The sequence below is a fragment of the Streptomyces triculaminicus genome (assembly GCF_017349075.1).
GTDB lineage: Bacteria > Actinomycetota > Actinomycetes > Streptomycetales > Streptomycetaceae > Streptomyces > Streptomyces triculaminicus.
Genome location: NZ_JAFMOF010000002.1, coordinates 1,541,949 through 1,599,619 on the forward strand (window position 1 = coordinate 1,541,949; position 57,671 = coordinate 1,599,619).

Here is a 57,671-nt window from a genome sequence, read left to right on the forward strand (position 1 = left end):
CAGCGACCACATCGCGCACACCCTGACGGGAACACCTGCATAAATGGCTGGGCCGGGACGAACTGGCCCGGTCCCGCTGCCGTCTACCAAGGAGATCAACACAACGCCGAAAAGGGGCTGACATGCAGGACTCACATGCGCCGTCGAACGAGGAAACGGGCACGTACGAGAGCATGCGCTGGACGGTGCACGGCGAGCGTGCCCTGCACGACACCCCGTGGGTGCGGCTGCGCTCGCTGGACGTGGAGCAACCGGACGGCGCCCGCACCGATTACCACGTCGTCCGGCTGCGGGACCTCGCCATCGCCGCGGCCGTCGACGACCGGCGGCGTGTCCTGATGATGTGGCGCCACCGCTTCGTCACGGACACCTGGGCGTGGGAGCTGCCGATGGGGCTGGTCGAGGACGGCGAGAGCCCGCTGGACGCCGCCGCCCGGGAACTGGAGGAGGAGACCGGGTGGCGCCCGGAGGCCATGCAGGAGCTGATCTACGCGCAGCCGGCGGCCGGGATCACCGACTCCCAGCACTTCGTGTTCCGCGCGGACGGGGTCCGGCGCGTCGGTGAGCCTACGGAACGCAACGAGTCGGACCGGCTGGAGTGGATCCCACTGGCCGACGTCCCCGGCATGATCGCCCGACGGGAGATCGTCAGCAGCGCGACCCTGGTCGCCATGATGGCTCTGCTGCTGGATCTGAAGGCTCGGTGAGCGGAGTTTTCGGGAGTCGACTGCCCGCCGCCGGTATCCGCTGCCGGGCCGCGCCGTCCAAAGCGTCCGTTGGTCATTCTCTTTGAGCGCCCGCTGTAAGGTGCATGCCAGGATTTGCGCAGCGTCCGCTCGGTGCTGAGCAAATGGTGGCGCAGGCGCGAGAATGGGGGATTCGGCTATGGGCCTTTTGGGTAGAATGCTCGGAACCATGTACCCGGACAGCGATGTCGTACCGCTTTCCGCCGCGGAGGTCCGTGAAGCGCTGCTCGCGGTCGACACCCCGGATGTGCCGTACAGAGTACGCAAGGCCAACCCTGCGGAGAAGGCCGATCTGGTGGGGGAGTGGATGGTCGACACCACTTACTTCGATGAGCGGATGAAGCTGAGACTCAGGATCCGGATGCACCTGGATCCCTCGGAGCGCGAGGTGCGGACTCTCCAGGAGCAGTGGACTACCACCAGAGGCAATATGTCCGCGTCGCGTGGCTACAGTCGCGGGATGGGGTTCACCGCTCAGCGGCAATGGGCGTACGAGCGAGGCCCCGACGGCCGCCGGCAGCGAGTCGAGACCTATCACTTGGATACGCGGGACATGAGGAATGCCCTGCGGCAAGCGGCCCTTGACGCGGGGTGGGCCTGGCGCGGATTGCTCAGGCTGTGACTGGCCTGCAAGCCCACCCTCATAAGTGGGTCGTCATCCGCTGAATTCTCGGACAGCCTTTCCTCCCGATACCGCTGGATGATTCCGCGGATCGTATGCCTCGTGGCCACCGACAATCTGCATGCCGACGCTCTTCTTTCGTGAACGGTCGGGTGAGAGAAGGGGAAAGCTGTGGCCGATGGGCGACAGCAGGAGGAAGAGACCGGCCCACATGGCGAAAGCGAAGCTCCATAGGCCCATCAGCACGGCGATGCCGAGGTGGAAGGTGATGCCGAGCGGCAGCAGCACCCACCGTGCCCGCTGTGACATCACCGGGGAGGCGGCCAGGGCGAGTTCGAGGGCGATGGGGAGCCAGGTCAGGGCGGCGACGCCGGCGGGGGAGTAGACGATGTGGTCGGTGAGGGGGCGCAGCCACTCGGGGAAGCCGAAGGAGGAGTTGTTGGCCCAGTAGTACATGGCGCTTCCGTCGGCCCATTCGGTGTGCGGCAGCTTGGCCGCGCCCGCCTGGAAGTAGAGGATCGCCATCTGAAGGCGGGCGACGGTCCACGCGCTCACACCGAGGAGGGCCCAGGCGCGGGTGGCGCGGGAGGCGGGCTCGTCGTCCGTACGCGGCCCGGGGGTCCGCCAGTGCCAGCGGCGGCCGTCGCCGAGCGCGACGAGGGCCAGCAGCAGGGAGAGGATCCAGGTGATCTGGTCGCCGCCGTCGCCGATGGCGATGCCGGAGAAGACGCTGAAGCCGATGTAGGCGTGCGGCAGGGCCGTGAGGCGGGGCCGCCAGCCGGACGCGACGACCAGGAGGACGGCGACGCACAGCCATCGCAGCAGGTCGAACTGTCCGCGTGGTACGAGGCAGAAGGCGCCGCCCGCCGCCATGTCGTGGCACAGTGGGTATTCGCCCATCGTGGCGACGGGCCGGAAGAGGGTCGCCGAGCTGCTGAAGGCGAGGGTGCCGGCGGTGCCGAGGGCGAGCAGGGTGCGGGCGAGGCCGTAGGCGTTGCCCCAGGGCAGGGGGATGCCACGGGTGCGGCGGGTCGGTGTGTTCAGCATGTGACGTCCATGGCGAGGTAGCGCTCGGGGGTGGTGCGCTCATGGACGAGGTCGCGCCAGGCCCACGGGACGGGCTTCTCCTGGACGAGTGCGACGCGGCCGCAGACGGTCGGCTCGGGCGAGGGGTTCTTGACCTTCCGGGCGGGCCGGGCGTCGGCCAGGCAGTCGGTGAGGTCCTCCTCACACTCCTTCCAGTCCTTCTTCTCTGCCAGGTTGAGCAGGAGGGAGATCTCGATGCCCTGCGATCGGGAGGCGCGGTCGAGGCCGAAGGCGTTGTGCGGGCTGGAGTGCGGTGTGAGGGCCAGGGAGGTCCAGGTCCCGTCCGCGGTCCGCCGGTAGGGCAGAACCTCCACGTCCCGGGGGGACTTGGTGAAGAATGCCCAGCCCTGCGGCGCGACGTTGGCGACCGTGGAGCGGGCCTGCTTCTGGCCGGGCAGGGAGAGCACGTTCTTGGGGACGTGGATCTCGGCCACGTAGAGGACCGCGACGCCCCACACGGCCGCGAGGGCCAGTACCGAGCGGCCGGACACCTGGACGCGGCCGGGCGCGGGTCCTTGCGCGACCCTGCGAAGGAAGCGTGGGAAGCGGCGGACCGTTGTGGTCCATCGGTGGCGTATCACGTCGTCGATCCCCGTGGTGTTCGGTGCGGGTGCGGGTGCGGGTGCGGGTGCGGGTGCGGGTGCGTGTGGGGGCGCGGGCCGGGCGGCCGGCGTGGCCCGGCCCGCGCGGAGTGGTGCGGTCCCGGCCGTGCACGGCCGGGAGCGTGGTCAGGCGGTCTTGAGGATCTTCGTCACGGTGGCGACGGCCTCGTCGTGGCCGAGAGCGGTGTCGTCGCCCTTGGGGGCGACGCTCCAGAACCAGTTCTTCGCCTTGACGAAGTTGGCGCCGACCGCGACGGTCACGGTCACCGCGGCGGCCGCCGCGGTCACGGCGGCGGCGATGTGGACGACCGCGCCGGCGACGGCGACGAACGTCCCGCACATCTGGCCGTTCTGGACCGGCTGCGCGGTGTCCTTGGCGTCCGCCTTCTTGGCGATCGACAGGAGCTTGGCCTGTGCGTCGTTGACGGCCGACTCGACCTTGCGCGGGTCGCCGCTGCGGACCTTCTTGTCGAACGAGGCGAAGAAGCCGGGGTGCTTGGCGTCGACGGCGTCGGTGACGACCTGCGCGACGCGCGCGGAGTCCTTGGCGTCGGACGTGGCGAGCTCCGCGCGCATCTCGCTGAACAGCGGGCTCTTGGCGAGCTCGGCGCCGACTTTGCCCTGCCCGAAGAACAGGCCCTTGAAGACGGCCTTGCCGTCCTCGGCGGCGTTCGGGGCCGGCTTGGCGGGCGCGGTCTTGACGGTCTTCGCGTGGTCGGGCGCGCTCGGCGAGGCAGCGGCCGTGGCGCCGGTGACGCATACAGCGGCGGCGGTCAGGCCGGCGATGATGCCCGCGGTGCGCCGGGTGATCTTCATTCGGGTTCCCCCTCGAGTGTGGGCATGGTTGTCCCGCGGCAGGGACGGAGGTCACCTGCCGCGGGACATGCGATCTTCGGGCCGGAACGTTTCCATTACCGGCGGGTCAGGTCACCGGTCGGCGAGGGTTCCTTATGCGATCTTGACGTCGGCAATTCCCATGACATGCGGCGGAATTTCGGGTTCCGTGGGTCGCCAGGGATGCCTCGACGACGGCCCCGCGGCCGCGGCGGAGTCCGAATGATCGCTGCGGGCCTCGGCGAGGCAACCGCCCGCTTCTTAACGCGGTGCGAACGCCGCCCGCGCCGTCATGGTCGTGTGCTGTCGGCGGAGTGAGAGCGGTGCTGATGGATGGGCAGGGGCTCCCCGCGGCGGATGGCGCCGGGGGCGCGCCGGGCGGGGTGGTCCGCGCGGCGGGAGGAGGTGAGCTGCCAGGGGACGCTGGTGACCATGACGCCGGGGGTGAACAACAGGCGGCTCTTGAGCCACAGCGCGGACTGGTTGTGCAGCAGGTGCTCCCACCAGTGCCCCACCACGTACTCGGGAATGAAGACGCCCACCACGTCCCTGGGGCTGTCACGGTGCAGGGAGCGTACGTACTCCACGACCGGCCGGGTGATTTCCCGGTAGGGGGAGTCGAGCACTCTCAGCGGCACATCGACGTCCAGTTCCGCCCAGCGGCGCTCGAGATCCTTCGACTCCTCCCGGTCCACGGACACGGTCAGCGCCTCGAGATGGTCGGGCCTGAAGGCACGGGCGTAGGCCAGGGCGCGCAGGGTGGGCTTGTGGATGGTGGAGACCAGGAGGACGGCGATCACGCGCGAGGGTCCGACGAGCTCGGCGCGCGGGTCGCTGACGGCCAGTTCGGCGGCGACGGTGTCGTAGTGGCGGCGGATGCCGCGCATCGTCAGCCACAGCACCACCGCGGCGACCACGGCCAGCCAGGCGCCCTGGGTGAACTTGGTGGCCAGCACGATCACCAGGACGAGACCGGTGACGACGGCGCCGACCGCGTTGATGACCCGTGCGAGCTGCGCCCGCCGGCGGGTCTCGGCGTCGATCTCCGTCTCCGTGCGCAGTTCGCGGTTCCAGTGCCGGACCATGCCGGTCTGGGAGAGGGTGAAGGAGGTGAAGACACCGAGGATGTAGAGGTGGATGAGGCTGGTGACGTCCGCCTCGTAGAACCACAGCAGCAGCCCGGCGGCCAGGGCCAGGGCGAGGATGCCGTTCGAGAAGGCCAGCCGGTCGCCGCGGTTGTGCAGTTGTCGCGGCAGGTAGCGGTGCTGGGCGAGGATGTCGGCGAGCAGCGGGAAGCCGTTGAAGGCGGTGTTGGCGGCCAGGATCAGCACCAGGGCGGTGGCCGCCTGGACGAAGTAGAAGCCGAAGCTCTGCTCGCCCCCGAAGACCGCCGCGGCGAGCTGGGCGATGACCGTGCGCTGGGTGTACGCGTCGCAGTCGCCCGTCAGGCCCGTGAGCCGGCAGGAATCGTCGGTGATGTGCACCTTCGTGATCAGCGCCAGGGCCGTCACACCGACGAACATGGCCACCGCGACGGTGCCCATGATGCTCATCGTGGAGGCGGCGTTCTTCGACTTGGGCTTACGGAAGGCCGGGACGCCGTTGGAGATCGCCTCCACGCCCGTCAGGGCCGTACAGCCGCTGGAGAACGCGCGCAGGCACAGCATGACCAGGGCGAAGCCCGCGAGGCCCGCGTCGCGGGGGTCGGGGGCGATGCCGAACCCCGCGCTCTCCGAGACCGGGGCATGGCCGAACGCGTAGCGGACCAGACCGGTGAGGACCATGATCAGTACACCGGTGATGAACAGGTACGTCGGAGCGGCGAAGGCCTGGCCGGACTCCCGTACGCCCCGTAGGTTCACCCCCGTCAGCAGAGCCACGAACACCACGGCCATGAGCACCCGGTATCCGGCCAGCTGGGGCACCGCCGAGATGATGTTGTCCACGCCCGAGGCGACCGAGACGGCCACTGTCATCACGTAGTCGACCAGCAGCGACGCGGCGACCACCAGGCCGGCCGAGGCGCCCAGGTTGTGCGAGACGACTTCGTACGATCCGCCGCCGCTCGGATAGGCGTGCACCACCTGGCGGTAGGAGAGCACCACCACGGCCATGAGCGCCACGACCGCCGCCGCGATCCACGGCGTGAAGTGCAGGTACGCCATGCCGCCGAGGGTGAGGACGAGCAGGATCTCCTGCGTGGCGTAGGCGACCGACGACAGTGGGTCGGAGGCGAAGATCGGCAGGGCCAGCCGTTTGGGCAGCAGCGTCTCGTGCAGCTCCTCGCTGCGCATCGCCCGGCCGATGGCCAGCCGCTTCAGAAGCCCCGTCGCATTGATCACGAGGCGAGCCTAGGCGGCATATGTGACCTATGTGATGGTGCGCAACGCCGATGAGGGCGGTGATGACGACGCTGATGAGGAACGCCGACGAGGCCAGGGGGGCACACGTCAGGGCGGCGTCAGGAATGTGGCGTGTCGCTTGTGCCCGGGCGCGGGGCTTCCTTCAACGGTGCTCGTGAACAGCCATCTGCGCCACGACGACCGGCCGCCTCATACGGCGCTGCCCGGTTCCGCGCACTGTTCGCACATGGTGCGCCGCTCGCGCACGATGCGCTGAGCGCGCCCACTCTTCACTGACACCCCGGCTGCACCCATCACACAGCAGCCGGTATCCCGTGGCACAGCGCGTTCCGGCTCCGGCCGTCCCTGTCGCTGATGCCGCCTCACGCTCGCACGGCAGCTCCGCCATACGGCCCTCGCTGCCGCTCTGCCCTTCCCGGAGTGGATTCCCATGTCTTCTGCTGCCTCGCCCGCCTCCAGGACCGTGCTGGTCACCGGTGCCACCTCCGACATCGGCTGGGAGACCGCCCGGCTGCTCGCCGGAAGGGGCGACACGGTCATCGTCCACGCCCCCGACCAGGTATCCGGCGACGACGCCGTCGCCCGCCTGGCCGCGGCCGGCGTGGACGTCCTGCGGCTACGCCTGGTCGTCGCCGACTTCTCCCGGCTCGACGAGGTCCGGGCCATGGCCGTCCGGATCGCCGAGGAACACCCCGTCCTGGACGTCCTGGTCAACAACGCCGCCGTCGCCGCCCCCGAACGGCGTACGGTGACCGCCGACGGCAACGAACTGTCCTTCCAGGTCAACTTTCTGGCGGCCTACCTGCTCACCCACGAGCTGGCCGGTCCGCTGAGCGCCCGCCCGGGTGCCCGCGTCGTCAACGTGTCGTCCTCCATGCACCGCACCGCGTCCATCTCGTGGAACGACCCGCAGCGCGCCAAGCGCTACTCCCGCCTCGCCGCCTACGCCCAGTCCCAGCTGGCACTGACCGTCTTCGCCCGCGAGAAGGCCCCGTGGACGTCGGTCAGCGTGCACCCCGGCGTGTGCGACACCGGTCTGCTGCCCCTGTACGCGCACGAGGGCGACCCCGCCGCGGAAGGCGCCGCGCGCGTCGTCCGCCTCTGCGACCCCGCCACCGAACTCGTCCCCGGCGCCTACTACGACCGTACGGCCCTCTCCCCGGCCGCCCCCGCCGCCATGGAGGACCGCACGGTGCGCCGCCTGTGCAAGCTCGCCGACCAGCTGGTCACCGCCGAGTCCGCCTGAAGGAGGACGTTTCCCACACCCAACCCCCGTACGGGTGTGGGAACGTCCGGCTGAGACCTCGGTGTGCCCGGCCGGGCGAACAGGCACGTGAAGTGCCGTACGTTCGTGGAGGCGGAGGGCGGGCGGGGGCGGTGCGGGGAAGTGTCCTCGCGCCCCGCCCGGGTAAGAGATCATCGGGCACGTCACTACTGTGCTGCGTCCACGCCCGTTCGGTCCAGTGAATGTATGCGTCCTATATTCGTCACGGAATCCGAACGGTCGACGAGCGGGGGACGGCATGACATTCGATCTGCACAAGCTGCGGTTGCTGCGCGAGCTCAAGCATCGCGGCACGCTCTCGGCCGTCGCCGCCGCGCTGTCGTACAGCCCGTCCTCCGTCTCCCAGCAACTCTCGCAGCTGGAGGCGCAGGTCGGCCTTCCGCTCCTGGAACCGGTGGGGCGGCGGGTGCGGCTGACGCCGCAGGCCGAGATCCTGGTCGGGCACACCGAGGCCGTTCTCGAACAGCTGGAGCGGGCCGAGGCGGACATCGCCGCCTCGCTGGCCGGACCGACCGGCAGGCTGCGGATCGCCTGCTACCAGACGGCCGCGTTCGCCCTGGCGCCGAACGCGCTGACCCTGCTGCGCGACGCCCACCCGGGATTACGGGTCCACCTCACCCAGGCCGAGCCCGAGCAGGCCCTTCCCGCCCTGCTCGCCCACGACTTCGACCTGGTCGTGACCGAGGAGTACCCGGGAAGCCCCAGCCCCCGCCCGACGGGCCTGGAACTCGAGGAGCTCCACGAGGACGCACTGCGCCTGGCCATCCCGCCCGGCGAGGGGAGGGCGGTCCGCCTTGCCGACCTGCGCGACCGGCCCTGGGTGCTGGAACCGGAGGGAAGCGCCGCGCGGCACTGGGCCCTGACGCTGTGCCGCACGGCCGGCTTCGAGCCCGACGTACGGTTCGAGTCCGCCGACCTCCTCTTCCACGCGCGCCTCGTCGAGCAAGGCCATGCCGTCGCCTTCCTCCCCGACCTGCTCTGGAGCGGCCGCACCCCGACCGTGACGCTCCACCCGCTCCCTCAGGGCCTCAACGCACGCAAGATCATCACGGCGGTGCGGGTCGGGAGCAGCCGCCACCCCGCTGTCGAGGCATGCCGCAAGGCACTGCGCCAAGCGGTCGAGGACCTCGACACCTTCGGCCGCCCGCCGGCTGCGGCTCGCCGGCGGGGGAGGCGCTGACAGAGGGGCGCTGACAGAGGCCGCGCGCCCGCTCGCGACTCACTGTTGTCGCGGTGCTCCGGTCTCCGTCAGCTCGCCGTCGGCCAGCCGCAGCCACCGGTTCACGCCGATCTCGTGGAGGAACCGTTCGTCGTGGCTGACGATGACGAAGGCTCCCTGGTAGGAGTTCAGGGCGCTCTCCAACTGCCCCGCGCTGACGAGGTCGAGGTTGTTCGTCGGCTCGTCGAGGAGCAGCAGGTGCGGAGCCGGCTCGGCGTACAGGACGCACGCCAGGGTGGCCCTCAGCCGCTCACCACCGGACAGTACGCCTACGGGCAGGTGGGCCCGGGCGCCGCGGAAGAGGAAGCGGGCGAGCAGGTTCATCCGCTCGGCGTCCGTCCGGTGGGGTGCGAAGGCGGTGAAGTTCTCGGCGACGGTACGGTCCAGGTCCAGCAGGTCGAGACGCTGAGAGAGATAGGCGAGCCGCCCGTCGGCGCGCTTGATCTCTCCGCTGCCCGGCGGGAGGTCGCCGGTGATCAGACGCAGCAGCGTGCTCTTGCCCGCCCCGTTGGGGCCGGTCAGGGCGATGCGTTCGGGGCCCCGGATGGTGAGGTCGACGCCCGGGCCCTCGAACACGGGCCGGTCACCGAGCCGGACCTGCAGCTGCTCGCCGAGGAAGACGGTGCGGCCGGCAGGCACGGTGGTGTCCGGCAGGTCGAGCGTGAGGCGCTGTTCGTCACGCAGAGCCCGGCCCGCGTCGTCGAGGCGTGCCTTGGCCTCGCCGACCCGGTTGGCGTGCGTCTGCCCGGCCCGGCCCGCCGACTCCTGTGCTCCGCGCTTCATGTTTCCGGCGAAGATCCGAGGCAGGCCGGCGCTCTTGAGATTGCGGGCCGCGTTGCTCTGGCGGCGCTCGGCGCGTTCGCGGGCCTGCTGCATCTCCCGCTTCTCGCGCTTCAGCTCCTGCTCGGCGTTGCGGACATTCTTCTCGGCGACTTCCTGCTCCGCTCGCACGGCCTCTTCGTACTCGGTGAAGTTGCCTCCGTAGAAGCGCAGTTCACGGCCTTCGAGTTCGACGATGCGTTCCATGCGGTCGAGCAGCGCCCGATCGTGGCTGACCAGCAGCAGGCAGCCGTTGAAGTCCTCCAGCACGTCGTAGAGCTTGTGCCGGGCGTCCAGGTCGAGGTTGTTGGTGGGCTCGTCGAGCAGCAGCACGGCGGGGCGCTTCAGCAGCTGGCCGGCGAGGCCGAGGGAGACGATCTGTCCGCCGCTGAGCGTGCCGAGGCCGCGGTCCAGGGCGAGGTCGCCGAGGCCCAGGCGGTCGAGCTGGGCGCGGGTGCGTTCCTCGATGTCCCAGTCGTCGCCGATGGTCGTGAAGTGCTCCTCGGCCACGTCGCCCGACTCGACGGCGTCGATGGCCCGGATCACCGAGGCGATCCCCAGGACCTCGGCCACCGTCAGGTCACTGGTCAGCGGCAGGCTCTGGGGAAGATAGCCGAGGGTGCCGGCCACCGACACGGAACCCGCACGGGGGCGCAGTTCGCCGGCGATCACCTTGAGCAGGGTGCTCTTGCCGGAGCCGTTGGGGGCCACCAGGCCCGTACGTCCCCCACCCAGGGAGAAGGACAGATCCTCGAAGACCGGGGTGTCATCCGGCCAGGAGAAGGACAGGTTCGAGCAAACGACGCAAGCGTTGGAAGCGTTGGACATGAAGACGACCTCGTGCGGGAGGAGGGCAGGAGGAAACCACTGCCCTGGCAGACATGAAGGAGGGAACGGCTGAGAGACCACGACGGCTGCGCTCGCGTGCGGCTGCCGGTGGTCGATCACATCCGGGTATCACCCGGAGATGTCGTCGTCCCCTGCCATGTCTGTCGCTCCTCAATACATGATCAACGTCCGGTCCAGGCTAGCAGGTCTTTCCCGGCGTCCACAGGACACAGCAGACACCGAGCGGCGCGAACAGGGCCCCCACCGCCAAACGTTCGGGTTTCGTGAACAGAAAAGGCCGGAAACATTCGCTGGACCGAATCGGTGGGGGCGTCGCAGGGTGGTGGGGTGCTCGAAGAACCTACTGCGCGGTGGTACGCGAGGCCGGCTCCCCGTACCCCCTTCGCCTCACCCCCACCCCCAGCCCCCGCCCCTGCCGCCGTGCGGGAATTCCACGCCTCCCTGCCGGGGTACAGCCCGACACGACTGACTGAACTACCCGGCATCGCAAGCGAGTTGAATATCGGCCGGCTTTTCGTGAAGGACGAGTCCACGCGCCTGGGACTGCCCGCCTTCAAAGCCCTGGGCGCCTCCTGGGCCATCCACCGCGCGCTCGCCGGACGCGACACCTCCACCCCGGTGACGCTCGTCACCGCCACCGACGGCAACCACGGCCGGGCCGTGGCCCGGATGGCCCGCCTCCTCGGGCAGCACGCGCACGTCTTCGTCTCGGCGGGTGTCCATCCCGCCGCCGCGGACGCGATCGCCGGCGAGGGGGCCCGGGTGACACGCGTCGACGGCTCGTACGACGAAGCCGTACGCCGGGCCGCCGCCGTCGCGGACGAGACCGCGGACGCGTTGCTCGTCCAGGACACCGCCTGGCCCGGCTACGAACGCGTCCCCGGCTGGATCGTCGAGGGCTACTCGACCCTCTTCCGCGAGATCGACGAGCAACTGGCCGCCGCCGGGGCCCCGCGACCGGACCTCGTCGTCGTACCGGTCGGCGTCGGCTCGCTGGCCCAGGCGGCGGTCGCGCACTACGGAGGCTCCCCTGGCCAAGCCCCCGCACTGCTCGCGGTGGAACCCGTGGCCGCCGCCTGCGTGCTGAGCTCCCTGTCGCGCGGCGAACGCGTCAGCGTGGCCACTGGCCGTACCGCCATGGCGGGGTTGAACTGCGGTACACCGTCCGCGCTCGCGTGGCCGTTGCTGCGGGACGGGCTCGCGGCGGCCGTGGCCGTCACGGACGAGCAGAGCGCCCGAGCCGGCCGCGACCTGGCCGCGCTCGGCGTCTCCTCCGGCCCGTGCGGTGCGGCCTCCCTCGCCGGGGTCCGTGCCGTCGTGCAGGCCGAAGACCGCCGGGCCGCCGTCGGGCTCCGCCCCGACGCGACGGTCGTGCTGCTCAGCACCGAAGGCACAGCGGCCAACCCGCACCATGCGGCGTACGACGAAGAGCCGTCGGGGCTGCCGGCTGGAGCGCCGCCGCCTAGCCTTTGAGCGGCGGGATGCGGGGTGGGCCGACCGGCGGGGTGTGGATGATGCGCGTGGTCGTCCTGGGCGAGTTCCGTGTGGACAGACTGATTCCGCCGCTCCGGCAGGACGGTGCCGATGTGACCGTGCTGGCATCTGTGGGGCTGGAATCGTTCCTGGAGCCCAGTGTGGAGTGCGGGGTGCTGCCCGCCGCACTGAGCGAGGGAGTCCTGACGCGGTTGCTCGGCGATTACGGTGCGGACGTCGCCGTGCCCAACCTCGGGTGTCTTGGTCAGGAGCAGTTCCTGCCCGTCTACGCGCGCGTCGCGGCCGGCGTGCGGGCGGCTGGGCTGCGCTTGCCGGTGCATGCGGAAGGCTTTGCGATGCTGGCCAGCGACAAGGTGGCCCTTCACCGGATCGCGCGACAACGGGGCTGGCCCGTGCCCCGCGCGGTGGTGTGCGCGGCGGCGGGGGCGATGCGCGAGGCGGTCGGCGAGCTCGGGCTTCCGGTGCTGGTCAAGGAGGCCCGTAGCGAGTTCCACGCCGGGCGCCACTATGTGCGGGACATCGATCATCTCGACCGCGTGTGCGGCGAGGTGACGTACCCGGTCCTGGTCCAGCAGGCGGTGGAGGGGGAGGAGTTCGCGGTCGAGCTCCTCTCCGGGGCCTCGTCCACCGTGGCGTGGCCGGTGGCGTCCTTGGGGCGGCTCGACGGCGACTGCGCCCCGGGGAAGCGGGTGCGAGTCGCGCCCGCCGAGCTGCCCGGCCGTGCGCGGGCGGAGCTGGCCGCCACGGTCGCGGACATGGTGGAGGCCTTCTCGCCCTGGGGTCCGTGGCAGATGGACCTCGCCGTCACCGATGACGGCCGGCTCCAGGTGATCGAGCTGAACGGCCGGCTGAGCGGTGTGTCGAACATGAGCTGGGTCAGTACGGGCCTGGACCCGCATGCGGCGCACATGGAGGCCGTGCTCGGCCGCGCACCCCGACGGCGACCACGAGCCGCGCGGGTCGCGCTCGAGCTGCCGGTCTACAACGACGCGGTGCTGCCGCCCGCGCCCGCCGGGACCGAGCTGATGCCCTTCCCGGGAAACCCGGCCAACCCGGGCCCTCTCATCGGCGGGTATCAGCGGTCGGTCCTCGGCGTCCCGTACGAGCGAGCGGCCGCCGCGCGCGCATGGCTGACCGGTCTGCCGACGGGCGTGTTGCTGAACAGCCCGGAAGAGGCGGCCGACCAGCTCGAGCGCGGCATACGCGCGCTGGGGCAGCGGGGACAGCCGGGACAGCTCGGTCAGGGCGGTGCGCCGTTCATCGTGTGACCGTGACGGTCATGCGATGAGGTTCGTGATGAGCTTGCGTACCCGGCCCCGTACGACCGGCAGGACGCCGTGGACGAGCTGGATGCCGTAGGCGACGGTGGTTCCGGGGGGTGGGCTACAGGTCCAGCGGGTGCGGGCGATGTCGTTGAGGCTCACCGGGCCGGTGCGGGCGGTGATCTCGTGGACGAAGGGCGTACCGGGGGAGTAGTCACTGCCGGTGGGGGCGGTGATGTCGCTCCACACGGCGTCGGAGGAGCAGGTGTCGAGGTAGAATTCGCCGCCGCTTTCGGCATCCTGGAGATCGAAGGCGACGCGGGCGATCCTCTGCGGACGAGCCTGGGGGTCGCTCACGCCGTGGACGTGCGGGCGTATCCGGTCGCCGGGCTTGAGATCGTGGTAGAGCCACGGATCGATGCCCGTGGCGGAGGGAAAGGCTCGACGGAGTGCAGGCAGCGCGCGCTGCATGGCACCGTCCAGGATCGACTGGGCCGGCTCGGGCGGAGTCATCCCTTCGCTGGGGCGCGCGGGAACCCAGCCGGTGGTGGCGAGGTGTTCGTCCAGGATCTTGGTGAGCCGGGTGGTCTCCTCGTCGGTGAGGAAGCCCTCGACGGTCTGCATGGCCAAGGTCTCGGTCATGTGGATCACGAACGGACTCCTCTCGAGGGCCCCGCGTCGTCCGCCCCATCCCAGTACGGGGCGTCCTCGCTGCCAAGCGCTCTTCCAAGCCAACCCGGAGGACCGGAGCCGGTTGGGCTTGACGGCCGTCCACCCGCGTCGAAGGGTGACGCTGTGACGTCATCGGGCACAGGCGCGGACACGGGCTCGGATATTGAGGTCCTCGTGGTCGGTGCGGGGCCGGCCGGACTGCTGCTCGCCGGCGAGCTGGCCCTGGCCGGCGTGCGGACGAGGGTGGTCGAAAGACGCCTGGAGTCCCATCGCGAGTCGCGGGCGCTGAACCTGCACCCCCGCAGCATGGAGTTGATGGACATGCGGGGCCTGGCCGACCGTTTCCTCGCCGTCGGCCGGACCGTGCCCGGGTGGCAGTTCGCCGCGAGCCTCAAGCAGCCGCTGGACTTCACCGCGCTCGACACCCGGCACCCCTATGCCCTGTTGATAGCCCAGTCCCGCACCGAGGCCCTGCTCGCGGAACGGGCCCGGGAACTGGGCGTGGAGATCCATCGCGGGTACGAAGCCGTCGCCCTGCGACAGGACCCCGACGGCGTCGAGGTGAGCCTGCGCGGCCCCGGCGGTGAGGTCACCGTCCGGGCCCGGTACGTGGTCGGGTGCGACGGCGGGCGCAGCTTCGTACGGCAGGCCGCCGGCATCGGGTTTCCGGGGACGGGGGAGTCGATGACCGCGGTCGTGGGCGACTTCGCCGTCGCCGATCACGCGGACAACGACCGGGCCCGGCAGCACGGCGTGCTCGTCGCGCGGCTGGAGGCGGGGCTGACCCGCTTCGTGGTGATGGATCCGGACAGGATCCGGGTGCCCTCCACGGAGCCGGTGACGCTGGAGGAGTTCCGTACCTCGCTGAAGCGGGTCTGCGGGACGGACTGCGGGATCGACGAGCCGCGGTGGCTGTCGAGGTTCGGCAACACCACCCGCCTCGCCGAAAGCTACCGTCGCGGCCGCGTCCTGCTGGCCGGCGACGCCGCGCACGTCCACTTCCCCGTCGGGGCCCAGGGGCTGAACACCGGCTTGCAGGACGCGATGAATCTGGGCTGGAAACTGGCCGCCCAGGTGCATGGATGGGCGCCGCCGGCTCTCCTGGACACCTACCACACCGAGCGTCACGCCGTGGGTCGAGCCGTCACCGACGGCACCCGGGCTCAGACGCTGCTGGTGGAACTGCCCCTCACCGAGCGCTACGGGCTCCCCGCGGGCATCCTGTGCGAGCTGCTCGACACGCTCCTGGGCATGAAGGACGTCAACCGACACCTGGCCGCCCGGATCTCCGCCCTCGACACCGCCTACCCGCCCCCGGACGCCTCGCCCGCCGATCCGCTCACCGGCCGGCGCATGCCGGACATCGGCCTGGCGACCACCGCGACGGAGACCGTCCGCGTGTACGAGCTCCTGCATGACGGCCACTTCGTCCTGCTGAACCTCGACGGCGACGACGAGTCCTGCGGGTGGGAACCGGAGGAGCCAGGTCGGCCGGGCCGTATCCGCACGCTCACCGCTCGCCCGGCCGAGGTTGACCCCGACCTCGGCGGAGTGAGCGAAGTCCTCGTCCGCCCCGACGGCCACATCGCATGGGCCACGCGCACCACCGACACCGGCACCCGTCGGGCCGAACGGACCCAGGCGCTGAATACCTGGCCCGGTGCCCCCGCATAGCGGACGTGCCTTACGCTCAGTCGCCTCCCAGCACCGCCCCGATGACGTGCCGGGCGTTGCGCGCCATCGCCGGGTTCGTCTTGCGGTAGTACGGCAGTGCGATCAGCGCCTGCGAGAGTGTCCGTCCCCGGCCGCGGGTCCAGGTCGCGTCGTCGACGTCGAGGGTCTCGCGGAAGACCTTCCTCGCGTCGGGCGGCAGCAGGTTCCACGCCGGGAACAGGTCGCAGGCCGGATCGCCCACACCCATGCATCCGAAGTCGATCACCGAGGTCAGCCTGCCGCCGGCCACCAGCAGATTGCCGGGCATCAGGTCGGCGTGCAGCCAGACCGGCGGCCCGTCCCAGTCCGGGGTCCGTAGCGCGTCGTCCCATACGGCGGTCACGGCGTCGCAGTCGACGCCCTCCTGCGGGATCGCGCGCAGCTCCTCGATCGCCGCACGGGTCTCCGCGTCGAGCGAGGCGAGCGGCCCACCGCGGTGGGCCGCTGGCGCGCCCGGCAGCGTGATGCTGCGCATCGCCGCCACGAACGCGGCCAGATCCTTGGCCAGCAGTACGGGCTCGCTCAGGGCCCCTTCTTGGGGGTTCTCGCCCGCCCGCCACCGGTACACCGACCACGGCCACGGATACCCCTCGGCGGGCTCCCCGGACCCGAGTACCTCGGGGATGGCCGTAGGCAGCAGGGGTGCGAGGCGGGGCAGCCACTCCCGTTCCATCGCCAGGTCCTCGGCCCCGCCCTTCACCAGCGGCAGCCGTACGGCCATGTCGTCGCCCAGCCGGTACATGGCGTTGACCGTGCCGCCGGACGCGAACCGCTCCACCGCCGGCCCCGCCCACCGCGGGAACCGTCCCGCGACCAGCCGTCGTACGAGGTCCTCGTCGACGGGGAACTGGCCTGCATGCATCTGCCCTGCGCTCATGAACCGCCATCCGACCGTCGAACTCGACCGAGGTCAAACATTTTTACGAGGAGTGCTCACTACCGCAGGGCGCGGCGTCGGCAGCGTTGCGGCGCAACGGCGCGGCAACGGTTTCGCCGCCAGACCGCTCTGACCAGCGAAAACCGGCGTGCATGAAGTTGCGGGAACGATGGCAACGGGAGACATCGTTGCGCTTCTTCCCCGATCCCGAAGCGCAACGGCTCCGCGCCCCACCATCCTGTGAGTCCCCCCACCCGCGACCTGTTGGACGGGGTGACTCGTCCCGTTGTGTTGCGCGACGGCTCGGATGGATTGGAGGCCTCGGTGGACCGGCCGTTGCTGTCACTGAGAACGACCCTGGTGTTCCTGCTCGCTCTGCTCGTCGGCACGGCAGGGGGCGTCCTGACCGCGTTGGCGGGCGAGGGGACGCCGCGCAGCGTGCTCGCGGGCCTTGCCGCCGCGGGACTGGCGGTGTCGTTCTTCGACCGTCTCATCGCCGCGGAGCCCGGGCCGGAGCCCGGCGGCGACCGGAGGCGCGGGGCCGTAGACGCCGGCGCCGGCGTGGGGGAGGGGCAAGGACATGGGTGAGCTTCGACCGCTGGGCGACGACCTCACCGACACGTCCCGGGCCCTCGCCGAGGCGCTGCGGGAGTTGTTCGAGGGGATGGAGGTGTCCGTGCGGCGGTACGCGGCCCGGCGCCAACGCGATCCCGGGACGTTCTCGCGCTACCTGAACGGAACCCGCCTGCCCCCATGGCAGGTGATCACGGACCTGTTCGCGGACCTCGCCGAGCATCGTGGAACCGCGGTCACCACCAAGGCCATCGAGTACGTACGAGGGTTGTACGGGTCGGCGGTCGACGCCGGCTCCTCTCCCAAACACGCGGTGGAGATCCTGGAGCAGCAGTTGGCCGACGCGGACCGTGTCTCCCGGCGATCGAGCGTCCGCGGCGACGTGCTGGGCGACGCGCTGCTCGACCGTACGCACCGTATCGCCGACCTGGAAGTGCGCCTGCACCAACTGGAGGCCGACCGCAGCGCCGAGCGGGAGCGGGCGGACCAGCTCGCGGCTGCCCACCCCGACGTGTCCGACCTCCTGCGGGAACGCGACGCCCTCGAGGCCGAAGTGTCGCGGCTGGGAACGGAGCTCCGCGAGACACGGGACCAGCGTGCCGCCGCGGAGGCCCGGTGCGCCCTGCTCGAACGGCAACTGGACGCCATCGAGCGGCCCGCCGCCGCCCTGACCGCCGTCGCCTCCGGACCCCAGGACATGCCCAAGGTCCTGATCGTCGACGACCAGGCGGACAACCTGCTCGCGATGAGGGCCGTACTGGAGACGCTCGACCAGGACCTGGTCACGGTCTCCTCCGGGCGGGAGGCGCTCAAGGCGTTGCTGGACCACGACGACTTCGCGGTCATCATCATGGACGTGCAGATGCCGGAGATGGACGGCTACGAGACGTGCGCGCACATCAAGCGCCGGCCCCGGACCCGCGACGTGCCCATCATCTTCCTGACGGCGATGGGCGTGGACCCGGAACACTCCGCCCGCGGCTACGCGGCCGGCGCGGTCGACTACATCAGCAAGCCCTTCGACCCCTGGGCGCTGCGCGCCAAGGTCGCCGTGTTCACTTCCATCTATCTGGAACGCCACGCCGGTCGGTGACCGGAGGAGGGTTGACCTTGCCCTTGGGGCAGAGGGGAGTGTGACGGGCGTGGAGGACGACGATCCCTTGCTGAGCATCGGTGTGTTCGCGCGCCGGGCGCGGCTCTCGCCGAAGGCCCTGCGGCTGTATGACCGGCAGGGCCTGCTGGCCCCGGACCGGGTCGACGCGGCGACCGGCTACCGGTACTACCGGGAGAGCCGGCTGGCCACCGCACGCCTGATCGTACGGCTGCGCGGCCTGGACATGCCGCTCGCCCGGATAGGGGAGGTGCTGGCGGTGCCGGGGCCCGAAGCGGCCGCTGTCGTCGCCGGGTACTGGGAGGGTGTCGAGCGGCGGATCGCCGCGCAGCGGGAGCTCGCCGTCCACCTCCGCATCCAGCTGTCGGGAGGAAGAGAAGGAATGGACACCTACAAGATCGAGCAGCGCGACGTGCCGGAGCAGGTGGTGCTCACCGAGCGGCGTCACGTCCGGCCGGAGGACCTGCCGGTGTGGATCCCCGACGCCTGCGCCCGCCTGGAGGAGGAGGCCAAGGCGTACGGGGGGCCCGTGGCGGCGCCGTTCGTGGTCTATTACGGCCATGTCAACGAGGACAGTGACGGGCCGGTGGAGGTCTGTGTGCCCATCGACCCGGCCCGGGAAGCGGAGGTCACCGCGCCCGTACGGACCGAGCCGGCCCATCGCGAGGCGTACACCACGCTCACCAAGGCACAGGTGAAGTACCCGCAGATCCTCTCCGCGTACGACGCGGTGTACCAGTGGATCGAGGAGAGCGGTGCCCGTGCGACGGGCCCCGGCCGGGAGGTCTACTTCGCCGACTGGGAGTCGGCCGGCCCGGCCGCGCAGGTCTGCGACATCGCCGTGCCCGTGGCTTAGAGGACGTAGAGCCCGCCTGTCGAGGGGGGCGGGCGCAGCTCAACCGCCTTCTTGCTGAGGGGTTTCGGCCCGTCATCTGCCGCCGTGAGGCGGCGGTCCCGCCCGGTGGTGGTGTTCACCCGTCAGGGGGAACGCCACCGGGGCTCGCCGGTGGGTCGGCCAGGAGGTGGCACGCTCTCGGAACATGACCGACATCACCAAGAACGCCCAGCTCGCGCCCGTCCAGGAGTTCCAGCGCATGGACGCGGACGGCGACGGATCCGTCGACCTGACCGACTTCCTACGGGCACCGCACCGGCTCCTGTCCGAGCTCGGCATCCCGGAGGAATCGGACAAGGGACGGGCCCTCCTCGAGGCCAACAAGACCCAGTGGACGTTCCTGTTGTCCCTCGGCGACGCCGACGGCGACGGGGTCCTCACGACCGACGAGTACGTGACCGCCCGCACGTCCCCCGCCTTCCGTTCGGCGGACCGCCCCGGGAAGGGCGACGTGTGCCGGACCCTGTTCGATCTGCTCGACCGTGACGACGACGGCTCTCTCGACCGGGACGAATTCCTTCGGGCCGGTGACTTCCTGGGCATGTCGGACGCCGACGCCGGGACGTACTTCGACGAACTCGACGCCGACGGCAGCGGACGCATCAGCCCCAAGGAGTTCCTGAAGGCGGTGAAGCGCTTCTACACCAGCTGAGCCCCCGGACAGCCGAGCCGACCCGTCCGCGGTGCCGATCACACACCGATCGCCGGACCGCTGGATTGCCGGATCACCGGGCGGGTCGGTCAGGCGCGCGTAGCTCACGTCGCGGTGCCGCCGCCGTCGGCGCACGGGACAGGATGCTCGTCCGCCCAGACGTGACCCCAGCCGCGCGCTCAAAAGCCTGCCGCGGTCGACTGGAAAGCGACCAGGGAGGGCGCGCCGGAAGGCTGTGCGGTGACTTCTGACGTCGATCGCCGTGGCCCGTAACGCCGATGGACGTCTGGAGATCTTCGGAACCAACAGCGCCGGGAACATCTACCACCGTTGGCAGACGGCCATCGGCGGCCCGTGGTCGGCATGGGAACAGTTCGACGGCGCGCTGAGCCAGGTCGCGGCCGAGACCAACGCCGACGGCCGTATCGAGCTCTTCGGCGTCAACGGCGGCGGTTACCCGTACCACCGCTGGCAGACCAGGATCGGCGGCCCCTGGTCGGGCTGGGAGCAGTTCGACGGCCTGCTGAGGCCCTAGGGCGTTGTACCGGACACTCACCGGCGCCCGCGAGCTCCTCTACTGCTCGCAGACTCTGCCGACTCACCGGTCGCCTCCCGGCCGCATTGCCATGGGGGCTGGACGGCCGGCGCCTGCTGCCTCCCCGTGCGACCTTTGACCTGACCGGTATGTCCGTCGGCATCCACGTCGGCGAGCGACGCTCCCACCCGGGCGACTGCATGGGTGCGCCCGGGTGGTCAGCGCTTGCCGGCCCCTGGGCCGGCGAAGGGTGGCCGTCCAGGTCGGCGCAGAGCCCTGTTGCCGTAGCGCAATCGGGTGAGACGCACGTCACGGGCAGTCGTGTCACAACTCGCCGGGCCGCCCCGTCATAGATGTGTACCGACGGGCAACAGCAATGGAGCGCATTATGGAAGCACGCCTCAACGCCTTCACCAACCCGGTCCTGGCCAAGGTCTTCAAGCACATCATCGCCGCGGGCAAGGTGCTCGAGGACTCGACCCTGCCGGCCTCCACGCAGGAGCTGGTGAAGCTCCGCGCCAGCCAGATCAACGGCTGCGGATTCTGCACCGACATGCACTTCAAGGACGCCGTACACGCCGGAGAGTCCGCGGAGCGCCTCAACCTGGTCGCGGCCTGGCGCGAGGCCACGGTGTTCACCGAGGCCGAGCGCGCCGCGCTGGAGCTGGCGGAGGAGGCCACCCGCATCGCCGACGCGGCCGGCGGCGTCCCGGACGAGGTGTGGGCGAACGCCGCCAAGCACTACGACGAGGAGCAGCTCGGCGCCCTGGTGGGCGTCATCACCCTCATCAACGCCTTCAACCGCGGGAACGTCATGCTCCAGATGCCCGCCGGCGACTACCAGCCCGGCCAGTTCGGCTGACCAGGAGTGCGGTGTGTCCGAGGTGAACGGGTCCGCCCTGGACCCGTTCGCCCGCGTGGCGGGAAGAGGTCGCGGGTGGTGCTGCCGCGCTGAGGTAGCGTCCCGGCACATGACGGCCGACGGCGATGAGACGTACGAGAAGCGCGGGAAGCACGAGGCGGACGAGAAGGCTGCTGCCGGTGTGCGACTCGTGGAGGACCTGGTTGCTCAGGTGCCCGGGTTCGAGGACGCGTACGAGTGCCACATCGTCAACGAGAACGGGGTGGTGCTCCCGCACCTGTTCTTCTGGGACGTCGTGCAGGACACCGTGCGCTCGTACCTGGGAGAGCACGACCCGGACGGTCCCGACTGGCGCCGGGTCCTCGCCTTCCCGGAGGAGGAGACGCGACGCCGCGTGCCCGGGGCGTTCGAGGTCATCGTGACGTCGTTCCTCTACGACCTCCCCTGCAAGAAGGAACCCGGGTACGGGATCGAGGCGCATCTCGGGCCGGTCATGAAGGAGAAGTACCTGCAGCTCCGGCCCTGGTATGGGACCGAGGACCCGGGCGCTCCGGGGAAGCCGGAGGCGTAGCGCTGGACGGTCGCGCATCGGCTGCCGGAAACCATAGGGCGCGAGGCGGCGTCCCACCGGACATCCGCAAGATCATGAACGCTGCAGAGGACCTTGCCCATGACCGGGACCGCCACCCGCTTCCTCTACCTCGCTCGGCACGGTGAGGCGTCACCGGACGAGAGCGAGCTGACGAACAACGGACGCCGACAGGCCGTACTGCTCGGCGAGCGGCTTCGCGACAGCCCGCTGTCCGTCGTCCATCACGGGCCGCTGCCCCGAGCACGGCAGACCGCTCGGTCGGTCTGCGAACAGCTCGACGGCGTCCCGGCACAGGAGACGGAACTGGCCGGGGACTATATCCCCTACCTGCCGCACCGGGAGGAGCTGCCGGCGGATTCGGCCGACGCCAAGCTCGCCCATCTGTCCCAGTTCCCGGCAGAAGAGCGGGAGCGGGGCCCCGAGCTGGCCGAGGCGGCTCTCGCACGGTTCGCCGGACCCGTTGACGGCGACGAGCCCCGCCACGAGCTCGTCGTCACCCACAACTTCCTCATCGGATGGCTGGTCCGAGCCGCCCTCGACGCACCGAAGTGGCGCTGGATGGGCCTCAACCACGGCAACGCCGCGCTGACCGTGATCCGCTACGCGCCCGGACGCCCTGCTTCCGTGCTCTTCTTCAACGACATGGGGCACCTTCCCCCGGAGCTCCGCTGGACCGGCTTCCCGCCCGACCTTCACCCCTGACCCCGCACGCTGAGATCAGCGGTCCGTCCCCGCACGGTCTCGACCACCACACGCCCTCGCCGCGCGTCAGGCCCGGGAGCCGCTGTTCGACGGCGCGGACCCGGCGGGCCGGCAGCAGGCCCTTGAGCAGCCACGACTCCGTGCCGGCCGCCGTTTCGCCGATGTCCGCTCCCAGTTCGGCGAGACATCCGGTGACCGGCGCGAGCGTGTCCGTGGGGATGTCCGCCTCGAAGCGGTGGTAGGGCTCGAACACCCGCGTGCCGGCGCGCTCCAGGGCTCTGCCCAGCACCACCGGTGTCAGCCCGCGGAAGTCGCCGGCCGTGCTGACCGGGCCCGCGAAGCCCGAACGGACGAGGGTGACGGTGCAGTCGGTGACCGCCCAGCCGTGCGGGCCCCGTCGTAGCGCGGCGTGCACGCTCTCCTCGACGGCGCAGTGAAAGGCGTGGGGGAGGGCGCCCAGCTCGGTCTCGTACCGGAAGCCGACACCGGTGCCTCGCTCCGCCGGCTCGACCCGCAGCCCGACGGTGGCCCAGAAGCCGCTGGGGGACGGGGCGCGACGCCCCATCTCCTCGTACGCCTCGCCGGTGCCGGCGGGCCGTTCGACGCACACGGTGCGGCTGGGTTCGAAGACGGCCTCGATGCCGAACTCCTCCGCGAGAGCGGCCGCGATGATCTCCTTCTGGATCTCGCCGTAGAGCAGCACCGAGGTGGCACCGTCGGGCTCGGCGCTCGCGTGGATCAGCGGATCCTGCTCGGCGAGGCTCCGCAGGGCCGCGCGCAGGCGCGCCGTCGCCCCGGGCGCCGCGTCGCGCGGCCGGACGACGGTCAGCAGCGTGGGGGCGGGGAAGCGTGGGCGGCGCGGACCGCCGCCCCGCCCGTCGGGCTCTCCGAGCAGGTCGCCCACCCGGACCTCGGTCAGGCCCGTGATCCTCCCGATGTTCCCCGCCGTCAGACGGCTCGTGCCGGCGCCGGCGCGTCCGACGACGTCGAGCGAGGTGATCCGGCCGGTGTACGCGTGGTGTGTGCCGTCCGGCTCGCGGCGGTGGAGCGTGACCCGCCGGCGCGCGGTGAGCGCTCCGGTGGACAGCCGCAGGTACGCGGTCTTGTGTCCGGACGGATCGCGGTCGACGGCGAAGACCGCCCCCGTCGGCGCCGCCGCCTCCGCCGGAGCCGTGTCGGCGGTGTCGGTGGCATCGGCGCGCGGGGGCCGGAGCAGGCCGGTGATCCCCTCGACGAGGGCGCCGACGCCCTGCCCGCTGAGGGCCGAGCCGAAGTACACGGGGTGCACCAGCCCCCGGGCCGTGTGGTCGTGGAGCGCGGCTCCCAGCTCCTCGGAGGAGGGAGCCGGGCCGTCCACGACCCGGGCGAGCAGCGCGTCGTCCGTCTCGGCGAGCACCTCGCCCGTGCGCGTACGGAAGTCCGGGTCGTCGAGCGACTCGGGCAGCGTGCGAGCGGCCCGCGTACCGAGGTCGCGTACCGCCGTCATGGGGAGGACGTACGGCGTCAGCCTCCGTCGGATGTCCGTCAGCAGACCGTCCCGCCGGGCGCCCGGACGGTCGATCTTGTTGACGAAGAGGAGCACCGGAAGCCCCATGTCGCGCAGGGTCCGCATCAGGACGCGGGTGTGCGCCTGGACGCCCTCGACGGCCGAGAGCACCAGGACCGCGCCGTCGAGCACCTCGAGGGCTCGCTCGACCTCGGCCACGAAATCGGCGTGCCCCGGGGTGTCGATGAGATTGACCTGCGTCGTGCCGACGGCGAAGGAGACGACCGCGGAGCGGACGGTGATGCCGCGCCGCCGCTCGACGGACCCGGTGTCCGTCTGCGTGCTCCCGCCGTCGACACTGCCGAGCCGGTCGATCGTGCCGGTGTCGAACAGCAGGCGCTCGGTCAGGCTGGTCTTACCCGCGTCTACGTGCGCGACGATGCCGATGTTCAGGGTGTGCTGGATCTGCATGGGTGACGAAGTCCTCGAAATTCACCGTCCGGTAGGGGCGCTGGGGTGTTTCGAGGAATCGGCGCATCGCATGCTCCCATCGGTGATCGAGTGCCCTTCAGCTTGCGCACCCACCACCCCCGTCGGCAACCGGTTTTCCGCGCGCCCGCCGGGTTCCCGCGCCCCGAGGCGCCTCGTACGCTGGGCGACGGGGCGGGAGGAACCCGCGATGGGGGCATGGGACAAGAGGAACAGACGGCGCCGCCGACTGCTGCTCGTCGGCCTGCGCTTCCTGTTGCTCGCGGCCGCCGCGTACGGGACGCGTCCGCTACGAGCGCGGCACGCCCTGGCTGAGCGTTTCGGCCTCCACCTATCGCGCCGTCCGCCGCGACGACCGCGCCGAGCTGCGCACCTGGCACGGATCCGTCGTCAGGATGGTCGTGCACGGCCACACGCAGTCGTACCTCGCGCCTGCCGAATCCGCCATGCTGTGGCGCATGGCCGGTGCCTGGGCCCTCCTCGGCCTGGTCGTCGGATCACTGGCCGTGCACCGTAAGACTTATGCGGGTTTCTTCGCCGCCGGCTGGCTCCTGCTGACCTTCTCGGCCGTGGCGATCACGGACGGCGTGCTCTTCGGGTCGCTGGACACGCCGGATCTGATCGTCTTCGCCGCGCTGAGCCTGCCGGGCCTCGGCGTGCTGGTGGCCGGATGGCGGTTCAGCCCCTGGCACTGACCGGGGAGGGCCGCTCGTCGGAGGGCCGTTCGTCGCGCGGGGCGGGCACCGCCCGGCCCAGGGAGGCGGGGGTGCGGCCGAGCAGGGTGCGGGACGTACGGGTCAGGTGGGCCTGATCGGCGAAGCCCGCGGCGGCCGCCGCGGCGGCCACGGACGAGCCGGGCAGGTCGGCGACCGCGCCCCGCAGCCGCCCCCGCTGCCGCAGCCGGGCGAGGGGGATCCCCACCGACTCGCGGACCAGGGCCCGCAGCCGGGGCGGCGACAGACCGACGTCGGCGGCGACGGCGTCCAGGGAGGCGCCGGGGCCCGGGCGCACGGTCGCCCGCGCGGCGTGGGCCACCCTCGCGTCGAACCTAAGAGGCCGTCGTTCGCGGCACCGGACCGCTCGCCCCGCCCGCCGGCCGCGGCCGCGCACGTCACCAGGCCGGGCACGCGGTCCAGTGGGGCCGGGTCGCCGGGGACCGCCGCCACGCGTTTGATGATCCACTGCCGGGCCGCCACCGCGCGGGACGAGGCCGCGCGGTCCACCGACGGCAGGGGCCAGGTCACGCCCGGCGCGGGGCGCTCCAGCACGACGATCCGCCCCACCACGATCCGGCCGCCGCGGTGCACGAGAACCCGGGCACCATCCTCGTACACCGGTGTCATGCTGCTGCCGCGCACGGTGACCCGGACCACCGTGCGCCGCAGCAGCACGACGACGCCCGCCAGGCCGAGCGCGGTGGCGGACACGGCCCCGTAGCCGCGGCGCGTCACCGAAGGCCCGCTTCCTCGACGCCGGGTCGGCTGTCCTCCGCCCGGTAGCCGGATGCCTGGAGGGCGAACAGCCGCGCGTACTCTCCGCCCGATGACATGAGGGCTTTATGGCTGCCGCGTTCGACGACCTGTCCCGCCGCCAGCACCACGATCACGTCGGCCTCCCGGACCGAGCCGAGCCGGTGGGAGATCAGCAGGCTGGTCCGTCCGCGCCGGTGAGTGCGCAGCGCCTCCTGGATCTCCGCCTCCGCCTGCGCGTCGAGCCCGGAGGCCGGCTCGTCGAGGATCATCAGGTCCCGTTCGTCCCGCAGGCACGCCCGCGCCAGCGCGAGTCGCTGCCACCGGCCGCCGGAGAGCACGACACCGGTGGCCGGCTCGCCGTCCTCCGACATCGTGGGGAAGCGGCGGGACAGCAGCGTGTCGTAGCGCCGGGGCAGGGTGGACAGCTCGCGGTCGGTGCCCGCCCGCCGGGCAGCTCCCCGGATCCGTTCCGCGTCGTCGAAGGCGTCCAGATCGCCCAGGCCGATGTTCTCCGCCGCCGTCATGCCGTACGCCATGTAGTCCTGGAACGCCGCCCCTATCCGGGTCCGCAACCGGGCCGGGTCGACGTCGCGCAGGTCGACGCCGTCCCAGAGGATCGCGCCGTGTGTCGGGTCGTAGAACCGGCACAGCAGTTTTACCAGGGTGGACTTGCCGGAACCGTTCAGCCCCACGAGCGCCAGCGCCTCCCCGTGCCGCAGCCGGAAGCTGACCCCGCGCAGCACCCACGGATGCTCGTCGGAGTACCGGAACCGCACGTCCTTGAACTCGACGCCCTCGCGCAGCGCGGGCAGCGGGACCGGAGCGGCGGCCACCGGCAGGTCCGGCGCGCAGTGCACGACGTCGAGGTAGTGCTCGAACAGCATCAGCGCCTCGTGGGAGCTCGCGACATGCCCCGCCACGGCGGTGAGCGAGCCCTGTACGCCCGCCACCGCCGCGATGAAGATGGCGATGTCGCCCACCGAGAGGTGACCGGGCCGCGCCGCCACCACGGCCCACACCACGCCGCCGCGCACTGGAACTGTCCACCAGCACCAGATGCCCGGCTCCGACCCGGGTGCGGTGCCCCCGACGTCGAAGGTGGCCCGGCCTCTTCTCATGCACAGGACGTGGAAGGCCTGCGGGTCGCGCCGGCGAATCAGCCGCTCGGTGCGGGCGAAGCCGGTCCGCTGGCACGCCACTGCCGCGACCCACACGCCACCGAGGTGCAGGCCCCGCAGGCCCGCGCGGAGCCGCGTCGGCCCGTCGGGCCGCAGAGCCGGTCCGTGCCATAACCCGGCTATTTCCTCCAGCACCGCCGTGTGGTGCGGCGACGGCCGCAGTCGTTCGCTGTGAGGAGCGGGTTCGGATGGACAGCTTCCGGGCATACCCATGCCTTGTCTCCTGCTTCGGAGTGGAGTCGTGTCATGCACGCCCCAAGGAGGGGGCCGACGTCTCCAGGCTGTCGCGAAGGACGGCCCCAGGGCATGGATGGATCCGTCCGGGACACGTCCCGGACAGGCTCTGTTCCGCCTTATGTCACATTTGATCCGGACATATGACCCTCATGGTTCTCTGTGGGCGCCTATCCTGGCTACAGGGGGCAGCGAAGACAGGGAGCGGCCATGGCCACAACCAAATGGTTCTTCGAGCCCGGTCACACCAGCGCGGAGTTCCGCGCCCGGCACATGATGGTCACGTACGTGCGCGGGCACCTCAAGAACGTGCGGGGCACCCTCGAGGTCGACCCGGACCACCCGGAGCAGGCGAGGGTCGAGGCGACGATCGACGCCGCAGAGGTGTACACCGGACAGCCCCAGCGCGACGATCACCTCCGCAGCCCCGACTTCTTCGACGTCGAGCACCATCCGACGTGGACGTTCGCCGGGAGGGGCGTCCGTCAGCTGAGCGCCACGGAGTTCTCGCTCGTCGGAGACCTCACCGTGCGCGGCGTGACACGTCCCGTGACGTTCGACGTGACCTACCTGGGGCAGTGGGACACGCCCTGGTGGGAGGACGGCCGCGACCTCGGACCCCGGCAACGCGCCGGATTCTCCGCCGCGACCCGCATCAACCGGCACGACTTCAACGTGAGCTGGAATGACGTCGTCGACCGGGGCGGGGTGGTCGTCAGCGACATGATCGATGTCGTGGTCGACGTCGAGGCTGTCCGCGAGGCCTCTGGGCCGGCTGCCTGAGCGGCTGGGACGTCCAGCGCGACTGGAACTCCAACCGCACCACCACCGGATGCGCCATCGACGCGGGCGACGTCTCCAAGTGCACGTGGGAGGACCAGACGCCCGGCACGTACCTCAAGCCCAGCCCTGACGGCACCACCACCGGTGTCGGCGGCCGTCATCCTGCAGCGGTGAGGCAGGACGGCGGCCGTCGCGCCGCTGTGGTCATGACCGCGTGCCAACAAGACTTGACCGCCCGATAACCTTCCGCAGTAGGGGCTATCGAGCGGCGACGCCAGGCAAACCGCGCGATGTCAGGGGCAGCGTCTGCCGGGGAGCGAGCTGCAAGGTGGCGACTGAGCTATGGGGGCGGAGTGCAGCCGGACAGTGGACTAGACGTTGGTCTCAGCCCGAGGCAGGCGGCCGCCCTCCTGCTGGACAAGATTCGGCAGGGCAACGGCTACGCCCGTGGCAAGAAGAAACGATTCGGTCGAAGCGCCTCCGCCACCAAGGTGGCGACGCTTGCACTGTCCGCCGCGTCCACCGTCATCCTGGGCCTGCAGAATCTCAACGCGTGGGCTGGGTTGGCCTTGGCCTGTGTGGCGCTGGTGACGTTGCTGGGGGCCGTCGAGCCGTTCTTCAACTGGCGCTCCCGGTTCGTTCTGATGGAGGAAGCGCAGTACCGGTTCCAGCGGCTTGCCGATGACCTCGAATACCTCGTGGCATCGACGGCCGCCGACGAGCTCACGTTCGATCAGCTGGGCGAGATCTTCGGTCGGTATCAGGCGATCTGGGACGACCTGAGCCGCACCTGGCTGGACCATCGTCGGGAACCCGCGCCGTCGACCAACGCCTAGAGGCGCGCACTGCCACCGCCCCCAGCCTGACGAAGCACTACTGGCGGGGTGAACCGTCCAGCAGGTTGGTGATGAGCTTGCGCAGCCGCCCCTCGATCACCGGCTGTACGCCGTGCACGAGCTGCGCGCCGTAGACGACGGCGGTACCGGCGGGCGGGGCGCTGGTCCAGCGGGTGCGGGGGACATGCCGCAGCAGGGCCAAGGCCTCGGGCGGGGCGTGGTGCGAGATCTCATGGGCGAATCGGGTGCCGGTCAGGAAGCGGCCGCCCGGTTCGGCGGTGCGGTCGGTCCACAGGGCTTCGGAGGATGACGTGTCGACGAAGAACTCCCCGCCGCGCTCCGCCTCCTGGAGGTGGAAGGCCACCCGCGCGACCCGCTGTGGCCGTGCGTAGGGGTCGTCCACGCCGTGAAGGTGCGGCGGTATCTCGTCCCCGGGCCCGAGGTCGTGGTAGTCCCACGGGGTGACTCCGGCGATGGACGGGAAGACCCGCCGGATGGCCGGCAGGGCCCGTTCGACGGCGTCGTTCAGGATGCCCTGCACTTCGTCGGGCGGCGTCATGCCGTCGCTGGGGCGCGCGGGAACCCATCCCGTCGCGTCGAGGTGCTCGTCCAGAGTCTTGATGACGTGGGAGGTCTCGTCGGGGGTGAGGAACCCCTCGATGGTGTGCACGGCCAGCGTCTCGGTCATGTGGATCACGCGGTGACTCACACCTCTCGCGGTGGTCGGCATGGAGCGTTCCGTCGTTGCGCATTCCAGCCGCGCGAGGCGGGGAGTGCAAGCGCCGGGGCGTAACCCGCGGAAGCGCGGCGGCGCGTACGCGGGCGCGCCGGGGGGCGCATAAGAGGTGAGCGTCTACTACGGCTACACCCCTCGCGGCCCCTTGCAGCTGACGCCTCTTGCGGAAGGGCCGCACGAGATCGCCCGGGTTGTGGACCAGTTGCTCCACCGGGGCTGGCTCTCAGGGCATCAGCGACGAGGAGTACGTGGCCGCGCTCAAGGTGCTGCACTCGTTCAGCCGGTGGGCGGCACCATGTGCCGGGGGGAGTCGACGAGGACGGCGCTGGCGCCGAGCCGGGTGGCCGTACGCAGGTCGGCCGGTGTGTTCACCCCGAGCATCACGATCGGCATGTGCGGAGAAGCGGAGCGGAAGCAGGCGACGGCCTCTCGTGTCCACAATTGGGCGGTGACGGGGGATTCTCCCGCGCCGAGAGTGAACTGCTCCCGGAGCACCATCTGCCGCTTCAGCTCGAACCCGGCCCAGGAACCCCCGGGTGCGCTCTTGCAGGTGTGCTCGAGGGCCACTTCGGCCAGCCGCTGCCGGGTGGCGTCCCGGGACTCGGCGACGCGCGCCTCAGGGGTTTTGGCCAGCAGTCCGGTGACGTCCGCGTCGGTGGAGTACAGCCTGACCCGGCCCCACGCCTTCTTCTCGTCCAGCACGCGCGCCACGGCGTCGACGACGTGCGGGGCCGGCGTCTGCTTGAGGTCCAGGTAGATCTGCTTGCCCTCGGGGACGGCGTCCAGCGCCGCGGCGAGGGTGGGGATGCGTACGGGGTGGGTGCGGTAGGGGTACGCGCCGGCCGCGTCCTTGAAGCGATAGCCGGCGTTGAGGGCGGCGAGGTCGCTCAGGTCCTTGTCGGCGACGGCTCCGGAGCCCTCGGTCAGGGCGGAGAGGTCTGCCGGCCGGTAGAGGACGGGCACGTGGTCCCGGGTCGCCTGGACGCTCAGCCATTCGCCGTCCACACCGGCCTTCAGGGACTGTTCGACGCCCTCGAGGGTGTTCTCCGGCGCGTCGCTCGTACCCGCGCGGTGCGCGATGATCAGCGGCTTCGTCCGGCTGATGTCGGCAGCGGCCTTGTCGGTCCGCGCCGAGGCGGGGCTGCTGGCCGTAAGGGCGGGAACGGCACAGGCCAGGACCGCTACGACTGCCGCCAGAGATAACCGACGGGACATGAGGAACTCCTGAGGGGCGGGGGAGGGATGGGACGAGCCGGTCGCCGGCCCGCTGATCATTCCACGCCCGGGCCGACGAGACTCGGGAAAATGGTGTGACAGCCGATCCGGCCAGGGCCGAGGCTGGCGGAATGCCTGAACGTCTGCACCGCTTCGGTATCCACGTGATCCCCTCGGACCCGCGGGACCGGCACGACAACCCCGAAGTCCGACCGCTGGTCAACGGCACGGACTTCATCGAGCGGGACTACGGAGGGGCGGTCTGCGGCTACGCGCTCAGCTGGCTGCTGCCTGACGGTCCGTTCGTCGTAGGGCAAACGCCGCACCAAGTGGAGATGGCGGCCTGGTGCGGGTGCGCCTGCCGCACTCTCGACGTCACGATGCGGCGCGAGGGCGACACGGTGGTGTGGCACTGGGATGAGCCCGAAGCCGATTCCCCGTTCTCCAGCGAAATCCGGTTCGATGCCCGGCAGTACGACGCCGAAGTGGAGCGGGCCACCAAGGACCGCAGCTGGGAATGGCCTTCCGCGGCCGTCGCCCGGATACTCGGGGGAATCCTTCGCTCCCACACCGACTGGCTCGACGGCTGGACGTGCGAAGTCGGCGAGGTCTGGTCGCCCCCAGGGGTCCTTGACGAGATACGCCTCTCCTTTCGGAGCTACGTGCCGCAGCCCCACGGCGTCTGGCGATCCGCGGGCTGCTTCGGGACCGTGCGACCGGTGACCGACGAGGATCCCACGGCGCAGGCCGAGCGCCTGGCGCAGGAGATCATGGCGGGCGACCCGCGCCAGGCCAACGGCATGCGGAGCGACACTCCCGACGCACCCCTCGACGACTGGCTGGGCACCCCCCGTCACTTCGGCCCGAGCAGCGACAAATGGCACGGGACCGCATGACAGGGAGGAGAAGCGGCCGCCCGCAGTAACACGGCCCCGGTCGCCTACGGCCCGGTGGACGCCGGTGTGTTCCTGTCGGCGCCGACCGTGTTCATCGACGAGGGAGGGCCGCTCAGGTAGCCGTTTCGTCGTGTGCGTCGCGGGGCTTCGAGAGCGCACGGCCGCAACCTTCCGCGCGGCGGCGAGCCGTGCCACTGTGGCCGTGTGACGGTGAGCCCCCAGGCGAGCTACCAGTCGATCGCGGCACGGATCCTCGGGGCCGAGCGCCCCTCGTGGACGATGCGGGACGGGGAAGCCTGGTGCATGATCACGCCGCCCGGCTACCGGACCCGCAGGCAGGGGTGGAAGCTCCACGTCTCGGCTCACGAGGTGCTGGAGCGGGCGGCGGGCGTCCTGGTGGCGCACGGCTGCGCGTTCAAGTTCGCGGTGTCGCCGAGCGTGACCGCCGATCTCACCGGCGTACGGGCCGCGCGGGCGCACTCCGGCAAGTTCCTCACCGCGTATCCCGCTGACGACGACCAATTACGCCTCCTCGCGGAGGAGCTGCACCGGGCCACTGCCGGACTCGCCGGTCCCGTGATCCTGTCGGACCGGCGGTACCGTCCGGGCAGCCTCGTCCACTACCGCTACGGCTGTTTCTCGGCACCGCGCGAACTCGACGACGAAGGCTTCTACCGGGGGCGGCTCAAGGCCCCGGACGGGACGCTCGTCACCGACGAGCGCAACCCGTGGTTCTCGCCGCCCACCTGGGCCAGGCCGCCGTTCGACCAGCCCGCCCGAACCCGCGCCGGAGCCGGCGGCGGTCCCGTACCGCTCGCCGACCGCTACCTGGTCCGGGAGGCGATCCGCCATGCCAACCGCGGCGGCGTCTACCGCGCGCACGACCGGCGCACCGGCCGGGACGTCCTCCTCAAGGAGGCCCGCCCGCACGTCGGCGCGCGGCCCGACGGGACCGACGCCCGGGACTGGCTGCGCTACGAGGCCGGCGTGCTGGCCCACCTGGCACCGCTCGGCATCGCCCCCGCACCGCACGGGGTCTTCGAGGCGGGCGGCCACGTCTTCCTCGCCGAGGACCTGATCGACGGCGACAACCTGCACCAATGGTCGGCGGACGGCGCGCTGCGCGCCGGCGGCAGGCTTCCGGTCCCGGCGGCGTGGCGGCTCGCACGCGACCTCACCCGCCTGGTCGGCGCCGCGCACGCGGCGGGCTTCGTGCTGCGCGACCTCAAGCCGACGAACTTCGTCGTACGCCCCGACGGCACGCCCGTCCTCGTCGACCTGGAATGCGCGGTACGCGCGGACGGCACGGCCCCCGTCATGGGCACCCAGGGCTTCACCGCGCCCGAATACCTCTCCCGCGCGGAGGACGACGGGCTCCCGCCCGGCCCCGAAGCCGACTGCTTCAGCCTGGGCGCCACCCTGCTCCACGCCACCGCCGGCATCAACCCCCTGCTCGCCCCCGACACTTCGCCCGCGCGCCCGCCCGGCGAGCGGCTCACGGCGACCGTGGAGGCCGCCGCTCCGGACTGCCCCGCTCTCCGCGCCCTCGCTCCCCTCGTGCTCGGCCTCACGGCCGACCCTCCGGCCCGCTGGCCGCTGGAGAAGGCCGCCGCGTTCCTCCGGGCGGAGCCCGCCGAACCGGTGATCTGGCCGGGCCCCGCCCTGGCCGGCGCCGACCTCGACCGGCTGCCTGCCGACGGACTGGGTCACATCGCGGCGACGGCCGACCCCTCCGCCGTACACCTGTGGCCCAGACCCCGCACGCTGCCGGAAGGCGACCCCTGCAACCTCCAGCAGGCAGCGGCGGGCGTCGTGGCCGTCCTGGACAGAGCCGTCCGTACGGGCGAGGGCACCCGCCCTCGAACCTCTGCTGCGGACCGCCGCCCACTGGCTGGACGAACGACTCTCCCGGCCCGGCCGCGTCCTGCCCGGCCTCTACTTCGGCCGCTCCGGCACCGCATGGGCACTGCACGACGCCGCCCGCACCCTCGACGACCCCGAACTCGCCGCCCGAGCACGGCAGTACGCCCTCGATATCCCTCTCGGCATTCCCCTCGCGGCGACCGAACCCGACATCTGCCACGGCCTTTCCGGTGCCGGACTCGCCCAGCTGCACCTGTGGCACGCCACCGGCGACCAGCGCTTCGCCGAGCGGGCCTCCGCCTGCGCGGACGGCGTGCTGCGCCTGCTGGCGGAGGCCGACGGGGGAGTGGACTGGCCGCTCGGCCCCTCGTACCGCTCCGAGCTCGCCGGCTCCGGCTCCTACGGCTTCGGCCATGGCGTCGCCGGCAACGCCGCCTTCCTGCTCGCCGCCGGCCGCGACCTCGACCGCCGGGAGCTCCTCGACATCGCGATCGGCGGCGGGCACGCGCTGTGCGCCGTGGCCGAACGCCGAGGCGACATCGCCGTGTGGCCCAAGGGGCCCGGACGTACGGAACGCACCGGCCTCGATTTCTGGTGCAACGGCGCCTCCGGTATCGGCACCACCCTCGTCCGGTTGTGGCAGGAGACCGGCGAGCCGCGCTTCGGCGAGTACGCCGACCTGGCCGCGCGCACCGCCCACCGGGACCGCTGGCGGCTCGGCACCGGCACCTGCCACGGCGTGGCCGGCAACGCCCAACTCCTCCTCGACCTGGCCGCGGCCACCGGCGATGAGACCTACCGCACCCGGGCCGCCGAGGCCGTCGCATGCCTCCACGCGCGGGCCGCACTCAGGGACGGGCGGCTGGTCGTTTTCGACGACACCCTGCGCGACTTCTGCGTCAGCTACCAGGTCGGCCTGGCAGGCGCACTGGACCTGCTGCTGCGCCTCAAACACGGCGGTGGTCGCTCCTGGTCCGTGGACCCCCGGCCGGCGGCCCCCGAAGGGGGGTGAGAGACGGAGGACATCACAGGTCGTACCCCCACGGAAGGAGGTGAGAACCATGGAAGAGACAGTCCTGGAGCTGCAAGAGCTGCCGGAGACGGACGAGCAGGCGCTGGAGCCCGCGATGTGCTGTGACACCCTCCGTACGAGCGGTCAGTAGGCGGACCCGCCGCGCTGTCCGTCGTGACCTCGGTCTTGCGTACCGACCCGTACCGACCCGTTCCGTGCGACCGCCCCGTGCGGCCGCACGGAACCCCAGCAGCGACGATTCCCCCGAGCCTGCCGCCAACGTCGTCTGGGGCCGCGCCCTGCTCCTGACGTAGTCGAACGCGGCCGCCAGGGGCGTACATTGATCTGTCGGCAGGGGCTGGGGGGAGTCCCTGAGACAACAGGGGAGGGGAGATACGTATGAACTCGACCGACGGCCTCAAGATTCTGGGCCTGGCTCACGCGTACCTGCGTACGGCGGTCGCGGGCGTGCCCGCCGACAGGTGGGGTGCGGCGACACCGTGCGACCAGTGGACGGTACGTCAGGTGCTGAACCACGCGAGGCTGGACCAGCAGGCGTACGCGGCGGCCATCACCGGCGAGGGAGGGCCGCAGTCCGACCCCTTCCAGCCCGCTGACGCCCTTGACGGCGATTTTGTCCAGGTGCTGGAAGACGTCCTGGCCAAGGCGTTCGATGCCTACGCCCAGCTTCCGGCCGACGCGGCCGAGGCGCCGACGCCGCTGGGTCCGCTGCCCGTCTGGCTCGGCGCCACCGCGGCCGCCCTGGACGCGGGCGTCCATGCCTGGGACATCGCGGTCGCGACCGGCCAGGACCTGCCCCTGGAAGCCGAGCTGGCCGAGGGCCTGAGCGCCGCGGCGGACCAGCTCGTCGACCGGATCCGCGACGCCTACGGCGTCTACGCTCCGGCTGTGCGGCAGGTGGAGGACGGCGACAGGGCGGCCGCGCTGCTGGCCTTCGTGGGACGCGATCCGCGCTGGAGTCCTGCGGGCTGAGGCGGGGTCAAGCCCGTCACCCATGGCGTACATGTCCGGGCGCTCCCACGTGCGGTGATGCCGAAATCGCATGGGGTGTTCCGAAAAGGGTCTTGGACGGGGGCACACGCTGCCCGCATCGTTGGAGTCACCGGTCGGCACGGGCGGTTGTGCGCTCGGAAGAGCCGCGGGCGCCCCCCCGGCCCCCGGCCGGCCCACGCCCACCCCCGCATAACTGCCACCCAAGGATGTTCGCCCATGACCGCCAGCATCGCCCGCCGCCTTCAGCACGCCGTCTACGGCGGCCCCGAGGTGCTCGAGCTCGCCGAGTTACCCCTGCCCGAACCGGGGCCGGGCCAGGTCCGTGTCCGGATCCATGCCGCCGGCGTCAACGGCCTCGATTCCAAGATGCGCCAGGGGCTGTTCGCCCCCGGTCAGGCCGCCCCCGCCGAACCCGCGTCGCTGGGCATCGAAATGGCCGGCGTCATCGACGCGCTCGGCCCGGGCGTGAGCGAGTGGAGCATCGGCCGGGCGGTGCTGGGGCGCACCGCCGCGCTCGACGCGGTCGCCACCCACGCCCTGGCTCCCGCCGACGCCATCGTCGCCAAGCCCGACGCTCTCACCTTCGAACAGGCGGCGGCGCTGCCGATCGCCACGGAGACCGCCTACCGCACCCTGCGCCAGCTCGGCCTGCGGGCCGGACAGACCCTGCTCGTCCATGCCGCTGCCGGCGGCGTCGGCCTCATGGCGGTCCAACTCGCCCGCACGTGGGGCGCCACCGTCATCGGCACCGCGAGCGAGGCCAACCATGCCTTCCTCCGCGAGATCGGCGCCACGCCGGTCACCTACGGCGACGGCCTGGCCGAACGGGTACGGGCCGTTGCCCCGCGGGGCGTCGATGCCGTCCTGGACGGCTCCGGACGCGGCGTCCTGCCCCTGTCCATCGAACTGACCGGCAACCCGGCGAAGGTCATCACCATCGCCGACCTCGACTCCGCCCGGCACGGCGTGCACTTCTCCACTGAAGCGCTGCCCATCCCCCACGTCATGGCCGAGGCCCTTCCCCTGATCGAGTCCGGCCGTATCCGCATGCCCGTCGAAGCGGTCTTCCCGCTGGAGAAGGCGCCTGACGCCTACCGCCGTCTCGACCTCGGCCACCTGCGAGGGAAGATCGTCATCACCACGGCATGATCCGCGTCCTTGCCGGCAGCGCCAGCCCGCCCGCAGCCTGGCCCGGCGACAACGCCCGGCCAGGTACTCGATCACCGGTCCACGAGCGGCTCGTCCACGAGCGGCTCGTCCTTGCCGCCGTCGGCGGCACTCGCCCCTCGATCCTATCGCACGACCTTGATGCCGAAGTGACCGCCGAACTGCTGGCCGAGGCCGAAGCCGATGGCGGAGTGCATGTGGGCGTACATCTCCATGCCACGGGCGCACACGAGGGGGCCGAGGTCGAGGACGTCGGTCCAGCCGTAGGCCTTGAGCAGCTCGGTGACCTGCTGCTTGGCGTCGGCATGATCGCCGGCGACGAACATGGTGTGGTCACCGCCCGCGATGACGCCGGGGTTGACGACGGTGGTCTGTTCCTGGGTGACGAAGCTCTTGACGACCTTGGTCTCGGGGAGGGCGCGCTGGATCTGCTCGCCGAGGCTGTCGGTGTCGCACGGATCGAGCTTCGGCATGACGCCCCACGGGGTGGGCCAGGGGTGCTCGACGTCGGGGTTGTAGAGGTAGGGGACGGCGTAGTCGACGAGCGTCTTGGCGGCGAGCCCGTCGGCTACGGCGGTCAGGGCCGCGACGGCGTTGTGGCCGTCGATGCCGTTGATGACCAGCTCGTCGGCGGCGGCCGCGGCCTCGCCGAAGGTGCCCAGGGTGATGCCGGGGTGGTCGGCGAGCCACTGGCCGTAGGGCGGGTTCCCCATCATGTCGGGCTCGGTACGGGCCAGGGTGGCCTCGGGGTCGCGGGTACCGGCGTACACCTTGTGGCCGAGCTCGACGAGCTTGGCGGCGTGCGCGCGGCCACCGCCGCCGGTGCCGAGAACTGCGATTTTCATGGGGAACCTCCCGTTTTGTGGTACCTCCTCGCCCACGACACCGAGAAGGACGACTGGCGCCTCTTCCGCCTCGACCGCATCACCCACCCCCTACCCACCGGCCGGCGCGTGCCGCCCCGCCCGGTGCCCGGAGGCGACCCCGCCGCCTTCGTCGCCGACCGTCTCTCCGCCGCCCCCCCGCCACCGCGCCGTCGCCACCGTCCACGCCCCCGCCGACCACATCCGCGCCCGCACCCGAGGCCTGGCCACCCGCCTTCGCCCCGCCGGGAAGAACACCTGCCTCGTCGACGCCTCCGACGACTCCCTGCCCCGCATCGCCCAGACCCTGGCCGGCCTCGACACCGACTACACCCCTCGACGCCGACCCGGACGTCATCGCCTACCTCCGCGACACCGCGCGCCGCACCCTGCGTGCCACAGGCTGAGGGCTACGTCCTTGACGGTCGCCCGTCGGCCGACGCCCTGGCTCCGGAGCGACGCCCCCGTCTGCCGTCTCACGTCCGGTACCGTTCCGTTCATGCAGGTCAACGGCTGTTTCAGGGGTCGGGTGGTAGCGTCGTCCCATGACCCCGGAAGAGCTCGCCACCCTCGTGCACCTGCGCCGAGCGCGCGACCTGATCGACCGGGATTTCGCACAGCCGCTCGATGTGCCGACGATGGCCCGCCACGCGCTCATGTCGCCGGCGCACTTCTCACGGCAGTTCCGCGCGGCCTACGGCGAGACGCCGTACAGCTACCTCATGACCCGCCGGATCGAGCGGGCGATGGCACTGCTGCGCGGGGGCATGAGCGTGACCGACGCGTGCATGACGGTCGGCTGTACCTCGCTCGGTTCGTTCAGCTCGAGGTTCACCGAGGTCGTGGGGGAGACGCCGAGCGCGTACAGCAAACGGGAGCACCGCGCGGTGGCGGCGATGCCCGCGTGTGTGGCGAAGGTGCACACCCGCCCGACGAGAAATCCGCCGAGCAGGATTGAAGAAGCGGGCCGCGACGCCGCCACCTAACGTTGGCGACATGAACATCGCACTCCAGTACTGCCACATCACCGTCAACGACGTGGACGAGGCGCTCGCCTTCTACCGCGACGCGCTCGGCCTCGAAGCGCGCAATGACGTCGCTTCCGGCGGATTCCGCTGGGTCACCCTTGGCAGCGCTGCTCAGCATGACCTCGAGATCGTCCTCTCGGTACCGCATGCCGGCCGTTCCCAGGCCGACGGCGACGCCCTGCAGGAATTGCTCACCAAGGGTGTCCTGCCGATGACCGTCTTCAGCACCGACGATCTCGACGCGACCTTCGAGCGGGTACGGGCCTCCGGCGCCGAGGTCCTCCAGGAGCCCATCGACCAGCCCTGGGGCCCGCGCGACTGCGCGTTCCGCGACCCCTCGGGCAACATGGTGCGGATCCAGCAGAAGGCCAAGGCATAGCGCTCGATCTGTCGCGAGGACCGCTCGGCGGCGCTCCTCGCGACAGACAGATCGAGTAGATCGAGCCAGGCGACCCCGACGGAGACCGCGCAGGCGGCTGCGGCCCCACTGATGGAGACACGAACACGATGAGCAAGGCCTCGAGGACGGGCACGCAGTCGCCTGCGCCGCACGCCGCCGACAGCCACGATCTGATCCGCGTGCACGGTGCGCGCGAGAACAACCTCAAGGACGTCAGCATCGAGATCCCGAAGCGCCGGCTGACGGTGTTCACCGGCGTCTCCGGTTCGGGCAAGAGCTCACTGGTGTTCGACACGATCGCCGCGGAGTCGCAGCGGCTGATCAACGAGACCTACAGCGCCTTCGTGCAGGGCTTCATGCCGACGCTGGCGCGGCCCGAGGTCGACGTGCTCGACGGGCTGACGACCGCGATCATCGTCGACCAGCAGCGGATGGGGGCCGAGGTCCGCTCCACGGTCGGCACCGCCACCGACGCCAACGCGATGCTGCGCATCCTCTTCAGCAGGCTCGGGAAGCCGCACGTCGGCCCGCCCAGCGCGTACGCCTTCAACGTCCCCTCGGTCCGGGCGAGCGGTGCGATCACCGTCGAGCGCGGCAACAAGAAGGCCGTGAAGGCGACCTACAGCCGCACTGGCGGCATGTGTCCGCGCTGCGAAGGCCGGGGCACGGTCTCCGACATCGACCTCACCCAGCTCTACGACGACGGCAAGTCGCTCAACGAGGGCGCGCTCACGATCCCCGGCTACAGCATGGACGGCTGGTACGGCCGTATCTTCCGCGGCTGCGGCTTCTTCGACCCGGACAAGCCGATCCGCAAGTTCACCAAGCGAGAGTTGTACGACCTGCTCCACAAGGAGCCGACCAAGATCAAGGTCGAGGGGGTCAACCTGACGTACGAGGGTCTGATCCCGAAGATCCAGAAGTCGATGCTGGCCAAGGACATCGACGCGCTGCAGCCGCACGTCCGTGCCTTCGTGGAGCGGGCGATGACGTTCGGCGTCTGCCCCGAGTGCGACGGCACCCGGCTCAGCGAGGGCGCCCGTTCGTCGAAGATCAAGCGGATCAGCATCGCGGACGCCTGCGCGATGGAGATCAGGGACCTGGCCGCATGGGTCCGCGGTCTCAAGGAGCCGTCGGTGGCGCCGCTGCTCACCGCGCTGCAGGGGACCCTCGACTCGTTCGTGGAGATCGGCCTGGGCTATCTCTCGCTCGACCGGTCCTCGGGCACCTTGTCGGGCGGCGAGGCGCAGCGCGTGAAGATGATCCGCCACCTCGGTTCCTCGCTCACCGACGTCACCTACGTCTTCGACGAGCCCACGGCGGGCCTGCACCCCCACGACATCCAGCGGATGAACGGCCTGCTGCTGCGGCTGCGGGACAAGGGCAACACCGTGCTCGTCGTGGAGCACAAGCCGGAGGTGATCGCGATCGCCGACCACGTCGTCGACCTCGGCCCCGGCGCCGGTACGGCGGGCGGCACAGTGTGCTTCGAGGGCACCGTCGAGGGGCTGCGGGCCGGCGGCACGGTCACCGGCCGTCATTTCGGCGACCGGGCCGCTCTCAAGGAGACGGTGCGCAAGTCCACCGGCTCGCTTCCGATCCGCGGCGCCACGACGCACAACCTGCGCGGCGTCGATGTCGACATCCCGCTCGGGGTGCTCGCCGTCGTCACCGGCGTCGCCGGTTCCGGCAAGAGCTCGCTCATCCACGGGTCCGTTCCGGCCTCGGCGGGCGTGGTGTCGGTGGACCAGACACCGATCCGCGGCTCGCGGCGGAGCAACCCGGCGACGTACACCGGCCTGCTCGACCCGATCCGCAAGGCGTTCGCGAAGGCCAACGGCGTGAAGCCGGCGCTGTTCAGCGCCAATTCCGAGGGCGCCTGCCCGACCTGCAACGGCGCCGGCGTCGTCTACACCGACCTGGCGATGATGGCCGGCGTCGCCACCACCTGCGAGGAGTGCGAGGGGAAGCGGTACCAGGCGTCGGTGCTCGAGTACCACCTGGGCGGCCGCGACATCAGCGAGGTGCTCGCGATGCCGGTGACCGAGGCCGAGGAGTTCTTCGGCGCAGGCGAGGCGCACACGCCGGCCGCGCACCGCGTCCTCGGCCGGCTCGCCGACGTCGGGCTCGGCTACCTGAGCCTCGGCCAGCCGCTCACCACACTGTCCGGCGGGGAGCGGCAGCGGCTCAAGCTGGCCACTCACATGGCCGACAAGGGGGGCGTGTACGTCCTCGACGAGCCGACCAACGGCCTTCACCTCGCCGACGTCGAGCAGCTGCTCGGCCTGCTGGACCGGCTCGTCGACTCCGGCAAGTCGGTCATCGTCATCGAGCACCATCAGGCGGTCATGGCGCACGCCGACTGGATCATCGACCTCGGTCCCGGCGCCGGTCACGACGGCGGCCGGATCGTCTTCGAGGGCACCCCCGCCGGCCTGGTCGCCGCCCGCACCACCCTCACCGGCGAGCACCTCTCCGCCTACGTCGGCGCCTGACCGAGGCCCTCGCGGTCCCTGTGCGGGCCGAGACCCGCATGGTTTCGAGCGGGCCGTCCGGGGTGGCTGCGAACAATCGGCCAGTACCAGCTCTTCCGGACACGTGAATGCGGAGTGTGTTCGGTCTTTGACATTGAGTTGTCACTTTGCTGATCATGGGATGTCAAGCCCTGATCGGGGTTGCCTCTCGGTGACCGGTGTTCGCATAGTGCTCGACGTTTCGGACGCGGTTCGGCCACATGGGGCATTCGAGAGGTGAGGATTCGCGCTCATGGCTGTTGTACCGACCTATCCAGGCGTCTATCTCGAAGAGCTGCAAAGCGGCACACGGACCATTGTCGCGACGCCGTCGTCGATCGCGGCCTTCGTCGGGTACACGGCGAGCGGCCCCGAGAACCGGGCCACCAGAATCCTCGGTTTCGCGGATTTCGAGCGGAATTTCGGTGGGCTCGACCGGCGGAGCGAGCTGAGCTATGCGGTGCAGCAGTTCTTCCTGAACGGTGGAACCGACGCCTATGTGGTGCGTGTGCCCGCGCCCGACGCGGCCGATGCCGCGATCACCTTGAAGGACGGCGACACCACGGGCGCCAACGCGTCGCTGGTGGTCTCCGCCTCCAGCGGGGGTGCGTGGGGCAATGACCTGGTCGTCGACGTGGACAATGACGGCATTCCCGCGACGGACACCAAGGCGTTCAACCTGACGGTCACCGATCTGCGAAGCGGGGCGACGGAACGTTTCCCTGGAGTGAGCGTCGACTCCGCGAGCCCCTCCTACGTGGAGGCGGTGGTCGGCGATCCCGACAGCGGCTCGCGCATGGTGAGCGTGACGGTTCCCGCCGGCGCGACCGCCAGGCCCATGGCGACCGGGACCTGGGGCGGTGACGTCGGGCTCAACGAGCTGAAGAACGACAAGGACTACGCCCTCAGGGTCAGCAGTGACGTGCCCGGCGGCGTGTTCGACAAGGTCGTCGTCACGGTGATCGAAAAGGGCGAGCCGCTGCCCACGTCGGTCGCCGGACTGTGCGCCCTGCTCAAGCGCAAGCTCGACCAGAGCCTGTCGGCCCTTCACGTCGGTGCGCGCGTCCGCTGTGTGCCGTCATTTACCGGCCGGGGGCTGCGGGTCATCAGTGACTTCGATCCCGAGGAGCTTCCCGGCGCGGTGGACGCCGTGCTCACCTTCTCCGAGCCGGAGCACGCGAGCGAGCTCGAAGGCCCGGAAGAGCCGGGAGGAGGGGGAGACGAGGCAGCCCCCACCCTCCTTCGCCTGCTCAAGCTCGACGCGGCCAAGGCCAACGTCGGACGCTACCGCCTGGGCCTGGGCCGGACGCAGGCCGCCCAGGCGTCCGCGGTCCCCGGCGCCGACGGGCTCAAGCTTCCCGGCACCGGCGACCTGATCGGTGACGAGCACAGGTTCACCGGCATCCAGGCGTTGCGCCGGGTGGACCTGTTCACGATCCTGAGCATCCCGGACGCGACCCGGGCCCAGCCGGGCAACCCCGACCGGCTCGACCCGGCCGTGAACCCGAACGCGGTCTTCGGGGCGGCGATGGAGCTCTGCGCCGACCGGCGGGCGATGCTCGTCGTCGACCCGCCGCCGCCCGTACGCGACGTCGACACGGCACTGGACTGGATCAGCCAGGGTCTGACGGCCAAGGGACCGGACGCCGCGGCCTACTTCCCGCGGGTCCGGGTGCCCGACCCGCTGGACGGCTTCCAGCTCCGCACCTTCGCGCCCAGCGGCACGATCGCCGGCCTGTGGGCTCGTACCGACGCCTCCCGCGGATCGTGGAAGGCCCCCGGAGGCACCGAGGCCCGGCTCGCGGGCGTCGGCGGCCTGGCCTACCAGCTCACCGACGCGGAGAACGGCGTACTCAACCCGCTGGGCCTGAACTGCCTGCGCACCCTGCCCGTGTACGGCACCGTCAGCTGGGGCGCGCGCACGCTCGACGGCGCCGACGCCAACACCAGCCAGTGGAAGTACCTTCCGGTGCGCAGACTGGCCAAGGTGATCGAGGAGAGCGCGTTCCGGGGAACGCAATGGGCGGTCTTCGAGCCGAACGACGAGCCGTTGTGGTCGCAGCTGAGGCTCAACCTCACCTCGTTCATGCACGGGCTGTTCCGGCAGGGAGCCTTCCAGGGGAAGACGCCGCGCGACGCCTACCTCGTCAAGTGCGACGCCCAGACCACCACTCAGGACGACATCGACCGGGGCATCGTCAACGTGCTCCTCGGATTCGCTCCGCTGAAGCCGGCCGAGTTCGTGTTCATCCGCATCCAGCAGCTGACCGGCCAGACGCAGGGTTGAGAGGGCTGTCATGCCGTCGTTCACCGTGAACACCAATCGCTTCGATCCCTACAAGAACTTCAAGTTCCGGGTCCGCTGGGACGGCAGGTACGTCGCGGGCGTGAGCAAGGTCAGCGCGCTCAAGCGGACCACCGAGGTGGTCAAGCACCGCGACGGCGGCGACCCGAGCACCAGCCGCAAGTCGCCGGGCCGCACCGAGTACGAGGCGATCACCCTGGAGCGCGGCGTCACGCACGACACCGACTTCGAGCAGTGGGCCAACAAGGTGTGGAACTTCGGTTCCGCGCTCGGCAGCGAGACCTCGCTCAAGGACTTCCGCAAGGACCTCGTGATCGAGGTGTACAACGAGGCCGGGCAGCTGGTGCTCGCGTACAAGGTGTTCCGCGCGTGGGTCTCCGAGTTCCAGGCCCTCCCGGATCTGGACGCCAACGCCAACGCGGTGGCCATCCAGCACCTCAAACTCGAGAACGAGGGGTGGGAGCGCGACTACGAGGTGGTCGAACCCACCGAACCGACGTACGTCGAGCCCTAGGCCCGTCCATGGACGACGTCCGCATCCTCGACGCGTGGAGCGCGGGCAGGAGGCGCCCCGAGGCCAGACGACTCCTCCTGCTCGCCGCGGCCTGCCCCGGAACCCCCGCCGAGACGCTGGCCGGGCTGACCGCCGGCAGGAGCAACCTCCTGCTGCTGCGGGACCGCCGGGACACCCTGGGCAGCCGGCTGGAGGGGGAGACGACCTGCTCCGCCTGCGACGCCCGGCTGGAGGTCGCGGTCGATTTGAGCGAGCTCCTCGGCGACGCGGACGCAAGCGCGGACGACGACGCTGCGGACGACGGCGACAGCCGGGCGGCGGCCGACGGCGAGCTGCGAAGCGGCGACTGCGTGGTGTGCTTCCGCCTGCCCACCGTCCGTGACCTGCAGACGGCGGCGGCCGGCGCCGACCCGGAGTCCGCCGCCCGCGTGCTCCTGCGCTCCTGCGTGGTGTCCTTCGACAGGGCCGGCGAACTCCGCCCGGCCGAGGACCTTCCCACCGAGCTCCTCCACGCGCTCGACACCGAACTCGGGCGCCGCGACCCGCACGCCGACCTTCGGCTCTCGGCGTCCTGCCCAGGCTGCGAGCACACCTTCGAGCTGGTCCTGGACCCGGTGTCCTTGTACTGGGACGAACTGGAGGCGCGGGCCCGGCGACTGCTGCTGGACGTCCACCGGCTCGCCGACAGGTACGGCTGGAGCGAGCGCGAGTGCCTCGGCATCGACCCGCTGCGCCGGGCCGGCTATCTGGAGCTGATCGGATGAGCGGCTACCTGCGCTCCCTGGCACGGGTCGCGGTGGGACACGCGACGACGCTGAAGGCCCGGCCTGTGTCGCGCTTCGAGCCCCAGGAGGCACCCGTGCTCGGGCTGACCGTGGTCGAGGACGAGCCGTTGCGCCCCCGGGCGGCCGGCCATGAGGCGCCCGCCCGGCGTCCCCTCACCGTGCGTCACCCGTCCGCCCGTACGGACACCGCGCAGGCCACGCCGGCAGCGGCGGCCGCAGAACCGCTCCCCGGCACGGCGCCGGCTCCCCGATGGCGGACGCGGCCCGTACCCGCGTCCCCTGCCGGCGCACCCACCGAACCGGCGCCGCGCCGGACGGGCGCGCCCGGCGCCGAACCGGCCGGCGCACCGGCACCGGAGGCCACGCCGCCCGACCGGCCACCGGCCGCGACGGCACCCGTGGCAGCACCCGCGCCGGGTTCACCTGTCGCCCGGTCGCCCGAGGAGCCCGAGTCCGTATCCCCGCGCCCGCAGCCCCCGGAGCCGCCCCGGTACGCAGCCCACCCGGCCGACAGGCCCGTACCCCCAGCCACGCCACCGGCCCGAACGGCCCTCCCGGACACCGTCCCGGAGCGGCAGCACCCGGACCCCGGCGCCCCCGCTCCCACCCGTGTGGTCACGCGTCTGAAGGACCCTTCACCCGCCCCCGACCGCCCCCGGCCGGCGAGCGCCCTGCCGGCGAGGCGGTCACGGTACGCGCCGCCGCGCCGCCCCGCGACCCGGATCCCCAGCCGCGCGCTCCGGTCATCACGGTCTCCGTGGGCCGCGTGGACGTCCGCGCCACGCCGCGGCCCGTACCGGCGACGCACGCCCCCGCCCGCCCCGCCCTCCACGGTGCCCTCCCTCGAGGACTACCTGGCGGGTCTGGGGGGTGGCGCGTGAGCAACGGCTACGCCCTCGCCGCCGTCACCGCGGTCCTGCGCAACCGCCTCAACCACCACCTCACGGCCGCCGGGCTGTCCGGGACGGTGGGCGACGTGACGGTGAGTGCGCTGCCACCGGACCGCATCCCCGTGGGCAGCGGCGAACCGACCCAGCTCAACGTCTTCCTCCACCAGGTCACCCCCAACCAGGCATGGCGCAACACCGGCCTGCCCGCCGCCGACTCCACGGGCGCCGCCATCGATGCCCAGCCCCTCGCCCTCGACCTGCACTACCTGCTCACGGCCTACGGATCCGACATGTACGTCGGTGAGATCGTGCTCGGACACGCCCTGCGGGCCCTGCACGACGAGCCGCTGCTCACCCGGCCTCTCATCAGGGAGGCGCTCAACCCGGCCACCCCCGACCCGACGCTGCCCCCGGTGCTGCGCGACGCCGGGCTCGCCGACCAGGTGGAGACCATCCGGCTCACCCCCACCGTCATGACGGCCGAGGAGATGTCGAAGGTGTGGTCCGCACTGCAGGCGCACTACCGGCCCACGGCCAGCTACACGGCCCACGCGGTGCTCATCGACAGCGCACGCCCGCGCCGGCCCGCCCTGCCGGTCTCCGCCGGCGGCGTGTCCTCGCGGGGCCGGGCCCAGATGCCCCCGGTGCTCGACGCCGTCGAGAACGCCGCCGGGAGCGCCCCGATCACCGCCGACAGCACCGTCGTGCTGCGCGGCCGCGACTTCGCCACCGACGGCGTCCTCCTGCTGGGAGAGGCCGAACACCCCCTGACGGTCGCGAAGGAGGTCACCTCGGGGACGATCACCGTGCGACTGGCGGACGTGACCCCACGGCCGCGCGCGGGAACCGTCGCCGCCCAGGTGCGGATGAACATCGCGCTCGGCGACCCGGAGACCGCGCACGCCGCCTACCCCTCGAACTCCGTGGCCTTCGTCCTGGCCCCCGCCATCGCCGCCATCGCGCAGGTGACGAGCACCGGCACCGCCGGCGGCGTACCGGTGGGCACGGGCCACGTCGACGTCACCCTGAGCCCCCCGGTCACCGCCCGACAGCGGGTCAGCCTGCTGCTCAACGAGGTGGCCCCGCCCGCCGGCCGACGAGCACGCAGCATCGCGCTCGCGGCTCCGCCCGACAACGGGGTACCGCCCGGGGCGGGGGAGACGGCGACGATCGCCTTCCCGTTCACACGCGTTCCTCGCGGCGACTACGTCGTACGCCTGTCGGTCGACGGCGCCGAGAGCCCGCTCGCCAGGGACGGCTCCGGCCGCTACGCCCTGCCGCGGGTCACGCTGTGACCGGCGACCGGGCCCAGGCCAACCACCGCTGGCTGGCGGCGGCGGTCACCGAGATGGAGACCAGGCTCCGCCGGTACGCGGGCCTGGCCGGCGACGACGACCCGGAGTCGGCCGCGGCGCGGCAGGCGTGCGACGAGGCGGCCGCCGCCCTGCCCGGCCGGTCCGCGCTGGACGCCCTCGCGTGGGCGTACCGGCTCACCGCGTTCGAACGGAACATCGTCCTGCTCACCGCCGCCGACGAACTCCACCCCGGCATCCGCGCGGTGTGCTCCATGGCCAACGGCGGCGCGCACGACCACCCGACCTTCGGGCTCGCCCTCGCGGCCCTCGACGAGCCGCACTGGAGCGCGATCACCCCGGACGGTCCGCTGCGCTCCGGGCGCCTCGTCGACGTGGGCGAGGGCCGGCTCGTGGACGCCCCGCTGCAGATCGACGAACGCGTGCTGCACAGCCTGCTGGGGGTGTCCCGGCTCGACCGCCGCCTCCAGCCGTACGTCGTGCCCGTGCGCCGCCCTGCCCTGCCGCTGCCCGCCAGCCTGGTGGCGGCCGCCGACCAGGTGCGCGCGGTGTGGGCCGAACCCCGTACGGGGCCGGTGCCCGCCGTGGTGCTCCACGGTCCGGAGCCGCGGGACCTCGGCGCGGTGGTGGCGGAGGCCGCCGACGGGCTGCCGGTGTACACGGTGAGCGCGGCGGAGCTGCCGCCGGGCGCGGTGGAGCGGGAGACGTTCGCGCGGCTGTGGGAGCGCGAGGCGCTGCTCGACGGCGCCGTGCTCATGATCGACTGTTCGGACGGCGGACCGCTGGAGCGGCAGGCGGTCGCGGCGCTGACCGACCGCGTCGACGTACCCGTCGTCCTGGCCGCGCCCGACCCCGTGGCCCTGCCCGGCGCCGCGGCGCCGATCGCGGTGGGACGGCCGCCGCGGGCGGAGCAGAGGCAACTGTGGCGCGCGGTGCTCGACGACGAGATCCGCTCGGACGACCGGCTGGCCCGCCACGTCGACGAGGCGACCACGCAGTTCGACGTGGGATACGCCGACATCGCCGACGCGGCCGCCGGCACCGCACCGTCCGCCGCCTCGCTGTGGCGCCTGTGCCAGGCGCGGTCGCGATCGAGGCTGGGCGATCTGGCCCAGCGCATCGAGCCGCGGGCCCGCTGGTCCGAACTGCGGCTGCCCGAAGACCAGTTCGCGGCCCTGCGCGACATCGCGGCCCAGGTACGGGGCCGGGCCAAGGTCCATCACGAGTGGGGGTTCGAGCGGCTCTCCCAGCGCGGGCTCGGCGTGAGCGCGATGTTCTCCGGCCCGTCGGGCACCGGCAAGACGCTCGCCGCCGAGGTGATCGCCGGGGAACTCGGCCTCGACCTCTACCGCATCGACCTGTCCGCCGTGGTCAGCAAGTACATCGGTGAGACCGAGAAGAACCTCCGGGCCGTCTTCGACGCCGCGGACAAGGGCGGTGCGGTGCTGCTCTTCGACGAGGCGGACGCGCTCTTCGGCAAGCGCACCGAGGTCCGCGACAGCCACGACCGGTACGCCAACATCGAGGTCAGCTACCTCCTGCAGCGCATGGAGTGCTACCGCGGCCTCGCCGTCCTCACGACCAACACGCGCTCCGCGCTCGACCACGCGTTCCTGCGCCGGCTCCGGTTCGTCGTGCACTTCCCCTTCCCCGACCCCGCCCAGCGCGCGGACATCTGGCGCGTGGTCTTCCCCCCGGAGGTGCCCACCAGCGGCCTGGACCCCGAGCGACTGGCCCAGCTCAACGTCACCGGCGGCAGCATCCGCAATATCGCCCTCCAGGCCGCCTTCCTCGCCGCCGACGCCGACGAACCGGTCACCATGGGCCATGTGCTGCGGGCGGCGCGCAGCGAGTACGCCAAGCTCGACCGGCCGATCACCGCCGTGGAGGCCGGAGGATGGGCATGAGCGACGACGTGCGGGACGTGGAACTGCACATCGGAGAGATCGCGGTGCACGGTGTGGAGGTGGAGCGGCCCGACCTGCTGGGCCCGGCGTTCGAAGCGGCGTTCTCGCGGCTGCTGCACGAGCGCGGCGTGCCCGCGAGCTGGTCCACCGGCGAGCTCACCGCACCGGACAGGACCCTGACGATGGACCGCTTCGGGCCGACGACGAGCACCGAGGCGCTCGCCGAACGCCTGGCCCGCACCGTCTACGAAGGGCTGCGATGAGCGGGCCGGCGAAGCGGACGACCAACCGCCCCGGCAACGCGGCCGCGCCCCACACCTCCCTGGCCCCCCGCCGGAACAGGCTCGCCCCCGAACGGGGAGCGTCCCTCGCCCAGGACCGGCGACGACCGCGCGCCCGTGCCCACCCGCGCATCGTCGACGCCGACAGCACCCGCGCCGACCGCACCGCGCACCTGCTCGCCCGGCTGGCCGGACAGCTCGGCTTCCGGATCTCCGAGGCCAAGATCGTGGTGGACGAGGAGGCGGCGCGCCGCACCGCGCCGCGCGGTGCCCGAGGCCTGATGGCCGACGGCGTGATCTGGCTGCACCCGGACCGCTACGACCCCGCCACCGCCGCCGGCCGCGCCCTCCTCGCACACGAGGCCGCCCACCTGGCACAGCGCGGCGCCCGCAGGCACCTCGCTCCCGTCGCCACCCTCACCGACGCCGAGGCCGAAGCGGCCCGCGCCGCCGTCGACTTCGCCGAGGGCCGCGAGCTCACCGCCGCGTCCGCGGCGCTGCCGGACGGAGCGGCGGCCGCCGACACCGGGGCCCAGGTCCTCGACACCTACGCCCGCGAGATCACCGTCATCCGGGCCCAGCTCCGGGGCGGCTGGCTCACCGGGATCGACGACGCCGACGTCTCGTACGTCCTGCTCGTCCTGGACCAGTACCCGTTCGCCACCGCCACCGCGATCGCCCGGGCGGTCGGCACCCCGTACCTCGCACGGCTGCCCCAGCACCTGATCGAGGGTCACCGCCGCCGGCACCAGCAGTCGGTGACCGCCTGGTACGGCGCGATGACCGCCGACGACAAGCACCGCCTGGACCGCCACCTTTTCGACGGCATGAACCTGGACCAGGCGCCTCCCGCCGAGCGCGCCACCATCGTCGAAGTACTGCGCGAGCTGCCCGGCAGCACGTTCGCCGAGCTCCTCCAGGGCCCCGCGCGCACCCAGGTGCTGGAGATCATGCAGGCCCCGGCCCTGGACGAGGCGCAGGGGGAGCGCCGGAGGAAGGCCCGGGCCGCCGAGGAACCGGAGCGCCTGGAGGGGCGGCCCGGACCCGGCGGCGACGAGCGGCTACGGCAGATCGCCTCCGGTGTACGGGACCGCATGCGCGGCTCCGGCCGGCAGGCCGTGCACGCCGCCCTGGACCTGCTGAGCGCGCTGCTGCCCGGCCCCGCCGACGGCGAACGGGCGCCGACGGACCGGCCGTCGGCGCCCGGCCTGAGCGAGGTCGTGGAGCAGCTGGAGCCCGGCGGCATCGTCGATCGCCTCATCGAGGGGCTGCCCGAGCGCGAGCGGAGCGAGGGCGACCCGTACGGCGCGGTCCTGTTGGAGGTCATCCGGCACCGTCCGGTCGCCGCCAACCTCGCACGGCTGCGCGAACTCCTCTCCTACGGCTTCTTCCACGGCCTGTTCGGCCTGGGCGGCATCAGCGGCGGCGAGGCATGGCTGGCCTACCAGATCGTCAGACGGCTGCCACCGGCGGACCAGGAGCGCTGGCGGCGGCTGGACAACGGCCTGTGGTTCCGCCGGCTGGAGGACCACGTCCCCGAGGAGCGACGCGGCGCCTATGAGGGCGTCGTCGTCGAACGCGACCCCGACGGCCGGCTGGCCGACGTGGCCTCCCGCATCTCCGGCGCCCTCGCCGACGACGCGGGCCGCGCCGCCTGGGACGGCGTCCTGGCGGCGACCCGCGAGGGAATCGACGAAGCCCGAGCCCCCGGACTGCTGGTGCGCATCAACGGGGCGGGGGAGCGCATCCCCGAGGCACGCCGGGACGAGGTGCGGCGCGCGGTGGTGCTCCGCCTCGACCAGCTCGGCCTGCTCAGCAGAATTCTGGTGGCCCTGCCCGACCGCTTCCTGTTCGACATCGACAACCTGACCCTCGTCCGCCGCATCGCCGCGCTCCGCGACCCCGAGCACATCCGGCGACAGGTCCACGATCTGATCGGCCGCAACTTCTGGCACCAGCTCCCCATCATCGGCGGCTTCCTCTCCCCGTGGTCGGTCTCCGCCCACGAGGCCTTCATCGCCTTCCAACTGGTCCGGCTGCTCCCCGAGACCGACCGGCGGGAGCTGGAGGCGAGCGGCCACTGGGGCGCCATGGCCGACGCGATGACCGTGGAGATGCGCCAGGCGAGCGGTGTCCACCTCTTCGCGGACAAGCACGGACAGGAACGCGACCGGATCCAGGAGCGGCTGCGGGACGACAGGCTCTGGACAGGCTCGCGGGCGGCGGAACTGCGGACACTGGTGCGCCTGGCCATCGAGCTCGGCCTGCGGCGGTTCGTCTTCGACCGGTCGCGGGAGACCCGGGCGTTCGAGAAGCCCGAACTGCTGCCCATGGTGGAGGCGTTCACGCTCTACGCCGATCCGCGCCGCACGCACTACGAAGCGGAACGGCTGCCCTTGGACGAGGCCCCGCAGGACCTGGGGGGCGTGATCCGGCGGGTGGGCGGCTGGTTGTGGGTGAAACTGCGGGCGCTGAGCGCGCTCGGCAGAAGCCTGCGGGCCGGGGAACACGGCGTCGGCGTCAAAGAACTGGACCTCGGAGCGGTCCAGGAACTGCTCGGCGGCTCGCTCGGCCCCGCCGTCCTGGCCGGCCCCCAGGAGAAGACCGGCGGCCCCGGCCCCACCGCCGTCGGAGCCACCGTCCCCACGGCCGGAGCGGGCAACCAGCTCACCCTGCTCTACGACCCGCCCACGGGAGTTCTGACCTTCAGCCTCCCCCGCCTGGAAGTGGCCTCGGTCAACCAGCTCTCCTCCGGAATCGCCCTGCGCAGCAACCGGATCGTCCTCAGCGGGCTGTCCGGCGCCGCGACGTTTCCGCCGAGCCGTGGCGACCGGCCGAACGCGGTGCGCCTCACCCTCTCCCAGGCCGAGATCACCGACCTGCTGGTCACGGGGGACGACCTGCTGGTGGGCATCGCGAGTACCGTCGCGCGCACGCTCGGCCTGCACCTGAGCGAGACCGGCGTCGACGAGCCCGTTCCGCAGTCGCCCGGCAGCGACTACGCCCTGCCCATCCCCGTCCTCGCGCCGCTCGTGGCGACCATCATCGACCTCGTCCAGACCGTGAGGTCCGCCAAGCAGGAGGCCCGCTCCGCCTTCTCGCTGCGCGGACTGCAGGTGACCCTCGGCAGCGTCGAGTTCACGGGCATCGCCTACGGCTCCGGGATCACCGCGCACTCGGCGCGCATCGACGACGTCCTGCTCGGGGTCGGGCTCAACCGTCCCGCCTACCTGCGCTCGTTGCAGGAGGTGTTGCGGCGCCGGCTCGCCCGCGCGGTCGAGCGCGGAGCCGATGCCGCGACACGCGGCGCGCTCGAGCGGCGGATCGCGCAGACACAAGCGGAGCTCGAATCGCTCAAGGGGCGGGAGAGCCGGCTGGCCGAGCTGCGGCGCCGATACGTGCGCGACCCGGGCGCCGTCACCGAGGCGGAGCGCCGCGAGGCGGCGGCCCTCGAACGCGAGATGACCGGTGGCGCGGTCCTCGACGTCGGACGCGTCGCACTCGAAGGCCTGGACGGTGACGTCCAGGCCAAGGACATCAAACTCACCGGTGTGACGGGTGAGGTGTCCGCGCCGGTCTTCGGCCCGGACACGGCCCCTCTGTCGTCGGTGTTCGTCACCGACCCCGAGCGGATCGCGGAATTCCGCCGGCGCGCCGGCCGCACCCCGCCCACGGGCACGGTGGCACCCGCCGTACTGCCCCTCCGCGCCGAGGAGTCCGTGACCACCGGCTTCTTCCAGCGCGGCGACATTCCGAGCGCGGCATCCCTGCGGAAGCAGCTGGACAGCCTGCCACCAGGCACACCCGAAGAGCGCAGGAAGCTGCTGCGCGCGCTCGTCGCGCAGGTCGAGGCGTACGAAGAGCTGCAGCGGCAGGCCCGCGAGCACGCGCTGAGCCCGGGGGACAGGAAGAAACTGGACGACGCCCGGGACGAGCTGCAGCGTCTCTTCGGCTTCCGGGCGGCCCGGGTACGAGCCCAGGGCGTGGGCGCCGACCTGGTGATCGGACCCGCGCTGACCCGTGTGGAACGGGGCGAGATCGTCGCGGAATCCTTCACCGCGACCGATGTCGCCTACGGAGGCTTCTTCACGGCGAAGGAGATCACCGGCGGGGGAGTCGGCGCCGCGTGGACGGACAGGCCCGGCGACCGGGTCGGCGGGCCCGAACGGCAGAACCTCACCTTCCACGCGGACCGGCTCAAGGCGTCCGGGGCGGTCGTCGACTGGGCGGGCAACCGGGCCGACGAGGTCGGCGTCAGCGGCCTGGCCGGCGAGCTGCAAGTGGTGCGCGCGACGCCCGGCGGCCCGGCCGTGACGCTGCGGATCCCGAACCTGACGGTGGCGTCCGCCACGGTGTCGGGCCTCGACTACCGCAACAACGCCGTCTGGCTGCACTCCACCGGCACCACCCGCATCACCGGGGTCGCACTCACCGCCGAACTCCACCGCACCGCCGGCACGGACGGCCCCGGCTGGATCGTCCGCGTCCCCCACCTGCGCCTGGACCGGGTCAGCGCCGACCGGCTCCTCCTCGAACGGAACGCGCCCGGAACCCCGTTCCGCGCCGAGATCACCTCCGGATCACTGCTCAACATCGACGTCCAGGACTACGTCTTCCGCCTGGGCACCGCGCAGGCCGACGACCGGCTGCCGCGCCGATTCGAGATCGGCGGCCTCGACCAGCTCCGCTTCGACGTGGCGCTCGGCGCGCTCGGCGGCGGGTCGGGTGTCCTGTCCAGCGTCACCGCGACGGGACGACCACAGCTGACCGGCACCCTCGTCGTCCGGGCAGGGTCGGACGCCGAGCAGGGCGGTGAGCAGATCGACCTCGCCGGACTGCAGCTGACCCAGGGCGTGCTCAGCACCAAGAGCGGCCGCGTCCAGATCAAACGGCTCACCGTCGGCGCCTCCGTGCACCACTCCGGCGACGTATGGACCGTACGCGAGCTGAAGGTGCCCGAACTGCGGGTGGAGAAGCTGCGTTGGCGGACCGCCGACGCGGCCGAGATCACCTCGCAGGGTCCCGCCGCACTGACCGGACTGTACGCCGTCGGCTCCCTGACCGCGCCCCCCGGGCAGCCCGTACGGGTGCACGTCGACCACCTCGGCGTCGCCGCCGTCACCGCCGAGCACCTGCGCTACCAGCAGGGCTCCCTCATCCTCGAACTGGGACGACCCGACGCTCCCCGGCGAACGGGACATCCGCCGCTGGAGATCCGCGACATCCGGTTGCTCGACCTGGACTGGACGTCGACGCGAGGCATCGGCAAAGGAACCCTGGACGTCGGCTCGGCGGCGGTCGAGTTCCACGGACAGGTCACCGACCACCTGCGGTTCGGGGCGACCGTCGAGGCCACCACGATCCACGCCGACTTCACCTCCGGCGGGCACGTGGTCCTGCGCGCCCGGGGAACGGCCGACGCCGACGTGGCCTGGGAGGAACCCGGCCCGCCCGGCGCCCCGACACCCAAGCAGGAGGCCCAGGCCCACGTCAGGATCGCCGGACTGGACACCGGCGTCGTCGCCATCGGCCCCGACGGTATCGAATTCGGTCCCGGCACCGAACCGGGCCTGCAGATCGCCGACATCACCGTCGACCGGATCCACTACGCCTCGCCCGGCCTGCGCATCGACAGCATCGGCGGAGGCCGCGGCGTCGTCCTGCGCCGACCGCACGCCAAGTTCCGCGTGGAACTGCGCAACGCCGCCGAACGCAAGGCAGCCGGCCGCGACGCCTCACCGATCCGCCGGATCCTGCTCAGAGAGCTCGGCATCGACGTCATCGAGATCGACGGGCTCAAGGTCACCCTGCCGACCCTGCTGCCTCCCGACCCGGCGGGAGCCGGCCGCCCGGTGGAGTTGTGGCTGGCCCCCGGGGAGACCGGATTGCTGCGCGGCACGAGCCTGGTGCTGCCGCCCGAGGGAGCGGCCATCGTCGCCCCCACCGCACCCGGCGGCGGCTGGACCATCCCCGAACTGCACCTGCAGGTCACCGGGGACACCGGCCCAGGAGCCGCCGGCGGCACCTCGGACGCGCTGCTGCTGCCCAAGTTGCGCGCCAGGATCGCGGGCATCCTCCCCGACGCCACCGCACGGGTGGCCGTCGAGCGCATCGACGTCGACCACCTCAGCGGCGGGGGAGTGGTCGTCGACCTGCGCCACCCCAGCATCACCGCGCTCGAGGCCGTCTTCCCCAGAACCCCACAGCACCGGCTGCGTCTCGTCGGCCTCGGCCCCGGGCAGCCGCCCGAGGCGGGCGGAGTGCGCGCCGACCGAGCCCGGTTCGACAGCCGCACCAACCAGGTCACGATCACCGAGCTCGGCCTCAAGGGACTCTCCTACAAGAACGCGGACGCCGGCCTGGAGGTCACCGTCGACAGCGCCAGGGTGCCCGGCGAAATCCGTGACGACCTCCGGACAGGATCAAAGGACCCCGTCCGCGAGCTCATCGTCGACGGGGCCTCCTTCCGCCTGGACCTGTCCCAGCAACCGGCCGGACCGCCCGCGGCCAAACCGTGGACGGAGCTGCTGACCCGCCTCGGCCCCTACCGCCAGGTCTTCGACTCGCTGCAGGCGACCATCCAATTGACGATCCACCAGACGGCCACCGGCTGGTTCCGCACCGACACCAGCGTCAACCTGAACATCACCGACGGGCGCCTCGACTACTCCGAGATCCAACAGCAGATCATCGGTGGCTACCAGGCGCTCGTACACTTCGACCTCCCCCTCGGCAAGTCCGAACTGGACCTCTCGCTGAGCATCCCGACCCCGGACGGTATGCAGGACCTGCCGGTGGCGGTCTGGCACCTGGACCGCGACGAACTCCGCCAGGCCGACACCGCACGCCAGATCCGCCTGTGGCGCCTGCTCGACCCCGAAGGAGAGCTGCGTACCCGCCTCGAGGCCCCTTCCAAGCCCGGCGCCGCCCCCAGCCCCGTCGAACTGCGCGACATCGTCCTGGACCTCGCCGCCCGCAGCGGCCGCCCCATCCCCATCGACCTCGCCGAAGCCAGCCGCGGCAAGATCACCGGCAAGGTGATCCTGGCACCCGACGCGCTCAGCAGCCTCCGCCTGACCGGCGCACTGCCCGGCGGCCTGGTACAGGACCAGGCCGGCCTGGCCCAGGCGAAGATCGAGACGACGGAGGTCCACCTACCCGGAGGCCCCGAGGTGCGCAGCGGCGAGATCGTGATCACCGGCCTGCGCGACCTGAACGTCACCCTGAGCCCGAGCTGGGAACCCAGGCTCCTCAGCGGCCGCATCGACCGTGCCGTCGCCCGCGGCATCACCTGGAGGCGACCGTGACCCCGTACGCCCGCATGCCCCGCGACCTGCCCCACCGCACCGACAAGGGTCCGGCACCGCGCTGGCGGCGTGCCGAGCGCGAGGCCGACAAGACGGCCAAGGCCGCATTGCACACCACCAGCCCCCTTGGGCACACACCGACTGGAGAGGTGCCCCTCTCGGACGGCCCGCACCACCACCCCGGCGTCGGACGGCCGCTCGACGACGACCGGCGGCTGTTCTTCGAGCGGCGGCTCGGTGCCGACCTGAGCCGGGTGCGCGTCCACGACGACGCCGCCGCGGCCCACGCCGCGGACGAGGAACAGGCCCACGGCTACACCGTCGGCGACCACGTGGTGCTCGCCGCCGACGCCGACCACGACGTGCTCGCCCACGAGCTGGTCCACGTCCTGCAACAGCGCCGGGCAGGACGCACCGCCCTGCAACGCCAGGAGCGCCAACCGACCGAGACCAAGCACCTCGGACCACCGACCACGCCCTTCGACATCGTCCGCACCCGCCCGACCGCCGAGCACGCGCGCGTGCTCTTCCAGCACGACTCGCTCTCGCTCAGCGGCTTGGACCTGAAGGCTCTGCAGGTCGCTCTTGAGGGCAACCGACCGCTCCAGGCCGACATCGACGGTTATGCCAGCCGCGAGGGCGCCGCCGACCACAACCTCAACCTCTCCGCACACCGCGCGGCCGTGGTCGCAGCCGCGCTCACCCCTCTGCTGCCCGAGGGATCGGTCGTACGCCTGCACGCTCACGGGGCGACCGAGGAATTCGGCGCCGACTCCGCCGCCAACCGCAGAGCCGGCATCCGGCTGACCGAGCTGCCCG

48 protein-coding genes and 3 pseudogenes (2 of these 51 cut by a window edge) are annotated in these 57,671 nt (G+C 71.7%); 37 read left to right on the plus strand and 14 right to left on the minus strand.

The window, feature by feature from the left end; genetic code table 11:
• The 3 genes from J1792_RS17160 to J1792_RS17170 form a co-directional block, all read left to right on the plus strand.
• On the plus strand, positions 1 to 43 hold the final stretch of the coding sequence (locus J1792_RS17160; RefSeq protein ID WP_086567750.1) for an alpha/beta hydrolase family protein. 950 nt of this gene lie to the left of the window's left edge; only the last 43 of its 993 coding nucleotides appear in the window; the start codon falls outside the window, past its left edge; the stop codon is at positions 41 to 43.
• A 130-nt stretch (positions 44 to 173) separates the two neighbouring features.
• Positions 174 to 707: an NUDIX hydrolase gene (locus J1792_RS17165; RefSeq protein WP_086567822.1), complete on the plus strand. Its 534-nt coding sequence runs from the start codon at positions 174 to 176 to the stop codon at positions 705 to 707.
• A gap of 208 nt (positions 708 to 915) precedes the next feature.
• Positions 916 to 1,368 (plus strand): hypothetical protein, encoded by a 453-nt coding sequence (locus J1792_RS17170; RefSeq protein ID WP_242645948.1) that lies wholly within the window; start codon positions 916 to 918, stop codon positions 1,366 to 1,368.
• A gap of 33 nt (positions 1,369 to 1,401) precedes the next feature.
• Here the strand turns inward: J1792_RS17170 and J1792_RS17175 are convergent, their stop codons facing one another.
• The 4 genes from J1792_RS17175 to J1792_RS17190 all read right to left on the minus strand — a co-directional run bounded on the left by J1792_RS17175 (position 1,402) and on the right by J1792_RS17190 (position 6,184).
• On the minus strand, positions 1,402 to 2,415 hold the full coding sequence (locus J1792_RS17175; protein ID WP_086567746.1) for a sporulation-delaying protein SdpB family protein: 1,014 nt from the start codon (positions 2,413 to 2,415) through the stop codon (positions 1,402 to 1,404).
• On the minus strand, positions 2,409 to 3,035 hold the full coding sequence (locus J1792_RS17180) for an SdpA family antimicrobial peptide system protein (RefSeq protein ID WP_242705155.1): 627 nt from the start codon (positions 3,033 to 3,035) through the stop codon (positions 2,409 to 2,411). Before J1792_RS17180 ends, J1792_RS17175 begins: the two co-directional genes overlap by 7 nt.
• A 147-nt stretch (positions 3,036 to 3,182) precedes the next feature.
• Positions 3,183 to 3,872 carry a sporulation delaying protein family toxin gene (locus J1792_RS17185; protein WP_086567745.1) on the minus strand — a complete coding sequence of 230 codons (690 nt, stop codon included), beginning with the start codon at positions 3,870 to 3,872 and terminating at the stop codon, positions 3,183 to 3,185.
• Positions 3,873 to 4,180: 308 nt separating this feature from the next.
• Entirely contained in the window at positions 4,181 to 6,184 is a 2,004-nt protein-coding gene (locus J1792_RS17190; protein ID WP_086567818.1) for an APC family permease, read from the minus strand.
• Between the two features lie 499 nt (positions 6,185 to 6,683).
• Here J1792_RS17190 and J1792_RS17195 point away from each other — a divergent pair, with 499 nt between their 5' ends.
• Entirely contained in the window at positions 6,684 to 7,499 is an 816-nt protein-coding gene (locus tag J1792_RS17195; protein WP_207247623.1) for an SDR family NAD(P)-dependent oxidoreductase, read from the plus strand.
• A 277-nt stretch (positions 7,500 to 7,776) separates the two neighbouring features.
• The gene (locus tag J1792_RS17200; RefSeq protein WP_086567742.1) at positions 7,777 to 8,718 is read left to right on the plus strand and encodes a LysR family transcriptional regulator; all 942 of its coding nucleotides are present in this window, start codon (positions 7,777 to 7,779) and stop codon (positions 8,716 to 8,718) included.
• A 39-nt stretch (positions 8,719 to 8,757) separates the two neighbouring features.
• Here J1792_RS17200 and abc-f read toward each other — a convergent pair whose 3' ends face one another.
• Complete coding sequence (abc-f, locus tag J1792_RS17205; RefSeq protein WP_207247624.1) at positions 8,758 to 10,404, minus strand: ribosomal protection-like ABC-F family protein; 1,647 nt, start codon at positions 10,402 to 10,404, stop codon at positions 8,758 to 8,760.
• A gap of 348 nt (positions 10,405 to 10,752) precedes the next feature.
• Between abc-f and J1792_RS17210 the strand changes: the two genes are divergently transcribed.
• On the plus strand, positions 10,753 to 11,898 hold the full coding sequence (locus tag J1792_RS17210) for a pyridoxal-phosphate dependent enzyme (protein WP_372446115.1): 1,146 nt from the start codon (positions 10,753 to 10,755) through the stop codon (positions 11,896 to 11,898).
• Positions 11,899 to 12,017: 119 nt separating this feature from the next.
• On the plus strand, positions 12,018 to 13,187 hold the full coding sequence (locus tag J1792_RS17215; RefSeq protein WP_179199119.1) for an ATP-binding protein: 1,170 nt from the start codon (positions 12,018 to 12,020) through the stop codon (positions 13,185 to 13,187).
• A gap of 9 nt (positions 13,188 to 13,196) precedes the next feature.
• On the opposite strand, the gene J1792_RS17220 is transcribed toward J1792_RS17215, so the two are convergent.
• Positions 13,197 to 13,832, minus strand: a complete 636-nt coding sequence (locus J1792_RS17220; protein WP_207247626.1) for a hypothetical protein — start codon at positions 13,830 to 13,832, stop codon at positions 13,197 to 13,199.
• Positions 13,833 to 14,027: 195 nt separating this feature from the next.
• Here J1792_RS17220 and J1792_RS17225 point away from each other — a divergent pair, with 195 nt between their 5' ends.
• Positions 14,028 to 15,527, plus strand: a complete 1,500-nt coding sequence (locus J1792_RS17225; RefSeq protein ID WP_307843015.1) for an FAD-dependent monooxygenase — start codon at positions 14,028 to 14,030, stop codon at positions 15,525 to 15,527.
• Positions 15,528 to 15,543: 16 nt separating this feature from the next.
• Here J1792_RS17225 and J1792_RS17230 read toward each other — a convergent pair whose 3' ends face one another.
• Entirely contained in the window at positions 15,544 to 16,443 is a 900-nt protein-coding gene (locus tag J1792_RS17230) for an aminoglycoside phosphotransferase family protein (RefSeq protein ID WP_207247628.1), read from the minus strand.
• Positions 16,444 to 16,779: 336 nt separating this feature from the next.
• On the opposite strand from J1792_RS17230, the gene J1792_RS17235 reads away from it, so the two are divergent.
• The 8 genes from J1792_RS17235 (at position 16,780) to J1792_RS17270 (ending at position 22,365) form a co-directional block, all read left to right on the plus strand.
• Positions 16,780 to 17,031, plus strand: a complete 252-nt coding sequence (locus tag J1792_RS17235; RefSeq protein WP_242645949.1) for a hypothetical protein — start codon at positions 16,780 to 16,782, stop codon at positions 17,029 to 17,031.
• A complete protein-coding gene (locus J1792_RS17240; RefSeq protein ID WP_086574847.1) occupies positions 17,024 to 18,109 on the plus strand; it encodes a response regulator in 1,086 nt (361 codons plus the stop codon). The genes J1792_RS17235 and J1792_RS17240 overlap by 8 nt, the downstream gene beginning before the upstream one ends.
• A 40-nt stretch (positions 18,110 to 18,149) precedes the next feature.
• The gene (locus J1792_RS17245; protein WP_207247630.1) at positions 18,150 to 18,983 is read left to right on the plus strand and encodes a MerR family transcriptional regulator; all 834 of its coding nucleotides are present in this window, start codon (positions 18,150 to 18,152) and stop codon (positions 18,981 to 18,983) included.
• 184 nt (positions 18,984 to 19,167) lie between these two features.
• Positions 19,168 to 19,674, plus strand: a complete 507-nt coding sequence (locus J1792_RS17250; RefSeq protein ID WP_207247631.1) for an EF-hand domain-containing protein — start codon at positions 19,168 to 19,170, stop codon at positions 19,672 to 19,674.
• A gap of 262 nt (positions 19,675 to 19,936) precedes the next feature.
• Positions 19,937 to 20,209 (plus strand): DUF8189 domain-containing protein, encoded by a 273-nt coding sequence (locus tag J1792_RS17255; RefSeq protein WP_179199120.1) that lies wholly within the window; start codon positions 19,937 to 19,939, stop codon positions 20,207 to 20,209.
• A 388-nt stretch (positions 20,210 to 20,597) separates the two neighbouring features.
• Positions 20,598 to 21,071 (plus strand): carboxymuconolactone decarboxylase family protein, encoded by a 474-nt coding sequence (locus J1792_RS17260; protein WP_207247632.1) that lies wholly within the window; start codon positions 20,598 to 20,600, stop codon positions 21,069 to 21,071.
• Between the two features lie 109 nt (positions 21,072 to 21,180).
• Complete coding sequence (locus J1792_RS17265; protein ID WP_207247633.1) at positions 21,181 to 21,642, plus strand: hypothetical protein; 462 nt, start codon at positions 21,181 to 21,183, stop codon at positions 21,640 to 21,642.
• Between the two features lie 99 nt (positions 21,643 to 21,741).
• Complete coding sequence (locus J1792_RS17270; protein ID WP_086571520.1) at positions 21,742 to 22,365, plus strand: histidine phosphatase family protein; 624 nt, start codon at positions 21,742 to 21,744, stop codon at positions 22,363 to 22,365.
• On the opposite strand, the gene otr(A) is transcribed toward J1792_RS17270, so the two are convergent.
• On the minus strand, positions 22,298 to 24,322 hold the full coding sequence (gene otr(A), locus J1792_RS17275) for a tetracycline resistance ribosomal protection protein Otr(A) (protein WP_207247634.1): 2,025 nt from the start codon (positions 24,320 to 24,322) through the stop codon (positions 22,298 to 22,300). The two genes, J1792_RS17270 and otr(A), sit on opposite strands and share 68 nt — an antisense overlap.
• Before the next feature lie 419 nt (positions 24,323 to 24,741).
• Between otr(A) and J1792_RS17280 the strand changes: the two genes are divergently transcribed.
• Complete coding sequence (locus tag J1792_RS17280; RefSeq protein WP_207247635.1) at positions 24,742 to 25,035, plus strand: hypothetical protein; 294 nt, start codon at positions 24,742 to 24,744, stop codon at positions 25,033 to 25,035.
• On the opposite strand, the gene J1792_RS17285 is transcribed toward J1792_RS17280, so the two are convergent.
• From J1792_RS17285 to J1792_RS17295, 3 genes and pseudogenes are all read right to left on the minus strand, one after another.
• The gene (locus J1792_RS17285) at positions 25,019 to 25,375 is read right to left on the minus strand and encodes a helix-turn-helix domain-containing protein (protein ID WP_086571525.1); all 357 of its coding nucleotides are present in this window, start codon (positions 25,373 to 25,375) and stop codon (positions 25,019 to 25,021) included. The two genes, J1792_RS17280 and J1792_RS17285, sit on opposite strands and share 17 nt — an antisense overlap.
• 170 nt (positions 25,376 to 25,545) lie before the next feature.
• A pseudogene (locus tag J1792_RS35805) lies at positions 25,546 to 25,791 on the minus strand (S24 family peptidase); the annotation flags it as partial.
• Positions 25,788 to 27,125: an ABC transporter ATP-binding protein gene (locus J1792_RS17295; RefSeq protein WP_307843016.1), complete on the minus strand. Its 1,338-nt coding sequence runs from the start codon at positions 27,123 to 27,125 to the stop codon at positions 25,788 to 25,790. The pseudogene J1792_RS35805 and the gene J1792_RS17295, both read right to left, overlap by 4 nt.
• Positions 27,126 to 27,434: 309 nt before the next feature.
• Here J1792_RS17295 and J1792_RS17300 point away from each other — a divergent pair, with 309 nt between their 5' ends.
• On the plus strand, positions 27,435 to 28,007 hold the full coding sequence (locus J1792_RS17300; RefSeq protein ID WP_086571531.1) for a YceI family protein: 573 nt from the start codon (positions 27,435 to 27,437) through the stop codon (positions 28,005 to 28,007).
• 353 nt (positions 28,008 to 28,360) lie between these two features.
• Positions 28,361 to 28,843 carry an SLATT domain-containing protein gene (locus tag J1792_RS17305; protein WP_086571533.1) on the plus strand — a complete coding sequence of 161 codons (483 nt, stop codon included), beginning with the start codon at positions 28,361 to 28,363 and terminating at the stop codon, positions 28,841 to 28,843.
• A gap of 37 nt (positions 28,844 to 28,880) precedes the next feature.
• Here the strand turns inward: J1792_RS17305 and J1792_RS17310 are convergent, their stop codons facing one another.
• A complete protein-coding gene (locus tag J1792_RS17310) occupies positions 28,881 to 29,540 on the minus strand; it encodes a hypothetical protein (protein ID WP_086571535.1) in 660 nt (219 codons plus the stop codon).
• A gap of 187 nt (positions 29,541 to 29,727) precedes the next feature.
• On the opposite strand from J1792_RS17310, the pseudogene J1792_RS35810 reads away from it, so the two are divergent.
• Positions 29,728 to 29,848 (plus strand): annotated as a pseudogene (locus tag J1792_RS35810) (MarR family transcriptional regulator); the annotation flags it as partial.
• 7 nt (positions 29,849 to 29,855) lie between these two features.
• Here the strand turns inward: J1792_RS35810 and J1792_RS17315 are convergent.
• A complete protein-coding gene (locus tag J1792_RS17315) occupies positions 29,856 to 30,794 on the minus strand; it encodes a glycerophosphodiester phosphodiesterase family protein (protein WP_179198958.1) in 939 nt (312 codons plus the stop codon).
• A 95-nt stretch (positions 30,795 to 30,889) separates the two neighbouring features.
• On the opposite strand from J1792_RS17315, the gene J1792_RS17320 reads away from it, so the two are divergent.
• The 5 genes and pseudogenes from J1792_RS17320 to J1792_RS17335 all read left to right on the plus strand — a co-directional run bounded on the left by J1792_RS17320 (position 30,890) and on the right by J1792_RS17335 (position 36,728).
• Positions 30,890 to 31,690, plus strand: coding sequence for a hypothetical protein (locus tag J1792_RS17320; protein ID WP_207247637.1), 801 nt, complete (start codon positions 30,890 to 30,892; stop codon positions 31,688 to 31,690).
• A 303-nt stretch (positions 31,691 to 31,993) separates the two neighbouring features.
• A pseudogene (locus J1792_RS34165) lies at positions 31,994 to 33,085 on the plus strand (class III lanthionine synthetase LanKC N-terminal domain-containing protein); the annotation flags it as partial.
• A 571-nt stretch (positions 33,086 to 33,656) separates the two neighbouring features.
• Positions 33,657 to 34,565, plus strand: a complete 909-nt coding sequence (locus J1792_RS34170; protein WP_242646247.1) for a lanthionine synthetase LanC family protein — start codon at positions 33,657 to 33,659, stop codon at positions 34,563 to 34,565.
• Positions 34,566 to 34,964: 399 nt separating this feature from the next.
• Positions 34,965 to 35,558, plus strand: coding sequence for a TIGR03086 family metal-binding protein (locus tag J1792_RS17330; protein ID WP_086571539.1), 594 nt, complete (start codon positions 34,965 to 34,967; stop codon positions 35,556 to 35,558).
• Positions 35,559 to 35,795: 237 nt separating this feature from the next.
• Entirely contained in the window at positions 35,796 to 36,728 is a 933-nt protein-coding gene (locus tag J1792_RS17335) for an NADP-dependent oxidoreductase (protein WP_086574809.1), read from the plus strand.
• A 143-nt stretch (positions 36,729 to 36,871) separates the two neighbouring features.
• Here J1792_RS17335 and J1792_RS17340 read toward each other — a convergent pair whose 3' ends face one another.
• The gene (locus J1792_RS17340) at positions 36,872 to 37,591 is read right to left on the minus strand and encodes an NADPH-dependent F420 reductase (protein ID WP_086574807.1); all 720 of its coding nucleotides are present in this window, start codon (positions 37,589 to 37,591) and stop codon (positions 36,872 to 36,874) included.
• Between J1792_RS17340 and J1792_RS35400 the strand changes: the two genes are divergently transcribed.
• The 12 genes from J1792_RS35400 to J1792_RS17400 all read left to right on the plus strand — a co-directional run.
• Entirely contained in the window at positions 37,547 to 38,158 is a 612-nt protein-coding gene (locus J1792_RS35400; RefSeq protein WP_372446117.1) for a WYL domain-containing protein, read from the plus strand. The genes J1792_RS17340 and J1792_RS35400 overlap by 45 nt on opposite strands.
• Entirely contained in the window at positions 38,155 to 38,595 is a 441-nt protein-coding gene (locus tag J1792_RS17350) for a helix-turn-helix transcriptional regulator (RefSeq protein WP_086573038.1), read from the plus strand. The genes J1792_RS35400 and J1792_RS17350 overlap by 4 nt, the downstream gene beginning before the upstream one ends.
• 10 nt (positions 38,596 to 38,605) lie before the next feature.
• Positions 38,606 to 39,016, plus strand: a complete 411-nt coding sequence (locus J1792_RS17355) for a VOC family protein (RefSeq protein ID WP_086573036.1) — start codon at positions 38,606 to 38,608, stop codon at positions 39,014 to 39,016.
• Between the two features lie 128 nt (positions 39,017 to 39,144).
• Complete coding sequence (locus J1792_RS17360) at positions 39,145 to 41,532, plus strand: ATP-binding cassette domain-containing protein (protein WP_207247639.1); 2,388 nt, start codon at positions 39,145 to 39,147, stop codon at positions 41,530 to 41,532.
• A gap of 271 nt (positions 41,533 to 41,803) precedes the next feature.
• Positions 41,804 to 43,837 carry a phage tail sheath family protein gene (locus J1792_RS17365; RefSeq protein WP_086573034.1) on the plus strand — a complete coding sequence of 678 codons (2,034 nt, stop codon included), beginning with the start codon at positions 41,804 to 41,806 and terminating at the stop codon, positions 43,835 to 43,837.
• Between the two features lie 10 nt (positions 43,838 to 43,847).
• The gene (locus J1792_RS17370; protein ID WP_086573033.1) at positions 43,848 to 44,369 is read left to right on the plus strand and encodes a phage tail protein; all 522 of its coding nucleotides are present in this window, start codon (positions 43,848 to 43,850) and stop codon (positions 44,367 to 44,369) included.
• Between the two features lie 8 nt (positions 44,370 to 44,377).
• Complete coding sequence (locus J1792_RS17375; protein WP_086573031.1) at positions 44,378 to 45,133, plus strand: hypothetical protein; 756 nt, start codon at positions 44,378 to 44,380, stop codon at positions 45,131 to 45,133.
• An 898-nt stretch (positions 45,134 to 46,031) separates the two neighbouring features.
• A complete protein-coding gene (locus J1792_RS17380) occupies positions 46,032 to 47,339 on the plus strand; it encodes a Pvc16 family protein (protein ID WP_086575392.1) in 1,308 nt (435 codons plus the stop codon).
• Positions 47,336 to 49,264: an ATP-binding protein gene (locus J1792_RS35405; protein ID WP_242705159.1), complete on the plus strand. Its 1,929-nt coding sequence runs from the start codon at positions 47,336 to 47,338 to the stop codon at positions 49,262 to 49,264. The genes J1792_RS17380 and J1792_RS35405 overlap by 4 nt, the downstream gene beginning before the upstream one ends.
• Positions 49,261 to 49,527: a hypothetical protein gene (locus tag J1792_RS17390; protein ID WP_179198803.1), complete on the plus strand. Its 267-nt coding sequence runs from the start codon at positions 49,261 to 49,263 to the stop codon at positions 49,525 to 49,527. Before J1792_RS35405 ends, J1792_RS17390 begins: the two co-directional genes overlap by 4 nt.
• The gene (locus J1792_RS17395; RefSeq protein WP_207247640.1) at positions 49,524 to 56,852 is read left to right on the plus strand and encodes an eCIS core domain-containing protein; all 7,329 of its coding nucleotides are present in this window, start codon (positions 49,524 to 49,526) and stop codon (positions 56,850 to 56,852) included. Before J1792_RS17390 ends, J1792_RS17395 begins: the two co-directional genes overlap by 4 nt.
• Positions 56,849 to 57,671 carry the start of an eCIS core domain-containing protein gene (locus J1792_RS17400; protein WP_207247641.1) on the plus strand. Its footprint extends 1,238 nt past the window's final position, so 823 of the gene's 2,061 nt are visible here — the first part of the coding sequence; its start codon is at positions 56,849 to 56,851; its stop codon lies beyond the right edge, outside the window. The genes J1792_RS17395 and J1792_RS17400 overlap by 4 nt, the downstream gene beginning before the upstream one ends.

Coding starts and splice junctions, on each gene's coding strand:
- J1792_RS17165 (WP_086567822.1), top strand. CDS start 174: ATGCGCTGGACGGTGCACGGCGAGCGTGCCCTGCACGACACCCCGTGG.
- J1792_RS17170 (WP_242645948.1), top strand. CDS start 916: ATGTACCCGGACAGCGATGTCGTACCGCTTTCCGCCGCGGAGGTCCGT.
- J1792_RS17175 (WP_086567746.1), bottom strand. CDS start 2,415: ATGCTGAACACACCGACCCGCCGCACCCGTGGCATCCCCCTGCCCTGG.
- J1792_RS17185 (WP_086567745.1), bottom strand. CDS start 3,872: ATGAAGATCACCCGGCGCACCGCGGGCATCATCGCCGGCCTGACCGCC.
- J1792_RS17190 (WP_086567818.1), bottom strand. CDS start 6,184: ATGCGCAGCGAGGAGCTGCACGAGACGCTGCTGCCCAAACGGCTGGCC.
- J1792_RS17195 (WP_207247623.1), top strand. CDS start 6,684: ATGTCTTCTGCTGCCTCGCCCGCCTCCAGGACCGTGCTGGTCACCGGT.
- J1792_RS17200 (WP_086567742.1), top strand. CDS start 7,777: ATGACATTCGATCTGCACAAGCTGCGGTTGCTGCGCGAGCTCAAGCAT.
- abc-f (WP_207247624.1), bottom strand. CDS start 10,404: ATGTCCAACGCTTCCAACGCTTGCGTCGTTTGCTCGAACCTGTCCTTC.
- J1792_RS17230 (WP_207247628.1), bottom strand. CDS start 16,443: ATGAGCGCAGGGCAGATGCATGCAGGCCAGTTCCCCGTCGACGAGGAC.
- J1792_RS17240 (WP_086574847.1), top strand. CDS start 17,024: ATGGGTGAGCTTCGACCGCTGGGCGACGACCTCACCGACACGTCCCGG.
- J1792_RS17250 (WP_207247631.1), top strand. CDS start 19,168: ATGACCGACATCACCAAGAACGCCCAGCTCGCGCCCGTCCAGGAGTTC.
- J1792_RS17260 (WP_207247632.1), top strand. CDS start 20,598: ATGGAAGCACGCCTCAACGCCTTCACCAACCCGGTCCTGGCCAAGGTC.
- J1792_RS17265 (WP_207247633.1), top strand. CDS start 21,181: ATGACGGCCGACGGCGATGAGACGTACGAGAAGCGCGGGAAGCACGAG.
- J1792_RS17270 (WP_086571520.1), top strand. CDS start 21,742: ATGACCGGGACCGCCACCCGCTTCCTCTACCTCGCTCGGCACGGTGAG.
- J1792_RS17300 (WP_086571531.1), top strand. CDS start 27,435: ATGGCCACAACCAAATGGTTCTTCGAGCCCGGTCACACCAGCGCGGAG.
- J1792_RS17315 (WP_179198958.1), bottom strand. CDS start 30,794: ATGTCCCGTCGGTTATCTCTGGCGGCAGTCGTAGCGGTCCTGGCCTGT.
- J1792_RS17330 (WP_086571539.1), top strand. CDS start 34,965: ATGAACTCGACCGACGGCCTCAAGATTCTGGGCCTGGCTCACGCGTAC.
- J1792_RS17335 (WP_086574809.1), top strand. CDS start 35,796: ATGACCGCCAGCATCGCCCGCCGCCTTCAGCACGCCGTCTACGGCGGC.
- J1792_RS17340 (WP_086574807.1), bottom strand. CDS start 37,591: ATGAAAATCGCAGTTCTCGGCACCGGCGGCGGTGGCCGCGCGCACGCC.
- J1792_RS17350 (WP_086573038.1), top strand. CDS start 38,155: ATGACCCCGGAAGAGCTCGCCACCCTCGTGCACCTGCGCCGAGCGCGC.
- J1792_RS17355 (WP_086573036.1), top strand. CDS start 38,606: ATGAACATCGCACTCCAGTACTGCCACATCACCGTCAACGACGTGGAC.
- J1792_RS17360 (WP_207247639.1), top strand. CDS start 39,145: ATGAGCAAGGCCTCGAGGACGGGCACGCAGTCGCCTGCGCCGCACGCC.
- J1792_RS17365 (WP_086573034.1), top strand. CDS start 41,804: ATGGCTGTTGTACCGACCTATCCAGGCGTCTATCTCGAAGAGCTGCAA.
- J1792_RS17370 (WP_086573033.1), top strand. CDS start 43,848: ATGCCGTCGTTCACCGTGAACACCAATCGCTTCGATCCCTACAAGAAC.
- J1792_RS17375 (WP_086573031.1), top strand. CDS start 44,378: ATGGACGACGTCCGCATCCTCGACGCGTGGAGCGCGGGCAGGAGGCGC.
- J1792_RS17390 (WP_179198803.1), top strand. CDS start 49,261: ATGAGCGACGACGTGCGGGACGTGGAACTGCACATCGGAGAGATCGCG.
- J1792_RS17395 (WP_207247640.1), top strand. CDS start 49,524: ATGAGCGGGCCGGCGAAGCGGACGACCAACCGCCCCGGCAACGCGGCC.